This window comes from Lentzea californiensis, assembly GCF_024648825.1.
In the GTDB taxonomy this organism is placed as follows: domain Bacteria; phylum Actinomycetota; class Actinomycetes; order Mycobacteriales; family Pseudonocardiaceae; genus Lentzea; species Lentzea californiensis.
On record NZ_JANBBE010000017.1, the window covers coordinates 1 to 57671 of the forward strand.

Sequence of the window (57671 nt, forward strand, 5' to 3'; positions counted from 1 at the left end):
TCGGGCAGCCCTGTGATGCCGTCGCGGGTGTGCCGTGCGATCCAGCGGCGCACGGTGACCGGCTCGTAGTGCAGCAGCTCGGCGATCTCGGGCGCGCTCATTCCGGATGCGGACAGCAGGACGATGACGATTCGGGCGGCGACTCGGCATGGTCCGTGTAGCGCGGTGACCAGTTCGAGGTGCTGGGCAGGGGTCAGATCGGCGTAGACATGCGCTGGGCGCATACTGGTGAAGGCCTCGTTGTGGTGGGTTCAGGTGTGGTAACCGAATCCAACACGACGAGGCTCTTCACGTTCCCGGCAAGGTCAACTCTCGCGAGTTACAGACACAACTTCTGGCAACAGGCTTAGAGATAGCCCTCGGACGGACCGGGTCCGCGCCGCCGCATCGCCTTGTCGTACAGCTGGGGAGCGAACTTCACCATCAGCACGGCCGCCAGGTTCGTCAGGAACACCATCACGGTGTAGGCGAAGCACACGATCACCAGCCACGTCGGCAGCCGGGTGAACACGCCGACGAACAGGCAGGTGAACGGCAGCAGGACGCCGAGTGCGTTCAACACCACCAGGTCGACCAGCATCGACCGGATCGCCCGCGCGAAGCCCTGCTCGATGCCAGGGTCGGGATCGTCCACGAGGTCGGCCGGATGGCGCGGCAACCCGCTGATCAACGCACCGGCCGCTACGGTCAGGAAGATCGTGAACAGCACGGCGGCCGTGGACAGGAACTGCGTCGCGTCGGTAGCTCGCACAAATCCCCCAGATGCCCGGCGCCCAGGCGGGCGCCGGGCACTGCGATCTGCAGTCCACGAAGTGCACGCCGCCGTCGACGAAGAGTATCGAACCGGTGTTGGCGGGGAACCAGTCGGACAGCAGGCCGCACAGGCACCCGCGGCTATCAGGACCTCGTCCAGATCGACGAGTGGTTTTCCACGTCACTGGTCGGCATCCGCGCGACTGGTGCGCGCTCCGTGGTGCGGCCTCGGGCGAAGTCGAGCCAGGTGTTGCGGCCCCGAGCGTCTTGAACGCGAGCTGACCCGGCAATCGGTCTTGAGGACCAGGCATCACAACGCCCGGCTCGCGGCTCAACGGTCCGGCGCAGAGTTATGGCACTCCACACGCTCGCCGCGGTCTCCACCCGTTGCGAGAGGCTTCGACGCGCGCCGCGAACAATGCCGCTCAGCAGGAGGAAGCCTCACGCGCTCGAACTCGGTGATCGTCGCCAAATCCCAGAAGGTTCTCGCAGGCCAGATTCTGAGAGAACTCTCTTGTGATCGGGCGGTAACGGTCTCCACCGTCGGAACGACTTCAGTTCGTACTGCGGCAATGTCCTCGTGGAGGGAGAGACCTGAGCATCCGCAGGGGTTGTCCGGGCCGCTCGCCTGCCTCAGATCTGCGACTGGCGGATGGTGGCGGAACGCATCAGCGGCGGGAAGAGCAATGGTGCGGTTCCCCTGCGGTAGAGCGCGGCCGGTCGGCCGATCTCCGGAACCCTGCGCTCGCCCGTGGGCACGAGGAAGTTCTCCGCTCCGGTTACTTTGCGGCGGAAGTTGCTCGGGTCGAGCGAGAACCCCCACACCACCTCGTACACCCGGCGGAGATCACTTATGGAAAATGGCTCGGTGCAGAAAGCAGCGGCAACGGTCGTGTATTCCAGGTGAGAGCGCGCCAATTCGAGGGCCTCGCGCAGGATCACGGCGTGGTCGAAGGCGAGGTCGTCGAAGTCCACCGATTCCACCGGCACCCAGCTCGCCGCCCGGGCGTCGGTGCCCGCCACCGGGGTCGACAGGTTCGGGACCAGGGCCAGGTACGCCACCGTGATCACCCGGCCGCGCGGGTCACGGCCGGGATCACCGTAGGTCTTCAGCTGTTCCAGGTGCAGTCGCCGTCCGTCGAGCCCGGTCTCCTCGCTCAGTTCGCGCAGCGCCGTCTCGTTCAGCGTCTCCCCGTCGCGGACGTAGCCGCCGGGCAGTGCGGGTCTGCCGATGAACGGCTCCTTGCCTCGCTCCACCAGCAGTACCTGCAGCCGGTCGGCCTTGATCGTGAAGATCACCAGGTCGACCGTCACGGCGACGCCGGTGGCGTGCCGCCGTGGGGGAACTTCACTGATCACGACCTCACCATACCCCCTAATGGTCGGATTGACCTGAACTCCGGCAACACTTATGGTCAGGATGACCCATAGTCCGGAGGTGGCGACATGGGCAGCGCTTCGACAGCGCCCGGCACGGTGCTCGACGGTCAGCTGAACACAGCTACCCGGCGTCTGTGCGCTGGCGTTTATCTCAACCGGCACTTCCTCGATCTGGTCGTCCGCGGAGTGCACAACGACTCCCGGCATCGGGTGGCGCCGTCCTACGGGTTCGATCTCGTCCCGGTGCTTGAGCACGCCCGGCGGGCGTGGGTGCTGCGCACCGTGCACCAGATGTGCACGTTCGCGGTGTTCACGGCCGGGCTGCTCACCGACGTCACGGCGACCGTGCTGGCCGGGTGTGCCATCGCGGCGATGCCACTGGTGGCGAGCTTGTCCAGTGCGTTCCTGAAAGCGGTGAAGCTCAAGGGGCGTTCGCTGAGTCTGAAATGGCGCGGCAAGGGGGTACCGGCCAAGGAGGAACAAGCGCTGAAGGAACAGGTTCACCGGTTCTTCCTGAATCTCGGCGGTTGCGCGATGCTCGCTGCCGGCGTGGTTTTCATCGCCGATCACGCACGCACTTCTCTGTCGACCTCGCTACCGCAGGGCGCCGTTCTGCTTTCGGTGACGGCTGTGCTCGTGGCCGCCGCGGGCGTGGTCCGGCAACTCGCCGTGAACCGGTTGCATTGTGCCGAGAACCTCCGTCCCGCCCGCCTGTCCAAGCGATCAGAAGTGGTCGACGTGCAACAGACCAGCGCATTGGTGGTGTACGGCCATCGCTATTCGACCTATGGCACTCCGAGTCCCTTTCTGGGTAGTGGAATCGTGCACCGGTGGCCGCAGTGGTCGATTCAGCTGGTGCGCGACGAGGCCAGAAACACCGATTTCATCACGAGCGATGAACCACGTTTCGACGCCGCGGAGTTGATGCAGTTCCTCCGGAAGAATGCCACCGAGCTGGGCAGATCGCACGAAGGACCAGGACTGCCGGGCCTGCATGTGCGAGATCGGCTGTTCATAGTGCAGGAGAAGGTGTTGTCGGCCCAGCACCTGCTGGTCACCGAACCGACGTCCGACGAGATGGACGAGATCACCAACGATCCGAACAGCCCTCTTCAGCACTACCTGGAAGTCAGCGTCAGCAGGACGGGTGAAGTGGTGAGCACGCTGTTCATCGGCCTGGCGTTGCGAGCACGCACGCTGAACGTCGACTTCGCGCTCGGCATGCTCACGAGCCTGCCGTACGAGTTCCTCTCCGTGGACGCCCATCGGGAGAACGGCGTTGGCGCGGTCTTCCGCTCGGCGTTGCGCGCGGTGCGCGACCTTCCTCGCGAGGCCGGCGATGCGTGGCGGCTCTTCGTCGCGCCCTGGGTGGTGGCCCGCGCGCTGTACGCCCGGCGGGACCGAGCCCTGATTCCGAAGCGGAACAAGGGCATCGGTCCGCGCTTCAGCATTCGCCAGGAGATCGAACGGTACGACCGGAGCCGGGACGTCGCGTTCGACCGCCGGGAGATCGAGGAGAACAAGAACGTCGTCCTCAACACCCTGCTCGACTCCATCATCGAGTTCCTCAAGGCGAAGGGGATGGATGTCTCCGCGGTCAAGGGACAGGTCACCACCATCATCAACGCCAACGTCTTCAGCTCCGGGGAACTCAAGATTGACAACTCGGCGGTCGGCCCGAACGCCCAGGTGAACCAGCCGAACCCGGACAACCCGGGGAACAAGCCAGGAGCAGAGGCATGAACACGAGCGTCAACGTCAACGGGCCGATGTTCGTCGGTGGGAAGGTCAGAATCAGCGGCTCGGCGATCGGCCCCCACGCGTCGGTCAACGCGGCGCCCGGCCTGGCCGGAAGGCCGGAGCTCGCCCATCAGGTCGGAGTGATCACCATGACCGCGGATGAGACCCGCGCCGTCCGCGGGGTGCTCGAACTGGCGCCGCTCGACGACAGGTTTCACGCCGGCGAGCGTTTCACCCGCATCGTGGCGGTGCAGACACACGGCCAGGGGCAAGGTGCGGCGATGGACGCGGCACAGAGGCTGGTCGAGCGTTTCTCCCCGAAGGTGCTGGTGCTGGTCGGTATCGCCGGTGGCATCGATCCGGGCCAACGGATCGGTGACGTCGTGGTCGCCACCAAGGTCGTCGGCTACGACCTGCACAAGGAGACACCGGCGGGCACGCAGCGCCGGGGCCGGTACTGGGAAGCGCCGGCGACTGCCGGGCACGCCGTCGGCGAGTTCTTCTCCGCACGGGGTGAGCCCGCTGAGTTTCACGGTTTCGTGGCGCGGTCCGGCCTGATCGGCTCTGGGAACGGCGTCATCGCGCGCGGTGACGCGGAGGTCCTCAAGTACTTGCGGGGATTCAACGACAAGACGATGGCCGTGGACATGGAGGCCGACGGGCTGGGCCAGTTCTGCCACGAGAACGGTTCCTCGCCGTGGGTCGTCGTCCGGGGAATCTCGGATCTCGCCGACGAGCAGAAGAACGACGACGCCCAGCCGCTGGCGGCGGCACACGCCGCCATCGTGGTCCGCGAGCTGATTCCCTACCTGGTCGGGTGAGACGACGTGGCCGACTTCGTCATGGGTGTCGTCAGCTCGCTCGCCGCGACCGCCCTCACCGTCGCGAGCGGGTGGGTGCTCTCCAAACGGCTCCGGTGTGTGCTGACCGCTATGTTCTCGCGACTCGCGGGCTTACCGGTGCGGCGGGTGTACGAGCGGCAGGAGCTCGCCAGCCCGGATCTGGCGCGCGACCTGGCCAACGCCCAGTGGATCCGCGTTCTGACGGGCCGCGGGAACGAGCTGACCCGCGACACGTTCAAACCCGTGTGGACGGGCGGGATGCGGCCTCCCCAGTTCATCGAGGTCCTGCTGCCCGATCTGCGGTGTGGCCCGGACTCGTGGGTCGCCCGGCGCGAAGAGGACGTGCGGCGCGCGGACCCGACCTTCTCGACCGGGTTCCTGGCTGAACAGGTCCGCACGAACACGCATTTCGTGACAGCCGCGGCCCGCCGACACGGCAACGTGGCGCTGCGCTTCTACGACCTCCCGCACACACACCGGGTGATCGTCACCAACGAGGTGGCTTACCTGACGCTGTACGGCGGATCGGTGCACGGACGTCATTCGCCGTGCGTCGCTGCCCGGCGGCCCGGGCTGGTCTACGACCTCGCTCTGTCGCTGTTCAACTCGGCGTGGGAGCAAAGCGAGCCGGATGACCGCACCGATGGTTGAGCGGCCGGGGATCAGGACGCGCGAACGACGGCCGTCGACTTCCTCGCCGCGCGCAAGGCCTTGTCTGGCAATGCTGAGACGGTCTCCGCGAAGGACATCGGCACGACAGTGACCGTGTCGATCACCGGAGCGGCTTCAGGAGATCCACCATGTTCAAAAGATCACTGACGCTCGCCTGTGCGGCGAGCCCCGTCCTCACCGCGAGCGGTGTCGCGGTCGCGGACACCGAAGGCCCGGCGGGGGAGGTCACCTCGACCTCAACGGCCTATGAAGCCAAGCTCGTCAGGCCGGCTGAACCGTTTCCCGTCCGTCCGTGCGGTCGACGCCGGCGTGGCGCAGAACGACATGCGTGCCGCGGACTTGGCAGCAGGCCGCCGAACGCCGAGGCACGGCCACGGGCGCTGGAGAAAGACCAGCCACAGATGATCACCTCCCGTGCGGTCGGCAACGGCCGCTTGATCCGACGTACGCGCTTGTCGAAGCGCCGGCCTCGTGAGCGCCGAGGCCGTGGCCGAACACTTGCTTGAGGTCGCCGTTCTGAGGCCTGTCGTGCCTTACATCGAACGGGTACCGTCGGGGGCGCTGAGCCCCGCGGTGATGCTGCTGCTCGTCGCCGTCCTTGCGATGTCGTTGACCCGCTCTGGCTTCCGCCCGATCACAGGATCCGCGGCGTCGTCAACCGGTTGTTCGACCCACACCGTCCAGCGGACGGCGCTGATAGTTTGGGGCCGTGCCGCCGCGGACCGCTGCCGGACAGCGAGCGGGTCCGAGGTGCGGCGCTACTTCAGCTCAGCCGGACCAGCGGCTCGAACAGGAAGAACAAGTCCTTTGTGGAAGCTCAGAACGGCTGTACTCGCTCTTGGCGTCACGGCTGCGGTCGCCGGGGGCACCCCCGCCGCCCAGGCCGCGGTCACCTGGCAGGCCTTCGACAAGAACTGCGTGACCGTCATCGGACTCGGCGGCGCGATCGCCGGTTCGGTCTGCGCGCAGGTGCAGAAGCGCGTCACCGACACCGGTTCGATCAGCGGTTACCGCGCCAGGGTCATCGTCACCCCCGCCGAGGGCCACTCGTTGAAGCCGACCACCTACACCTGGAGCTCGGACGGCGCCACGAACCAGATCTGCACGGGCGGCTGCGCCCCGCAGACCTCCGAGTGGACCTCGGCGTGGACTCCGGTCAAGACCTCCTCCGGGACCTACACCGCCAGGGGTGAGGTCTCCGGCAGCACCATCTTCTCCGTCTCCGCCTCCTGGAGCGACTGGACGCAGATCGCCAAGAAGTGCGTCAGCGAGGCCGCCGGCAAGCTCTGCGTCTACCGGCATGAACGCGGATACCGGGACATCTACGAGGAGCGTGCCAAGCTGACGGTCGCGCCGTCCGCCGGCAACTGGCTGGAGCCGCGGTGGGTCCGGGTCGGCATCGTCTCGGACGGCGTCGACAGCCACAAGACCCGCGACCTCTGCGACCCGTCCTGCACCCGGCGCACCGTCACCTGGTCGGCCACCGTGAGCCGGAACATCGGCAACATCGGCAGCACTTACCAGCTCTACGCGTCCGCCCAGGTCGCCCTGCCCTCCGGGGACGTCGAACTGATCAAGGCATCGCTGTCCGGCTGACCTGATCAACGTGGCCTCGGAGGAGCTGGCCCGGGCGGCAGGGGCTGAGGGGTCCTGCTGGGACGGCGGGCCCCGCTTCGGAGCCCGCCGTCAGCTCATCACGTCAGAGCGAGCGAACTCGGCCTGTTGTTCCAGTTCTGCGAGCCGAAGCAGGTCCGCATGTCAGAGCAGTCCCTGCCGACCAGCGAGAGGAAGCTCTGCGGCGGGCCGAAGCTGGGGCCGTCCCAGAACCGCACCCGGCAGTCGTCGAGGGTGACCCACGAACTGATCCTGTCGTCCAGGAAAATGCGGGGGTACTTCTTGTTCAGCTCGTTGTCGTACGCCGTGGTGCACGTGGTGCTCGACACGAAGAGCTCGACGTCACCGGTGTAGTTGAAGCCGTCGTAGGCAACGAGAACAGTGATCTCCGCGCTTGCGGCACGCTGGGCTTCCTGACTGCTGGAGTAGCAGTCCCGCTGCCCGGACGCCAGGTCCGTGACGCAGTACCGCGCCTCGTCCGCCGACGCCGCCGCGGTACTGGTGAACATCGCCAGCAGGACGAACAGTCCCGCCAGTAGTTGTTTCGTGCGCATCTTGCGTTTCCTCCCCTTGAGGTGTTGACGACGGGAACGATGCGGGTGAGGTCGTGAGGATCTCTTGCAGGGTTTCTGCATTGCGCTGGTCAAGGGGGCATTGGCGTGGCGATTGTGCGTTTGCTGGGGGAAGTGGGCGTTGAGGTCGACGGGCAGCCGGTGGATCTGGGCGCGCCGAGACAGCGGTGCGTGCTGCCCGGCGTGACGATCGAGCGCCGGTCCGGCGGCTACGTCCTGCTCACCCCGGCGGTGGACCTGCATCTGTTCCGCGCACTCCGCACCGCCGATGTCGCCGGCGACGATGAACGGGGCCGGCTGCTGGTCGAGGCGTTGGGGCACTGGCGAGGGCAGGCCCTGACCGGGGTCGACGGGGAGTGGGCCGAGGCCGAACGCGAGCGGCTGGCGCGGGAGTGGCTGACCGCGCAGCACGATCTGACCGACGTGCGGCTGCGGCTTGGCCAGGGTGGTGACCTGGTGGTCGAGCTGGCGGCGCGGGCCGCCGAACACCCGCTCGACGAACGCGTCGCGGGCCAGTACGTGCTGGCCCTGCACCAGATCGGGCGCACCGCGGACGCGTTGGAACACTGTCGACGACTACGGGAAAGGCTCGTCGAGGAGTTGGGCACCGATCCTGGTGCGGCGCTGCAGGACCTGCATCGGCGGATTCTGGCCGCCGATCCCGCGTTGTCCGCGAGACCGCCGGCGTCAACGGTGGTGACGCCCGCCCAGCTGCCGTCGGCACCTGGTTTCTTCACCGGCCGCGTGTCCCAGTTGGCCGAACTCGACCGTGCGCTGACCGTGCCGCTGGGCGAAAGCCGATGTGTGGCAACAGGTTCACGACGCACTGCGTGACCTGGTCCGCCTCACGCCGGACGGGATCCACTACCCACCGCCGCGATCGTGGATTTCCACACAGTGCGCGGCGCCGGGCCCTCACCGGCGTTGTCGACGCCGCCGCACCAGGACGACCGCCCCGACCGCGAGCCCGGCCAGCACAACGCCGCTCAGCACCACCAGTGTCACCTCGGCGGTGGACGGGCCTCGGACGTACCGCGTCTGGACCACCACCGCCCGGTACGTCTCGTCCCCGGCCGCCGGGGTGAGGTGGATGTCGTCGGTGACCTCCTCCGGGTCGACCCGCGCGTCGTAGCGGGTCAGGAACCGGCGCTCGGTCACCAGCTTCGCCAGCTCCGGATGCTCGTCGAGCGTGCCGGGCGTCAGCCAACCGGCGAAGGTCAGGTCGGGCTCGCTGTCGCCGGGGGTGGGGTCGGTGACGTCCATCCTGTGGTCGGCGAGCACGTACAGCCGCAGCGGTTGGCTGCGCTTGGCGGCGGCCGACAACCGCATCGGGTAGACCGGCTCGTCGGTGGCGAAGCTGATCCGCATCGGCGGCAACCCGTCGTCGAAGGTCTCCTGCGCCGCCTCCGGCCGCAGGTGCACCGCGATGACCAGCCAGCCCTCGGCCAGGTACGGGCCGAGGTGCCTGGCGAGGTCAGGGGGCAGGACGAAGTCCTTGGCGGTGAGCCAGTCGCTGACCGCGCGGTCGTCGGTGCCGGTCAGCTGGGCCAGCTCGTAGGGCCCGACCTCGACGTGGTCGACGACCGTGACCTCGCCGCCTGGTGCCTCGACGCCACCGGCTCCGTTGCCGTCGATCTCCTTCTCGCGATACTCGACCCTGGGCCTGCTCACCTCGTCCAGGTCGGTGAACAACGCAGCGTCGGCGATGGCGAACTCGGCCCGGCTCGGCACCGGCATGAGGAACGCCACCGAGTCCGACGTGGTGTCGGCGGTGATGTTCACCGTGACGTGCTCGGTCGGGCCATCCAGCTCGACCAGCGCGGTCTCCCGCACCGGCGTCAGGTCGTCGGCGATCGCCGCTCCGCACGCACAGGCGTTCGCCACGCCCGGCCCGACCAACACCGCCCCGATTCCACCGAGCACGGTGAGCAGGGTGAGCAGCCAGCGTGCCGGCGCGAGAAGTCGCATGGTTGCTCAGAGTGCACCAACACTCTCGCGGTTCACGCCGTGACCAATCCGTTGTGACAGGCAGACGGGAGCAATCGTGCGGTGCTGGAAGTTTGCTCGGGCGACATCGCCTGCACGTAAGCGCCTTGTCTCGGCGGGCTCGGCGGTGGTGGCTGCCTCTGCGGCAAGGGACTCTGGACCAGCCCGAGCACCATCGAATCCGTCAGCCCTTGCCGGCGTCGCCCTTGCCCTTGCCTTTGTCCTTGCCGGGCTTGGCTTTGTTGTCCTCGCCCTTGTCGTCGTCCTCCGCGTCACGGCGTGGCGGCTCGGCTTGGGCGGGAACGATCACGGGCGCCATGGTGGGCTGCGGGGTCGAGACGGCTGGAGCGGAGGTCGTGTTGCCGGAGGGCGGCTCCGCGCTCGTGCTGGCCGGCGGTGCGGATTCGGCGGGGGGAGCCTGATTCAGCAGTGCTGTGGTGATGCCGGCGGTGGTGAGCGCCACGAGCACTGCCGAGGCGGCCAGCAGCCGGACCGGCCGACGTGGACGAACAGGTGATCCGGCGGTGGTCGGTGCCTCGTCGGGATGCTGCAGGGCGTGTGCGCACTGGGCGGCTGTGGGGCGGCGACGTGGTGAAAGTGAAGTCATCAGGGTGAGCAGGCGTCTGAGGTCTTCAGGTAGTGCGTCGGGGATGGCCGGCTGGCGGTGCAGGCGTGCGACGGCGGCCTCGATCTCGCTGCCCTGGTACTCCCGCTGGCCGGTGAGGCATTCGAGCAGTACGAGGCCGAGCGCGTAGATGTCCACCGCGTAGTGGATCTCTTCGCCGCGTACCTGTTCGGGGGCGAGGTAGGCGGCGGTGCCGACCAGCTGGTCCGCTCTGGTGAGCCGGGTGGCGCCGATGAGTCTGGCCAGGCCGAAGTCGGCCAGGTGGGGTCTGTCCTGGTGGTCGAGCAGGACGTTCGACGGTTTGATGTCACGGTGCACGACCCCATGGGCGTGCACGTACGCCAGCGCGTCGGCCAGTTCCGCGCCGAGGCGGCGGACCTCCTCGGCCGGTAGCGGACCGTCCACGACGCGGTCGCGCAGAGTGCGTCCCTCGACGAGCTGCAGAACGACGAACGGTGAGTCATCGGCCGTTGCCGCATCGTGCACGTGCACCAGTCCCGGATGGGACAACGACGCCAGGGTGCGGATCTCGTTCTCGAAACGCTTGTCGTCCGCGGCGTCCGATCCAGGCCGGAACAGCTTGACCGCGACGTGCCGCCGCAGACGCGTGTCCCACGCGCGGTACACGTCCGCCATGCCACCGGCGCCCAGCAACTCGCCCACCTCGTAGCGTCCGGCGAGCAGCCGGTCCTGCGCGAAGACGGACATGACGGCCTTCCCTCGACGGTTTCAGATGCCATCCGGATGCCCGTTCGAGGTGGAGGCGAATCGCTCATCGACGAAGCGGAGGAGCTGGTGCGTCGAGGCATCCTCACGAACATACGAAGCGGCTGGCCGTGCTGGTCACGTCGTGGCGGCGTGACGAGCATGGGCGCGGCCCAGGTGGCGTAGGGCGCGCCCGGCCGCGTGGTATCCGCTCATGGCGTGCACTCCCGTCCCAGGTGGCGTGGCGGCGGAGCACAGGTACACGCCGGGCACGCCGGTGTCGTAGGGGTGGAAGGTCAGGAGCGGGCGGAACACCAGCTGGAACGGGTAGTTGGCCCCGGTGAGGATGTTGCCGCCGACGTAGTTCGGGTTGCCCCGAGCCAGCTCGGCGGGATTCTTGGCGGAGAAAGCCATGACCTTCGCCGCGAAGCCGGGGGCGAAGCGTTCGATCTGGTCGATGATCGCTGTGGTGGCGTCACCGGTGTAACCGTGCGGGACGTGCGCGTACGCCCACACGGGATGCACGTCATCCGCTGATCGGCTCGGGTCGGCGAGGTACTGCTGTCCGACGAGGACGAACGGTGCGGCCGGCATCCTGCCCTGGTGGACGTCACGGGCGGTGCGCAGCATTTCGTCCGGGTCACCGCCTCGCCCTAGGCCTGTCGCTCGGCGGCACGGTGACCCGGCGAACACGGCATCGGACGGCTCAAACGCGACTGGCTCGCCCGCGAGATCGGTGAGGTAGGTCTGGCCGTCCACCGATCGGTCAAGCAGGCGCTCGACCCACACGGCGTCCTCAACCCCGGAGCCGTCTTCCACTGACGGGCACACCCCTCACTCTCCACCCGCACAACGGAACCAGGCGTCGCGCTGACCGACGCCGGTCTCGGCATGGCCGCGTTGCGACAGGTGTTCGCCAAGTACTCGCCGGCCATCGAGATCCGGCAGGGGGAGAACGGCGCGCCGAGCACCGCGGGTTCGGTCGGTGCCTTCGGGCAGGACACGTTCACCGAGTACAGCCAGACCTCGCACAACCTGCGGCGGATCATCGGTGACCTGGGCGTGGGCATCAGCACGGAACTCCTTGGCACCGTTGACCTGTGGTACCGGTGGACACCGAGCAGCGCGCCCCAGATCAACTCCAAGGGACTCGTCGCGGCCACCTCGGATCTCAAGGCGACCTACACGAAGCGGTCGTACTACGGCGTGCAGAACGTGGCGCCCTGTTCGACGACACCCTGCGCCCGGTGACACGGCTGGAGGCGTCCAACGACATCAAGACGAAGTCACCGATCCAGGGCTTCGACTTCACCACCACGGGCAACGGCGCCCGGACCGTCACGGCGCGGGCGTTCGAGAAGAACGGCTCCGGCCAGCAGGCGGTCGCACTGTGGTTCGGCGGCGACCCCGCGCAGCAACCCCGCTACGACAGCACCGGCAAGGAGATCGACATCGCCGCCCGGCCCGATCGCGTGCCGAACGAGAACCGCGCCACCAAGTCCGTCACGGTGACCTTCGCCGACGCGAAGATGAGCAACCTCGCCTGGTCGACCTCACCACCGGCACCGTCTACCGGATTCCGCCGAGCGCCGTGTCCCGGCACGGCAGTTCTCTCACCATCACCGGCGTGCCCATCGGCAACACACCCGTCGTGATCGCCGACCGCTCGATCACCGGCAGTTGACGGACCCGGTGCCGGGAGGGAGATCCCTTCCGGCGCCGGAGTCACACATCTCGCCGGATGGCGATCGCAAGGGACAGTCTGTGCCGGTCGAAAAGGACCTGGGTCGGCAAAAGTATGCCCGGCCCCTCAACACGAGGCTCCGTCCGTCGCTGCGGCGACGGCCCCGCGACAAGTCCTCGGCGAGTTGACCGACTACCTCGCCAGTGCCGCCCAGGTCGCCAGCGAGGTGTTCGGCCCGACGCAGCGAACTCCGCTTGCGGTGGAACTAGGCGCCGAGGGAACCGGTGGCGGCACAGCGACTCGGCCGTCACCGGATCGACCTCACGACAAGCGCCACAGTGTGCTCAGCACCCCGACGAGCTCGGCTTGGCGATCTTCCAGCACCGCCGGTGTCCACTCGGGAGTGCCGTGGATCCCGATGGTGAGGGCGAACGGCGGCATCTCGTTCTTCACCTTGAAGTACTTGTTCTTCTTGATCTCGAACTCGTAGTTGCTCGCTTGGGTGTTCTTCCTGCGGTTGAGCAACGCGAGGTTCGCCAGGCGATGGACCCAGTACGCGCGTTCGTCGTCGGAGAACCACTGCCGCCACTGGCTGTCCTTCGCAGGAGACTGGGGCAGGACGTGCTCGACGGTGACCAAAGGATGATCGTAGGTCGCCTCACCCGTTGAGAGCACCGAGTCCAGGCGAAGCAACAGGTAGAGGCGTATCCGGCTGACCGTGTAGATCTCGCTGTTCAGGCATGTCAGCGTCTGCGCGCGTTCGAAGATGTCGAGCTGCAGCGGTGAGTCCTCAGCGCTCAGGTCGTCTCCTGCCTCGATCGCCTCCAGGACGCGGCCGTAGCGCTCGATGCGTCGGGTGACGTCGACACGGCGCAGGAACATGCTCGCGGCCAGCCGGTCCAGGTCGGTGACGAAGCGGTGAAGTGCGGCTGTGTCGACGTCGGTGCGGCTGAAGTAGCTGATGGCAGGCGGGACCCAGTCGGTGTTGTCCAGCTTGGTCAGCCACCGCAGCAGGTTGTTGACGCCGTCGGCTCCCCAGGGCGCCTTGTAGTCGGCCCTCGTGACGATCTCATAGGCGTTCGACAGCGGGACCAGGACTTCGTCGATGAACTTCGTGGGGTCCGGCACCTTCCTGAGCACCGAGGAGCGGAACTCCTTGAGGATCGTCTCGCGTGCCTTGGTCTTCGCGTAGACCATCCTGATGTGTGAGAACAGCTCCCTGAAGTCCTCGCGTCCCAGGTCGTCCTCTTCGGACTCCCACTTCTGCATGTACTTCTCTTGTACCGGTTCGGGAATCTCGCCGATGATCTCGGACTTGAGGATGTCGGCGTGGGAGAGGTCGAGGCCGCGTTCGTTGAGGACGGTGAAGATCCGGTACGCGGAGTCGAAGTCCTGGGTGGAGACGACGACCAAGTAGGTCCGCTGATGGATGAACGACGCCAGGCGGTGGCAGTCGTTCTGGGAGAGGTCCGCGAGCCGATCGAGGAACAGCAGTGTGTTGTGCACCAGATTGCGCTGGCTGTCCGGCAGCGATTCCTTCGCGAAGGAGGACAGTTGCTCGATGCCCACGCGTTCCTGGACGTGCTTCTCGAAGAACCCGTGGTCGCGCTCGCGCAGGGTCAACCGCGGTTGGTCCACGGTGCCCTTCATCTTGTTGCCCTTCTGGAAGAGCGTCAGTTCGACCGATACCGCGAACTCGTCGTCCACGTGCAGCCGCAGCGCCGCGAGCAGCAGAGTCAGCGTGGTCAGCCGCTGTTGCCCGTCCACCACCTCGGACTGGGCGTTGCCGTCTGCCTTGACGAGCACGATGCTGCCGAGGAAGTAGGGGTCCGCGTCGGCTGGTGACCGACCGGCGGTCGACGCCGCCAGCAGGTCGTCGAACATCTCGCCGGCCTGCTCCGTGGTCCAGGCGTACGGACGCTGGTACCGGGGGATGACGAAGCGGTACTCGTCGCTGAAGACGTCCCCGATCGGGCGTTCGGCTGCCTGGATCTTCGTGCTGGCCATCGGCTTCCTCTGCTCGGCGTACGGGGCTGGTTCGGCGCGCGTGACGCGCTTTGCCGTTGGCACATCGCTGCTCGGCACCCAGATGTTTCCTGTTCGGCGTGGCCATTTTTTGTCCTTGAATTCGCCTAACGCTTCGCCGAAACCGAACGATGAGAGGTCCGAACAGCCGAGTGGAGGAGGAGTGGTGAGCACGGTGATCGGGTCTGATCCCGACCAGCTGGACCAGTTGGCGGTGACGATGGCCGCCTGCGCCGACCGGTTGGACGGGGTTCGCGCCGAGCTCTCGCACGTGCTCGTCAGCTCGCCTTGGCAGGGTGGCGACGCCGAGGACTTCCGCTGGCAGTGGGGGCATCATCTCGCCGGGATGCTGCAGGGTGCTTCGACCGCGTTTCGCGAGGCAGGCGGGCAGGTGCGGGTCAACGCCGCCCAGCAGCGCCTGGCCAGCGCGGACGACGGCGGAGGTGTGAACGCGCCGTTCTCCGGCCGGGCAGGTGGTGGAGGAGGCGGTGGCGGTGGCTGGCCGGAAGACGGCGGGCTGCTGGGCGTCGCCGCAGGGTTCGGCGCGTGGGCGTTGCAGGCGCTCGGCCACGCGTCCGGTGTCGCCGACCTGGTCAAGACCGCGCATCACGGTCTGCTCGGCAAGGGGTGGCCGAAGGGCGCCGCCGATCAGATCGTGAAGTTCGGGGATGCTCTGCGCGCCGGTGACTCAGCGCCGTTGAGGACCGCTGGGAAGCTCCTGGGCAAGATCGCGATACCTGTCGGAATGGCGACCACCGCGATCGACGCGGCGGAGTTCTTCCAGGAACACGAGAAGGATCCTCGCAGCGCGGCGACGTTCTCCGCCGGTGTCTCGACGGTGCTCGGTGTGGCAGGAGTCGCTGCCGGTGTCACCGGTGCGGTGGCGTTGGCAGTGGGCGCTGCGCCGGTAGTGGCCGGTGCGGCCGTGGTGGGCGTCGGACTGTTCGCGGGCAGTGCCGCGTGGGACTGCATCGAGGAGCACACCGGGTTCGACGAGTGGATGAACGATCGGTTGTGGGATCTGAACGACGGCGTCAGCAACGTGGCTGCGAACGTGCGCGACGGGGTCGGCGACATCATCAACGGCGGGCTCAACGCCGTGCTCGGACGTTAGGAGATCGTCGTGGAGCAGTCGTTGGTGCTCACGTTCGCCGAGCTCGAGTTCCTGCTTCGGGTGCGCGAGCCCGAGATCGCCACCATCCGCGAGGACCTCGGCCTCGCGCCGGCGGACGACGCGGTGGCCGCGGCAGGGCTGGCATCCCTGCTGGCCAGGGGACTGTGCGAACCGGGTGACGGTGGTGTCGTCCCTGTCCCGGAGTTGAGGGCGGTAGTGGCGGCGCTCGCCACCGCGGACCGCGTGACCAGGGTGCTCGATCTCGGCGACGGCTCGGTGGAGCTCGGTGCCGTCGTCACGGGGCCGAACGTCCACATCGGACTCACGGCCGTCGGGTTCGGACAGCACGTGGTGCAGCCGATCGATGTGGCCTCAGGAGCGGCAGAGCAGGTGCGGCACGTGCTCGGCAGGGCGCTCGGGCGTGAGTCCGCGGTGCTGGTGCAGTCCCGTACCGCACGTGGTCAGGTGAGCATCGCGATCGCCATCGACGGCGAAGGTGCCTGGTACCTCTCGGATTCCGAGGGAGATCCTGACCGCGGCACCCCGGTCGGTGAGGACGAGGCCCATGCGCGAGTCGCCGAACTGCTGGCCGATCCGGTGGGTGTGCGATGACTGTGATCTCGACCGGTGTCACCACACATCCCGGTGTGGTGCGGGAGGCCAACGAGGACGACGCGATCGCGGGCCGGCGGGTCTTCGCAGTGGCCGACGGTGTGGGCGGGCATGCGGCGGGCGAGGTCGCCAGTGCGTTGGTGATCGCGCGGCTCAGGGAACTCGACCAGGTCGAGGGAGCAGGGCCGGAGGACGTTCGGGCGGCGCTCGCGGACGCCCGGCGCGCATTGCAGGAGTCCGAGCACGGTGGCATGACGACAGCTGCGGGGATCGCGCTCGTCTCGGTCTCCGGGCGACCGCACTGGGTTGTGTTCAACATCGGTGACTCGCGGGTCTACCGGCTGGACGGCGTTCGGCTGGCGCAGCTCACCGTCGACCACTCCGAGGCGCAGGAGCTCGTTGCGGCCGGATTGCTGACGGAAGCTGAGGTCAGGACCTATCCGCGCCGGAATGTCGTCACGCGTGTGCTCGGAGACGAGGGCGGTTCCGATCCGGACATGTGGTTGTTCCCGCCGTGTGCGGGCGAGCGGTTTCTGATCTGCACGGACGGGCTGACCAACGAGGTGTCCGACGACGGGGTGGAAGAGCTGCTCCGGCGGCACGCCGGTGCGCGGGAGGCGGCCGCTGCTCTCGTCGAACTCGCGGTGACGGCGGGAGCACGGGACAACGTCACCGCAGTGGTGGTCGACTACCCCGTCGTGGAGGACGTCGCCGCTGCCAGCTGTGACACGGCGCCGCGGATTCCGCGATGAGCGATGTCAGGTACGTGCCGGGGTCCTGGGTGGCGGTGGTCGGGGAACAAGCGTGGCTTCTGCTGGCCGTGACGCCCGAGTCCGATCTCGTCGGCCGTTGCTGGGACCTCGTGCGGACGGACCACTCCCTGGAAGAGGTGCTCGCAACGATCATGCACGAGGGTTTTCGTGCGGTGAGCGGATTCGCGCTCGTCAGGCTCGCTGCGGAGGAGAGGCGTGCGGTCGTGCGGGGCGAGGCGCGGTTGGAGGTCGTACACGAGTCGGGTGCTGCCGAAGAGATCAACGCGGTGGGGGTCGGCACGTGGGTCGACCGCAACCTCGCTGACGTGGCGGGGCTTCGCCTGAAGGCGGGACCGGGTGGACCGGAGCTGCCCCTGCAGGGAGGTGTGGTGCTCGCGAGCGAACTCGTGGTCGCTCTGTCCGGCGCGGTCGAGCTCGCACCGCGACCGGTTTCACGTCCTGCGCCACCTGCGGCCGTCGATCAAATCGTTGTACAGCACGAGGAACCAGTCGATGTGACCATCGTGCGTGACCAGGTGCCTCCGCCGCTGTGGCCGGCGCCGCAGCCCCGGACGACTCAGCAGGCCGGGGTGATCCAGTCGTTCGACTGGGCGCCCCCGGTGGCGGTTGCCCAGGTCGAGCCCTCTCGCCAGTCCGAAGCGGTCACCGAGACGCAGTTGCGCACCAACGACCTGGCTCCCGATCACACGCGGATGATGCACGGTGGCAGGACGTCCGGGCCACGTATGGCGCGTGCGAAGAAGTGCCATGCGGGTCACCTCAGTTCGGAACACGTGACGTACTGCAGGGTGTGCGAAGACCCACTGCCCGACCAGATCGCCGCCATGATGCCGGTGCCGGTGCTCGGAGTGCTGAGACTGTCCAACGGCGACACCATCCCGCTCGACCGCAACGTCGTGCTGGGACGTGATCCCCAAGGTGACCGGGGAAGTGTGAATCTCGTGCAGATCGGCGGGGAGATCGGCACGGAGATCTCCCGGACGCACGTGGAGGTCCGGCTGGAGGACTGGGACGTGCTCGTGTGCGACCTCGGTTCGATGAACGGCACCAGCGTGTCCCGGCCCGGTTGCCCACCGGAGAAGCTCGCCGCGCACATCGCCGACGTCCTCTACCCCGGCACCCGCGTGCTGCTCGGTGACCAGTTCTCCTTCACCTTCGAGGTGACCGGATGAGCATGGCGCCGCCTCGGATCCCGAACTACGAGTACCGCGCCGACATCGGCGGTGGCGGTTTCGCGATGGTCTACCGCTACTTCCAGCCCGGCCTCAAACGCGACGTGGCGGTGAAGACGCCCAAGTCAGCAGAGTTGTTCGAGGATCTGCGCAAGCAGTTCGTCGCCGAGGGCGAGTCGATGGCCGAGCTCGGCAGCCACGAGAACGTCGTCGCGGTCTACGACACGGGCACAGCGGCTGACGGGCGTCCGTACCTGATCATGGAGTACTGCCCAGGCGGTGATCTCGCGGGAGGGACACCGCTGCCGGTGGAGAAGGTGCTCGACATCGGGGTGCAGATCGCGGGTGCGGTCCAGACCGCGCACGATCTCGGCATCCAGCACCGCGACATCAAGCCCGCGAACGTTCTCGTGAACAAGCACGGCAAGCCGTGTCTCACCGACTTCGGCATCGCCGGGCGTTCCACGGAGGAGGGTGGGAGCGGGCAGCTGGCCTTGTCCCCGCCGTGGTCCGCACCAGAACTGCTGCTCGGGACCGCGAGACACGGAGTCCCGACCGAGGTGTTCTCACTCGGGGCCACGCTGTGGCACCTCATCGCGGGGCACTCGCCGTTCATGTCGCCCGGAGCCGGCCACTCGCTCGAGGCGGTCGAGCGGCTGATCGTGTCCGGCTGGCGGCCTCCCTCGCTCTCCGCACCGGAGGACCTGAAGAGACTGCTGCTCGCCGCGATGGCGCATGAGCCGCGGGAACGACCGTGCTCGGCGCTGGAACTGGCCAACGGGCTGCGGCGGATCCAGAAGGCCCAACGGTTCGGTGAGACCCGATACGTCCGGATGCCCGCCGCGTCACCGCAGAAGACGCCCGAACCGTCGTTCGTGGTGCCTCCTCCGCCGGTCGCGCCCATGACGCAACGCAGGGCGGTTCCACCTACGCTGAACACGGCACCGCGTCCGTCGAGAAACGCCCCGGAAACGTTGCTGCGCAAGGGATCGGCTCTGCCCGTGACGATCCACCGGGAACTGCCGCCGGTCCCGGAACCACCACCACAACCCGAGTTGCCGGTCCGAGTGCGCTGGCCGCACTACGTGGTCGGCGCTGTGGCGGCCGCGGCGATCGTCGGTGTGGGTGCTTTCCTGTTGTCAGGACAGGAGAAGCCGTCCGGGGGACCATCGGCGACCACCATCGCGGGCGATGCTCCCGAGCAGAACGCCGGTGCGGACAACGCGCCTCCGGGCAGGCCCGTGATCACCGCGACGAGACTGGACGAGAAGACTGTCCGGTTCGCTTGGAATTATTCGGCCCAGCAGGCGACGGACACGTTCTCCTGGCGCACTTCCGACGGTGCGCGCACCGGTGTGCAGGAGAAGGCCGAGGTGGACGTCGAGGGCGCGAAACCCCTGTGCCTGCAGGTCAAAGTGGTGCGCGCGGATGGCGGCAACGCGACTGCGGAGTGGTCGCAGGAGAGCTGCGCCTAATCGTTCTCCGGCATTCGAGTGAATGCTGCAACGAATTAGTGGATCGGCCCGATAGGCGGTTGACGGAACCGCAGGCGCACACACGCGACCTCATCGAGGGGAACAGTGGGATTCATTCGAAAGCACCGGACCACGATCGCTTCCGGAATGGTGCTCGTTCTTGCTGCGGCCTCGCTTGTCGCCTATGCGTTCACGTCGAACGGCAACCCGGTGCGCCAGGTCGACCTCAACGATGGCGGCGTGTGGGTCACCAGTGACCGCGACGGGTTGTTCGGAAGGCTGAACAAACCGGTCGGCTCGCTCGACGCCGCGTTCAACCCGCCGGGCGGAGCCCAGCGCACCTACCAGCTGGACGTGGTGCAGGACGCCGCCGCGGTGGTCGCGCGGGACCGGGCGGGCGGCAAGCTCTACCCCGTCGACGTGTCCCGCGCCGTGACGCTGGGTGATCGGGGAGCGGTGTTGCCCAGCGGCGGTCAGGTCGCGCTCGCGGGCGGCACGCTCGCCGTGCTCGACCCCGGCGCGGGCAAGGTGTGGGCGACGAGGGTCGACGTCCAGGCCGGCGTGAGCGCGCTGGACCGGGTGAACCAGGAATCCGCGCCGATCGCCGCGCTGGACGCCGCCGACGCCGCCGCGCTCGCCGTCGGACTGGACGGCACGGTGCACGCCGTCTCGGCCAACGGCCGCACGGTGACGGTCAGACCGGAAGGAGCGGGGTTCGCCGAACCCGCGTACGGCAAGCTCACGACGAGTCCCAAGTCGCCGAGGATCACGGCGGTGGGCGACTCGGCGGTCGTGCTCGACACCGAGTCCGGCACCCTCTTCCTCCCCGGAGGACGCACTGTTCAGGCCGGGCGCGAGTCCGTGCTGCAGCAGTCCGGTCCGGACGTGCCGGCAGTCGTCGTGGCGGCCAGGGACCAGCTGAAGGCGTTCGACCTCGACGGCGACGGCACCGCGACCCTGCACGAGGGCGTGAACGGGGCACCGACCGAACCGGTGCGGCTCGGCGACTGCGTGCACGCAGCCTGGGCAGGCGCGTCCGGTGGCTACTTCCGCTCGTGCGGTGGCCAAAAAGCATCGCCCGGCAACCTCAAGGACGCGAAGGCCCTGGTCCAGCCGGTGTTCCGGATGAACCGCAAGGCGATCGTGCTGAACGACCTGGCCACGGGCGCGGTCTGGGACCTGAGCACGCAGCACAAGGTCGACGACTGGCAGTCGGTGCGGCCCCCGCCTGAGCAGAACCCCAGCGACAAGGACAAGAACGAGAACACCACCGAGTCCGCGAAGGACAAGCCGCCGAAAGCCACCGACGACACGCTCGGCGCGCGCCCCGGCCGCACGACGGTCCTCCACGTGCTCGACAACGACTCCGATCCAGCCGGGAACATCCTCTCCATCACGGCCGTGAGCGACCTCGACCGCAAGGACGCCGGGCTGGCGATCGCCCCGGACGGCCAGACCGTGGAGGTGACGCTGCCGGAGCAGGCCCAGGACGTGCACTTCAAGTACACGGTCGACGACGGCAAGGGCCTCAACGCCACGGCCGCGGTCACCGTGCAGGTGCGCACCGGCACGCAGAACGAGCCCCCGGCCGTGCGCAAGGGCGCCGTGCCGTACGACTGGTCCGTTGCGTCGGGCGGTCGGCTGACGCTGCCGGTGCTCGCCGACTGGCGCGACTTCGACGGCGACCCGGTCGTGCTCATCGAGGCGGAGGCGAAGGCGGGGGTCGCGACCACTGCGAACACGGGGTTCGTCGAGTACGCCGCGCCCGTCGAGGCAGGCCGGCAGACCATCGGGTACAAGGTCACCGACGGCATCGCGGACCCCGTGGCGGGTGGTGAGCGCGTCCTGGTCCTCGACCCTGCCGCGCCCACCGCGTTGCCGCCGATCGCCCGCCCGGACGTGGCACGCGGCCAGGTCGGCACGCCGGTGCTGATCCGGCCCCTGGAGAACGACCTCCCCGGCGCCGATCCCGTCGACCCCTCCGCCGAACTCCGGCTCGCCGCTGACGTGGCGCCGCTGGCCGGCACGACGATCACGACCGACACCAGGACCGGCCTGGTGACGCTCACCGCCACGAAGCCCGGTACGTACCCGCTCGACTACACCGCCGCGTTCGGCAACGCGCCGTTCGCGAAGGGTGCCATCCGCGTGGACGTCACCGCCGCCCCCGACTCGCCGCTGCCACCGGTGGCGATGCCCGACAGCGCCGTGGTGCGCGGTCAGGAGCCGGTCGTCGCCGACGTGCTGGCCAACGACTTCAGCCCCGCCGGATCGGTGCTCGGGGTGCAGCACGCGGAGAGCGCCTCGGAGCAGCTGGAGGTCGCTGTCGTGAAGGGCAGGTGGCTGCGGATCAACGCGACCGCGCCGGTCCTCGACCGCAACCCGCAGATCGTGCGCTACACCGTGACGGACGGCGTGACCAGCCCAGTCGTCGGCGAGGTCACCGTCACCCAGCTCCCGCCGCCGGCCGACGACACACCCGTGCCGAAGGACGACCGCGCGTCGGCCCGTGCCGGTGACTCGACCACGATCCCGGTGCTGGACAACGACATCTCACCTGCCGGTGCGCCACTCACCTTGCAGTCCAACGTGCAGGGCGCACCGGGCACCGGCAGGCTCACCGTCATCTCGCGCGACGGCCGCCAGGACCCCGGCACCGCCTACGTCTCGGGCGCCGTCGTCCGCTACGTCGCACCCGAGCGCGCCGACACCCCGTTCGTCGCCGAGGTCTCGTACGTGGCGCAGAACCCGGACGGCGACCAGGCCGTCGGCAGGGCGCACGTCACGGTCAACCCGATGCCGACTCCCGCCAACCCGAACCAGCCACCGGTGCCCGAACCCGTTGAGGTGCGGGCCGTCGCGGGCGATCGAGTCACGATCACCATCCCGTCGAGCGGGGCGGATCCGGACGGCGACTCGGTCGCGGTCACCGGTATCGCGTCCGCGCCGGTGCTCGGCCGCGTTGTGGGAATCGCCAGCACTTCCCTCACCTATGAGGCGTTTCCCACTTCCAACGGCACGGACACCTTCGGTTTCGTCGTCACCGACGCGTTCGGCCGCACCGGCGAATCCCTGATCCGCGTCGCCGTGGTGCCGCCGGGGGACCCGCAGCCGCCGGTCGCCGTGGACGACGTCGTGACCGCCGCACCCGGTGCGCGCCTCGCGGTGAACGTGCTCGCCAATGACGTCCAGGCGCCCGGCGACACCGTCGTCGTCGAGTCGCTGAAGGATCGCAACCCGTCGTTGCCCGATGACGTGCGGGAGGACGAGGGCCGCATCGAGATCACCGCGCCCGACCTGACCGGGAAGCCGCTGGTCGTCACGTACGGCATCACCAACGGCCTCGGCCGGCCGTCCCTCGCGAAGCTCACCGTGCGCAGTCAGGCCGACTACCGGATCCCGCCGGTCGTCGCCGAGCTCTTCCCGGTCGTGAAGAAGGACGACAGCGCTGTCGAGGTGGATCTCCGTCCCGTGGTCGCCGACCCGGACGGCGACCAGGGCCGGCTGGAGATCACCAGGGTCTTCCACGGCCAGGCCGAGGTGTCCGGGTTCAAGGCCACCGTGCCCGTCGGCGACCACCCGCGCACCATCGCCTACGAGGTGAAGGACGAGTCCGGCGCGACCGCGGCCGGCCTGATCCACGTGCCGTCGAAGGGCACCGGAGCGCCGAGGGCCTTCCCGGACAAGCTGATCGAGGTGCCCGCCGACGGCTCGATCGCCGTGCAGGTGAAGGACTACGTCGACGTGCCGTCCGGCAAGGAGCCGAAGCTGACGACGGTCGACAAGGTGACCGCGGCGCCCGTCACCGGGCTCGAGGTCCGCAACGAGGGCGACACCGGGCTGGTCCTGACCGCACGTGGTGGCTACACCGGACCTGCCGCCGTGACGTTCCAGGTCACCGACGGCAACTCGCTGACCGATCCCGACGGCAAGACCGCCCTGATCACGGTGCCTGTGCAGGTGGGGCCGGACGCTCCGGTGCTGCGCTGCCCCGCGTCCGCGCTCACGGTCGTCGAAGGCGGCGTGCCGGTGAAGATCGACGTCACCTCCGTGTGCCACGTGTGGGTCGCGAACCGCGCCAAGCTCGGCGAGGTCCGTTACTCGGCGACTTGGACGGCACAACCGGGCGGCGTCACGCTCGAAGGCTCCGGCGAGCGCACGCTGACCGTCACCGCGGCGGGCGGCGCGAAGCCCGGTTCGACCGGGACGATCGAGGTCGGCGCCGGCGACGGGCCCAAGGGCAAGATCGCCATCAAGGTCGCCGCCGCCCCGCCTCCCACCGTCTCGCCGGTGACGCTGGACGGCGTGAAGGCCGGTGACGTCGCCACCGTCGACCTCGTCTCGTACGTGCGCTCACAACTCCGCGATCCGAAGATCACGGTCGTCGCGGTGAACCAGGTGAGCGGCGCCGGGGCGAGCGCGACCAACGAGGGTTCGACCGTCCGCATCACCCCGGACGGTGACGCGCACGGCGCCATCGATTTCAACGTCGTCGTGACCGATGTGGCCGATGCCGGGCGGGACGACCGCAAGGTGACCGGCCGGATCAGGGTGAACGTGCTCGGCGTGCCCGACGCCCCCGGCGTTCCCACGCCGGGCCGGACGGTGCTGAGCAAGGTCGTCGAACTGTCGTGGAGCACGCCGTCCGGCAACGGCGCGCCGATCGACTCCTTCGAGGTCGACTACGGCAGTGGCAAGCAGGTCTGCGCCGCGTCGCCGTGCACGATCACCGGCCTTTCGAACGGCACCGAGTACACGTTCACCGTGCGCGCGCACAACCTCGTCGGCTGGGGCAAGCCCAGTGGCGGATCCGCACCCGCACAGCCGAACACGGTGCCAGGAGCGGTGTCCGGACTGAGCACGTCCACGCCGCGCGACGGCTCATTGCAGTTGAGCTGGACAGCTGCGCAGAACGACGGCACGCCTGTTCTGCGCCATGAGATCTCATGGTCCGGTGGCGGCCGCACGACCGCACCCGGCGGCGCCACGAACGTGACCGCGACCGGGCTCGACAACAACGCGCGGACCGTGTTCACCGTGATCGCGGTCAACTCGCAGGGACCGGGCCCGGCGGTCACCGTCGAGGGGCAGTCGGCGGGTGCGCCGGACGCTCCCGCGGCGCCGTCGTTCACCGCGACCAACGCGGCGAACGCGCAGACCCGTGCCGTGACGGTGTCGTGGGGCGCGGTCGGGGCGAACGGGCCCGGCCCGGCCACCTACACGCTCACCCGCACCGGCGGCGGCACCAAGACCGTGTGCTCGAAGGTCACCGCCACGACCTGCGTCGACGACGGCCTGCAGAACGACGGCACGATCTACAGCTACACCGTTGTCGCCGCCAACGCCGCCGCCGAGTCCGAACCCGCCGGCCACACCTCGCCCGCCAGCGCGCCCGCCCAGATGGAGGCGACCGCCACCCCGGACCCGATCACGGGGTTCTCCGCGGCGCCCACCGGTGCCGACGGGCAGGCGACACTGCGCTTCGACGCACCTGCCTCGCACGGCAAGTCCAACACTGTGAGCTGCACCTGGTCGGGCGGCTCCTGCGGGACGTGGACCTACCCGACCGGCGGGCAGGCCGGTGCGACGCAGACGGTCAACGGTCTCCCCAACGGGCAGCCGGTGACGATCAACCTGCAGTCGTGCAACGGCAGCGGTGGTGGTGCATACGCGGGCAACCCGTGCAACAGCCCGGTGTCAGCGGGTGTGACGACTTACGGTCCGATGCGCGACCTCGTGCTGAACACGTCCGCCAACAATACGGCTGTCAACTTCTCCGTCTCGGTCAACCCGAACGGCAAGCCGGCCACCGTGCAGGTGACGACGAGCCACGGCTTCAACCAGTCGTTCACCACGGGTGTCGGCGGGTGGAACTGGTCGAGCGGCCAGGACGTCGGCTACTCGCAGAACGTGACCGTGTCGGTGACGGTGTCCGACGCGGGGCGGCCGTCGCTGAACCAGTCCCGGCAGCAGGCCACGCCTCCGCCTCCGCCCCCGCCTCCCTCCGTGGCCGTGTCGAAGGGTGCGGCGTGCGGTGCGGGCGGCTGCAACGGCACGGGGGTCTGCACCTCGTCGGCGTGTGCCTACGTGGTGGTGCAGACGGCGAATTTCACCGGAAATGTGACGTGCACGTTCAACAGCGACCACGGCCCAGTCGGATTCGTCAACGAGAACTTCGGGCCCAACGAGCGCAGGCAGACGAGGAACTATTACGGATATCCGGGTGAACGGGTTTACGTCACCTGCGGCGGTGTCCAGGGATCAGTCGTCTGGTGATGACGCGAGAACAGTGAAGGAAGAACAATGACCGCCACTCCTGAACAGGCACGGCTGTTCGCGCAGACCTTCGAACAGATGGTCCAGAACATCTCGCGCGCTATTTCCGGCAAGGAGCACGTGATCCGTCTCGCGCTCACCTGCCTGCTCTCCGACGGCCACCTGTTGCTCGAGGACTTCCCCGGCACGGGCAAGACCTCTCTGGCCAAGGCGCTCGCGAACACCGTGCAGGGCAAGAGCACCCGGATCCAGTTCACGCCGGACCTGCTGCCGTCGGACGTCACCGGTGTGCAGATCTACAACCAGCAACTCGGCAGCTTCCGCTTCCACCCCGGCCCCATCTTCGGCTCGATCGTGCTGGCGGACGAGATCAACCGCGCGTCGCCGAAGACGCAGTCCGCCATGCTGCAGGTGATGGAGGAAGGCCGCATCACCGTCGACGGCGAGACCCACCAGGTCGGCTCACCGTTCATGGTGATCGCGACGCAGAACCCGATCGAGCAGGCCGGCACCTACCGGTTGCCCGAGGCGCAGCTCGACCGGTTCCTGATGAAGACCAGCGTCGGGTACCCGGACCACAACGCCACGGTGGCGCTGCTCGCCGACGCGGCGACGCGGGACCGGTCGGCCTACGTGCCGCCCGCCATCGCCGCGAACGCGGTGTCGCAGCTGACCGCGCTGGCGGATCAGGTGCACGTCGACCCGGCCGTGCTCGGGTACGTGAGCCGGATCGCTGAGGCGTCACGGTCACATCCCGCCGTGAGGCTCGGGGTCTCGGTGCGCGGCTGTCTCGCGTACGTGCGGTGCGCGAAGACGTGGGCGCTCGCGCAGGGGCGCACTCTCGTGGTGCCCGATGACATCCAGCAGCTCGCGCATCCCGTGCTCGGCCATCGGATCCTGCTTCGCGCCGAGGCGCAGTTCGACGGCGCCACCGTGGAGAAGGTGATCGACTCGCTGTTCGCGGACATCGAGCCCCCCGTTCTGCGAGGTGTCTGACGTGTGGCGGCTGCTGGAGGCGATCTCGCCGTCCGGCCGGCTTCTCGGCGTGACGGTGGTGGTGGCGTGGGTCCTCGGCGCGGTGCTCGGCTGGGACGAGCTCGTCCTGCTCGGCGCCACCGGCGCGCTGCTGCTGGGGCTGGCCTGCGCACTGACCCTGGGGCGCGGGGCCGTGCGGGTCCGCGTCGACGTCGCCAGCCGCCGCCTGCGCGCCGGCGAGTCCACCGGGTGCTCGGTCCAGGTCGAGCACCACGGCCGGAGGTCGTTGTTCGCGCCCGAGGTCGAGCTGCCGATCGGCGAGGACCGTGTCGAGGTGTTCGACCGCGGCCGGGAGATCGAGGTCGTCGGGACGCGACGAGGCGTGATCGGGGTCGGCCCGGCGGTGACGGTGCGCGGCGACCCGCTCGGGCTGGTGCGGCGGACGGTCGGGATGACGGACGTCGTCGAGCTGTTCGTGCACCCGGTGACCGTTCCGCTGGAACCGCTGGGCACCGGGCTGCTGCGTGATCTCGAAGGCTGCACCACCAACGACGTCTCGATGAGCGACCTCGCCTTCCACGCGCTGCGCGAGTACGCGCCGGGTGACGACCGCCGGCACATCCACTGGCGTTCTACGGCGAAGCTCGCCGCGTCCGCTCAGGACGCGAGGTTCCTGGTGCGGCAGTACCTCGACACGCGGCGCGCGCACATCGCCGTGATCGTCGACGGCGCGGAACAGTCCTATCCGGATCCCGAGGTGTTCGAGACGGCGTTGTCGGCCGGTGCTTCCGTGGTGACTCGTGCAGCGCTGGACGAGATCGACACCACCGTGGTCGCGGGAGATCACGTCTCCAGCCGCGTCGGCGGGCACGTGCTGGACGTGTTCGCAAGAGCGGCGCCCGGCGGCCTGAGCCTCGCGCAGACAGCCTCTCGCGCGGTGGTCGCGGCACCGGACGTCACCCTGGTCGTCCTCGTCACGGGCACGCGGCACGGCTACGCGGACCTCAGGGCGGCGGCGTCCGCGTTCTCGCCGGAGGTGCGCAAGGTCGTGCTGCGGGTGGACCCGGCCGGGTCCACCACGCGGTCGGCGAGCACCCCCTTCACCGTGCTCACGTTGCGGCGGCTCGCGGACCTCCCCGGGCTGCTCGCGGGAGGGACCCTGCAGTGACCAGACTCGTACCCCGCCGCGACGACCTCGTCGACGCCGCCTTCCTGAGCACCTTGTTCGTGGTGGCACTGCTGGGTTTCCACGGCACCTACAGCGACTGGGGCTTCCTGCTCGTCGGTTCTGCCGGGCTCCTGCTCGGCGTTCTCTCCGGGCACGTGGCGTCGGTGCTGCGCCGCCCGATGATCGCCGTCGCTGTGATGACGGTCGCGGTGTTCTTCCTCCTGGGCGGGGCGGTGGCGATGCGCGGCAGCGGGGGAGTGCCGACGCCCGCCACCATCGCCGGCCTGGCCGGTCTCGGCGTGCACGGCTGGAAGCAGTTGCTCACCACGCTTCCCCCGGTCGACGGCGCAGGCCCGTTGCTGGTGATCCCGTACATCCTCGGTCTGCTGTGCGGATCCGGTGGTTTCACGCTGGCCCGCAGGGTGTCGATGAGCGCGGCCCCGGCCTGCGCGCCACTCGCCGTCCTGGTCGCGGTGATCCTGCTCGGCACCGGCGAGGCGACTGGGCTGCTCGGCGCGGCGTTCGCGGCGGTGGGCACGGGCTGGATCGCGATCCGGTCGGCCCGGCGGCGCACCGGTGCCCGTGTCAGCGGAGTGCGCGTGACGCGGGCCGTGACCGCCGTGGTGCTGACCGGGGTGGCCGCCGGGCTGGCGCTGCTGGTGTCGCCGCTGTTGCCCGGGACCGGGAGCACGAACCGGTTGGTGCTGCGCAACTACGTCGAGCCGCCGTTCGAGATCGGTGCCTACGCGAGCCCGCTCGTCGGTTACCGCAAGCACACCAAGGACGCCAACCAGCTGTGGGACCAGACGCTCTTCACGGTCGAGGGCCTGCCGGAGGGTGGACGGGTCCGCATCGCGACACTCGACGGCTACGACGGCCGCGTGTGGGGCGCGACCAATGGTCCGTCCGGTGCAAAGGACCCTCTGCAGCGCAACAACTTCCAGCGGATCGGTGTGCGGATTCCCATCGCCGGGACCGGTGCGGAGACGGACGTGACGGTCCGGATCGAGGCGGCCTACGCGACGGCGGACGAGCTGAGCGCGTGGCTGCCGACCGCGGGGCAGGCGCGGGAGATCACCTTCGACGGTGAGCGGAAGGCCGATCACACCGAGAGCCTGCGCTACAACCTCGCGACGGCGTCGGGCATCGTCACCGACCGCTTGAAGGAAGGGGACACCTATCGGCTGCGGACTGTGATCCCCGCTCTGGGAGTCCCGGACGACGCGCAGCCGTTCGGACGGCCCCCGGTCAGCACCGGCGAACTGGCGTTCGTGCGGAGCAAGGTCGCGAAGTGGACCGGTGGTGCGACGACGCTCGCCGAGCGGCTGAAGGCGGCAGCCGCCTACCTGCGCGACAACGGCGCCTACACCGACGGCGGCCCCGGGGAGACGGAGTACCTGCCGGGACACGGCGCGGCGAGGCTGACGGCGTTCTTCAACGCCAAGAGGCCGGCGGGTAACGACGAGCAGTACGCCGCCGCGTACGCGTTGGTGGCCAACGAGATCGGCATGCCGGCGCGGGTCGTGCTGGGCGCCGTACCCGCTTCGGGCGGAGCGGTGCGCGGCGAGAACGTCCAGGCATGGGTGGAGATCCACCTCGCGGACGGGACGTGGGCCGTCATCCCGAACACCGAGTACATGCCCGACCGCTCGAAGAAGCCGGACAACCAGCCACCGCAGGAGATCGAGAACACCGACGCCGCCGTGGTGCCGCCACCGAACACGGTGAAGATGCCGAGCTCGCTCGTCGACGCCAGTCGCACCGACGGCAACGGCACCAGTCTCCCGCCACCCCCTCCGCCGTGCGGGCTGATCTGCGACGCGGGGGAACTCCTGGCCGATGTCGGCACGGTGGTGCTCCCGATCGGTGCCTTGATCGGTCTCGTCGTCGGAGCGAAGTCCGTTCGGCGCCATCGGAGACGGACGCGCGGCAGCACTCCGACCAGGTTTGCCACGGGCTGGCGCGAACTCGTGGACCTCGCGCGCGACCTGGGGTGGAAGGTGCCGCGCGGGCTGACGAGGAGGCAGGAGGCGACGACGTTGCGGCAGCGGTTCGACCTGAGCGGGCTCGCCGAGGCCGCGGACGTGCACGTGTTCGGCCCCGGCACGCCCGACCAGGCTGCGGTGGACGCTTACTGGGAGGCCGTGCGGCAGGCCAGGAGCACGATGCGCGCGTCAGTGCCGTGGTGGCGGCGCTGGCTCGCCGCCGTGGACGTGCGGACGTTCCTGCCCGCACGGGCGAGGTGACAGATGAAGATCAAGTTCACGCTGGCACGGTCCGGAGGTGTCTCCGTCGACCTCATGGCGACAGTGGACGCGGCGACCACCGTCGGAGATCTGGCCACGCACCTGCTGCGGGCCGACCCGCTCGGCGGGCACCAGGTCCAGGGCGGCGTCACGCTTTCGATCGCCGGCCGGGAACACCGCCTGCTCGATCCGCACCTGCAAGTCGGCGGCAGTGGGCTGCGCTCCGGTGCGGTCGTCGCTCTCGCCAGGGCGGGTGAGCGATACGTCGATCGCCCCAGCGGTGACGCGGCCGTGGTCGAGGTGGTCGAGGGCCCGGACTCCGGCCGGAAGTTCCCGCTGCACAGGGGAACCGCCGTGATCGGCCGTGAACCCGGTTGCGAGGTGCGGCTGACCGACCCGCTGGTGTCCCGTCAGCACGCGAGGCTGACGATCTCGGACGTCGCTCAGATCACTGACCTGGGCTCTGCGAACGGGGTTCAGCTCGGCGGGGCTGCGGTGTCGAGGTCGGTGCTGAGGCCCGGTGACCGGGTGCGGGTCGGCGACACCCAACTCCAGGTGCGCGTCCTGCACACGACACCGGGCGCAGAGGAGGCGGCGGTCGCGTTCGTCCGCTCGCCACGGCTGGACCGGTGCTACGAGGGCGTCGAGCAGATCGCACCGGAACCGCCACGCCGTCCGCAACGGGAGCGGTTCCCGATCGTGCCGCTGATCGCACCCGTGTTGATGGGTGCCGTGCTCTACCTCATCACCAAGTCCGTGCTGTCACTGGCTTTCGTGGCGATCAGCCCATTGATGATCATCGGGTACGCGATCGAGTCGATGCTCGCCGGTCGGTCCGCGTTCAAGAAGGCGACGGCCGTGTTCCGGACAGAGGTGGCGGAGCTCGCCGAGGCCGCGCGCGACGCGAACAGGGCAGAAGTGGCGGCTCGGTCCGAGGAACACCCGTCTTTCGCCGACTGCACGGCGGCCGCGGCACAGGGTGGTCAGCTGCTCTGGGCGCGCAGGCCCGGAGGCCGCGGTTTCGCCGAGATCAGGCTCGGCACCGGCCGCCTGCCCGCGCGCAACACCATCACACTGCCCGATCCCCGCGGGTTCGCCAGGGAGATGTGGACCGAGCTGGTCACCGCGGCTGAGCCGTTCGCGTTCGTCGACGGTGTGCCCGTGGTGGCACGACCGGCCGAGCACGGCGGTGTCGGCGTCGCGGGCTCGCGGCCCACCGCGCTGGCTGCGGCCCGCGCCCTCGTCGCGCAACTGGCCGTGCTGCACTCGCCGGCCGAACTCGTGTTCACGGGTTTCGCCTCGGCCCAGACCACGGCGGACTGGGACTGGGTGAAGTGGTTGCCGCACACGACGTCCCCGCACAGCCCGCTCGGCACGCGCCACCTCGCCGCTGACACCTCCTCCGCGGCGGCGTTGCTGTCCGAACTCGAGGCGCTCGTCGAGAGCCGGACGGCAGGCGAAGCGCCCGGCCCGTCGGTGTTCGTGATCGTCGAGGACGACACGGCCGGCGAACGCAGCAGGCTGGTGGAGCTCGCGGAGGTCGGCTGGCGGCATGGCGTCCACGTCCTGTGGCTCGCGGTGGACGTCACGCTGCTGCCCGCTGCCTGCCGCACGTATCTCAGCGTCGAACACGCCGATGGTTCCGGGCACGTGGGCTTTGCCCACGATGGAGTCCGTGTGGACGACGTCGCGGTGGACCTGCTCGACGCCGCGTCCGCCACCGAGCTGGCACGACTGCTGGCGCCGCTGGTGGACACAGGAGCGAAGGTCGACGACGCGAGCGACCTGCCCAGGTCGATCTCGCTGCTCAACGTCGCAGAGCCGGCGTTGACGCCGGCCGCGGACGTCGTACTGGAACGCTGGCAGGAGAACAGGTCCATCGTGCAGGGGCCGTGCGCGCCGCGGCAGCCCAGCCGTGAGTCCGGGACGCTGCGAGCGGTGGTCGGCATGTCCGCGACCGGGGCGCACGCACTGGACCTCCGCGCGGACGGCCCGCACGCTTTGGTGGGCGGCACCACGGGCTCCGGCAAGAGCGAGCTGCTGCAGTCGTGGATCCTCTCGCTCGCCGTGGCGCACAGCCCGCAGCGGGTGACGTTCCTGCTCGTCGACTACAAGGGCGGTTCGGCGTTCCAGGGGTTCGAGAGCCTGCCGCACGTCGTCGGCCAGGTCACCGACCTCACCCCGCACCTCGTGCACCGGGCGCTCACGTCGCTGTCCGCCGAGCTGAAGAATCGGGAGAGGCTCTTCGCGAGATACCAGGTGAAGGATCTCGCCGAGCTCGAACGACGGCACGCCGCCGCCGCGCCACCGAGCCTGGTGATCGTGGTCGACGAGTTCGCCGCACTGGTCAAGGAACTGCCGGAGTTCGTCGACGGGGTGGTGAACGTCGCGCAGCGGGGCCGTTCGCTCGGCGTGCACCTGATCCTCGCCACTCAGCGCCCCGCGGGCGTGATCAAGGACAACCTGCGCGCGAACACCAACCTGCGGCTGGCGTTGCGCACCGCGGACGAGGCAGACAGCGTGGACGTGCTCGGTTCACCGGAGGCAGCTTTCTTCGACCCGGCGCTGCCCGGCCGAGCGGTGTCGAAGACCGGGCCGGGCAGGCTGGTGCCGTTCCAGGCGGGCTACGCAGGCGGCTGGACGGCGGAGGTGGCTCCGCCGCCCGAGGTGTTCGTGGAGGAGCTGTCGTTCGGGCGCAGCGCCGTCTGGCAGGTGCGTGCCGAGGCGCCGTCCGTGGCCGACCTCGGCCCCACTGACATCACGCGGATGGTGCACGCGGTGCGCATGGCGTTCGGACGCGCACGGATGCAGACCCCGCACCGGCCCTGGCTGCCGCCGCTGAGGCCCGTCTACGACCTGACGACCATGCCGGCGCCGAGGGACGAGGAGATCGTCTTCGGCGTCCGGGACGATCCGGAGAACCAGGTCCAGCCCCAGGTGACGTTCACACCGGATGTCGACGGCAACCTCGCCGTGTTCGGCACCGGCGGCACCGGGAAGTCGACGCTGTTGCGAGTCGTCGCCGTAGCGGCGGGTGCCTCGAACTGCCAGGTGTACGGCCTGGACTTCAGCGGGCGTGGACTCGCGGTGCTGGAGGAACTCCCGCACGTCGGCAGCGTGGTCGCGGGCAACGACCACGAGAGGGTCGCCCGCCTGCTCGGACGGCTGCGGGAGGTCGTGGACGAACGCGCGGTCCGGTACGCGAAAGCCGAGGCCGGCACGATCACCGAGTATCGGCAGAAGGCGGGCGTGGCAGCCGATCCCCGCATCCTGCTGCTGCTCGACGGCGTCAGCGCGTTCCGCAAGGTCTACGAGGGCACCGAACGCAACCGGTGGTTCGACGTGCTGGTGGCGATCGCGAGCGAGGGCAGACAAGTCGGCGTGCACCTCGTCCTGTCAGCCGACCGCCCGCCCGCCGTGCCGTCCGTGCTCGCCGCCGCCATCCAGACGAGGGTCGCGCTGCGGCTCGCGGACGACAGCGACTACTCGCTCATCGGCGAGCCGGCGGGCGTGGTGGGCCCGTCGTCACCGCGGGGCCGCGCGGTGTTGCGAGGCAACGAGATCCAGATCGCGAACGTGGGCGAGCACGTCGACGTCGCCGCCCAGGCCCAGCGGATCAGGGCGATCGCACGGACGATGCGCGACCGCGGCATCCCCGCCGCCCCGGTGATCGAACGCCTCGCCGAGAGGTTCCCGTTGTCCTCCTTGCCCGCGAGCGTGGACGGGCTCCCCGTGCTGGGCCTCGCATCGGAGACCCTGGCACCGCACACGTTCGAGCCGGCGGGCGCCTTCCTCATCAACGGCCCGCCGAAGTCTGGCCGGACCACGGCCGTGCACGCCGTCGTCGCGGCCGTGCGCCGGTGGAACCCGGATGTCGCGGTCCACCTGCTGAGCAACTCAGCCCGTTCTGAGCTCGCCGGCCTCGGCCGCTGGGACACGACCTCGTGCGGTCCGGACGTGGACGACAACGCGCGCAAGCTGCTGGAGGGACTCGACGACTCCCGTGCCGTCGTGGTGCTGGAGAACATCGCCGAGCTGTCCGCGGCCGCGGCCTACACGCCTTCCTCTCCGGTGCTGGAACTCGTGCAGCGCTGTGTTCGCGACGGTCATCTTGTCGTCGGTGACGGTGACGCGCCCACTCTCCAATCCTCTCAGAACGTGTTGAACGCCCTGAGGGCGAGTCGCACGGGCCTGGCTCTGGCACCGGAATCCGGGGACGACACGTTCCGCACCAGGTTCCCTCCGCGGCTCAACCGCGCCGACTACCCACCAGGCAGGGCGCTGCACGTGGTGGGAGGCACCACCTCCGTGGTCCACATCGGACTGCCAGATCCAGAAGGAGCAAGCACATGACCGGTTTCATCGGTATGGACCCGGAGGCCGTGCGGACGCTGGCGCGTCAGCTGGAGGCCAAGGCGGGCGAGATCGACGCCATCGCCACCACGCTGTCAGCCCAGATCGACGGCACGACGTGGCTCGGCCGAGACGCCGACGCGTTCCGCTCGGACTGGGCGGGCAGCTATCGCACCCAGCTCATCGCGGTCGCCACGGCGTTGCGGGAGGCGTCGACGCGGGCCACGGCCAACGCGGCCCAGCAGGACGAGGCGTCCCGCGCCTGATCAGGAGGACACGGCGGAGTCGGTGACTACCGCTGACCTGAGCGGCGTGCTTCGACCTGGTAGAACAGGGTGGAGTACGCCGCTCGGTCGTCGGTCCGGCTGACCGCTGTGGCCCGAGGCCGGCACAGTGGTCATTTCAGCTGGTGGGAGTGACGTCGTCACAAGCTGTCGGTGTGCCTTCTTAGCGGCGCTACGAGATCCGGGTGACCGCCCCTGTCTGCTCGGTGCAGGAGCCGGGCGGCCACGTAGAACTGGGCGAGCACTCCGGCGTCGGTCGCCAGCACGTCAGCGAACGTGTCGCGCACTCGATCGGCGGTCTGCGGTACGAGAAGGCTGTAGCTGAGCAAGGTGGCCGCGTCTGTTCCGGCTGGACCGCGGCCCCACGATTCCCAGTCCAGCAGAGCGAACTCAGGGCCCATGAGGTTCGCCCAGTGCAGGTCGCCGTGCACTGTTTCCCATTGGCGCACAACGGGGTTCACCGAGTTTCCGAACTGCTGGTGCATGCGGCCGCTGACCAAGGCCTGGTCTGCGTTGACGCGGGCTGTCGGCATCGCCGCGATCGACCTGCTTGTTCTGCGTAGTCCGGCCCACCACTCGTCTGGGAGGACGGCCATGTGGCGCAGGACGTCGGTGCGGGAGCACGGCGCGCCTGGCATCAGGGTCATCAGTTCCGCGCGTTGGTGTCGTCCGTGTTCCCACTCGAAGATGTCGACGACTCGCGGCTTGGACAGGCCTGCGAAGGCGTTCGCTTCCAGATTTCCGGTCCAGAACTCGCCTTCGACCCACTGCCTGTCCTCCGAGACCACCCGTAGCCACATCGGCTTGCCGGGTCCTTGCACGGGCGCGCTGATCGATCTGTCCAGGCAGCCGAGCGAAGGTTCCCCGATGACGGTGAGTCTGAAGTGCGCCGCGGCGCGATCGAGGTTTTCGTGCATCCACACCCGGAACTGCGCGTCGGCCTTCCTGAGATGCGAGCTCAGCGCGTGGCCTCGGTGTCCGAGGACCGGTGAGTGGCCAGGTTGTTCTGACACTGGGTTCCTTCATCTTGGGCGGTCGGGCCTCCTCCGCTACTCGTTTTAGTGCTTGGACTTCCTCTAAGCGAGACGCCGCAAGGTCATTACGCCCTTCGAGTGCAGCCGGCCGGCGCTCGCGGTGAAGCGGTCGGTGACGGGGCGGCCAGGCGGGTGGCGTCGTGCGCGGTCGCAGCGGCGCCCAAGCATGCTGAACGCTGGCCTGCCGCTCCGTCTACCTGCGGGTTTCGGCTGGGTGGTGCGTGCCGCCGAAAATTGTCGGTGGTCGGCGCTAACGTTCCTCCTGTGCCGCCGGACCGGCGGATCGGCTTGCTCGGGGGCGAGGAGAGGGATCGTTGTCGGACTGGGAAAGTGCTAGTGCCGCGCGGGTGTTGCCGCCTGCGCGGCCGCGCAAGCTTTCGAAGGTGCCGTTCGTCGAGCTGGCGGACGGGCGGTTGCAGGGGGTGGTGTCCAGCGGGTCGGACATCGAGCGGGTGTACGTGTCTTCGGTCGCTGCGGGGAGTTACGACTTTGCGTGTAGTACCAACAACAATCGGCCGTGTGGTGGTGCGCGGGGGGCGTTCTGCAACCATATCCTCGCCCTCGTCACCGAAGCGGTGTTGCAGTACGGAGTGGAGCGGGTGGCCCGGTACCTGCGGGTGGACGCCGCCGGCATGGACGCGCAGGCCATCTACTCGATCATGATGGGGGCGCGGCCCTCGCAGGCGGACAGTGCTGCCGCGGCACAGGTCTTCAGCCGGTTCCTGCGCCATCTGGCCTATGTGGAGCTTCCCGCTACTACTGCTCCGCTGCCCGAGCTGCAGTGGTTTCCGCCTACCAGGGTGGTGGTGTGATGCGCGCCGATCTGCTGGCCGATCCCGTCGACGGGGTCGACGAGGTGCTGGTGGCCGTTGCCGGTGTCGATCAGGCGTTGGCCGCCGGGCTGTTGCGGCCGCAACCCGCGCAGGTCGCTGGGCTGGCCGTGCTGGCCGACGCGGTGGCTGGGTCTCCGCTGGGCGCCAGGGTTGCTGAGGCCGCTGAGAAGGCGGCGGCCGGTGCTGCGGGTGAGGAGCACTTCGTTTCCCTTGCGGTGGCTCGGATCGCGCTGCTCGGGTCGGTGCACGACGCGCTGATGGTGCGGGTGGGGCAGGCGACCGGACGGGCACCGGGCGACTCGAGCGGATCGGTGGCGGGTGGGGGTCAGGCCGAGAACCTGGTGCTGGCGGCCCGGTCCTGGCTGGCCGACCTGGCTCGCGCCGGGTGGCAGGGCATCGACCACGACCTGGTCTCCGGTGCCGAACCGGTGATCTCCGCGTTGTTGCCCGAACCTCGGTTGCGCCGGTTGGCCGCGTTGCTGGACGGGTTCGCGGCCGAGTTGGCTGCTTCTTGTCCCGGGTCTGCTTTGGAACGGATTCCGTCGCGCCGCTGGGGAGATCTGTGGTCGCGGGCGATGTTGCTGACGTTGCCCGGTGCGACGGAGGTGCCTGTTGGCACGGTGACCGGGCGGCTGTTGCCGTTGGGAGTGGACCTGCACGAGCACGCGACTGCCGCGCAGGCCCAGGTGCACGCGGTGTTCGAACCGGCTGACGGTGGCACGCCTCGTCTTGTGCGCGCCAGCGTGTCGGCGCCCAAGCCGGACACGATCATCGGTGCCGGGATCTGGCAGTTGCTGCGGCCGCACCTGTCGTTGCTGGCGGCCGTCAGCGAAGGCCGGTCCATGGAGCTCGCCGACATGCCGATCACCGGTGAGGGCGACCTGTTGTGGCGCGACGAGCACGCGAGGCTCGGTGAGCCGGCCGATCCGTTCGCCACCGCGCGGGTCGTGCTGCCGGCCGCCAGCGCGCTGCCGACGGCACCGCTGGACCGGCACCCTGCCCGCATCGCCGTGCCCGTTTTCCTGGAGGGCTATTTCGCGGAGCAAGCGGGGGAGGCGCTGACCTTCTCGCTCGCCGGGCAGCCCGTCGTCGTGGACACCGACCGGGTGCCGGCCGCCGGGCCGCTCACGCCGGAAGCGGTGGCGACGTCGAACGCCTGCATCGGCCTGGTGCGCTGGGACGCGGGTGTGTTCCGGGTCCAGCCGCTCGCAGTCGAGACCACGGTGCGCAAGAAGGTCGTGGCCCTGCACGCCGGTGCGTGGGCCGGTGGCGCGGTCGACAAGGCCGGTGTCAAGGCGGAGAAGGCCGCGACCGATGCCGCGACTGTGCTGCGTGAGCGTGCCGGAAGGTTGCTGCGCAAATGACCGACGCACAGGAGAACCGCCGGCAGGTCCTCTACTGGCGGTTGCTGTCCCGGCTGTTCGACCACGAGGAACAGTCCACCTTGGAGTCGGCGAGCCTGGCCGTGCTGCAGGACATCGGCTTGCCGCCCGCACTGCTCGACCCGCAGGCCGGTGTCGACTCGATCGTGCAGCGCCACCCCGGGCTCGCCGCCGAGTTCGAGAGCGTCATGGTTCCCGAGACGGGGGACGAACGCGACAAGGCGGCCGAGGTGCGGCGCGCCGCACTGGTGTCGAAGGTGCTGCTGAACGTCTTCGCCACCGGGTCCGGCACCGTCACGGCCGGGCAGCTGTCCCGGTGGCAGGCCGACGCCGGCTGGCTGGAACGTGCGCTGGGCTGCCAGCCGGGACAGCTGCGCGGTGGCGGCAGGCAGGCCTCCCCGACCGGCACCGGGACGGGCTCCGGCACGCCGGACCTGAGCAACCTGATCCCGCAGATCGGTCCCGAGCTCGGTGCTCTGGAGGCGGACCTGGTCAAGCGCATGCACCTGCGCGAGGTGCTCGCGGACCCGGCGCTGGCCGCCCAGCTCACGCCGAGCATGTCGCTGATCGAGCAGTTGTTGCGGGACAAGGACAACCTCTCCGGGGTGGCGCTGGCCAACGCCAAGTCGCTGATCCGCCGCTTCGTGGACGAGGTGGCCGAGGTGCTGCGCACGCAGGTGGAGAAGGCCTCCACCGGTGCGCTCGACCGGTCGGTGCCGCCGAAGCGGGTGTTCCGCAACCTCGACCTCGACCGCACGATCTGGAAGAACCTGACCAACTGGAGTCCCGCGGAGGAACGGCTCTACGTCGACCGCCTCTACTACCGGCACACCGCGCGCAAGACCACGCCGCAGCGGCTGATCGCGGTGGTGGACCAGTCCGGTTCCATGGTCGACTCGATGGTCAACTGCACCATCCTGGCCTCGATCTTCGCCGGGTTGCCCAGGGTGGACGTGCACCTGGTCGCCTACGACACCAGGGCGCTGGACCTGACCCCGTGGGTGGCGGACCCGTTCGAGACCCTGCTGCGCACCCAACTCGGTGGCGGTACCGACGGCACTGTGGCGATGGCGCTGACGCAGCCGAAGATCGCCGAGCCGCGCAACACCGTGGTGGTGTGGATCTCCGACTTCTACGAGTCCCAGTGCGAGCAGCTCTACGACTCGATGGCGGCGATCCACCGCTCCGGGGCCAGGTTCATCCCGGTCGGCTCGGTGACGAGCTCCGGCCGCGGCAGCGTGAACCCGTGGTTCCGCGAGCGGTTCAAGGACCTGGGCACGCCGGTGATCTCCGGCCACATCCGCAAGCTCGTCCACGAGCTCAAGACCTTCCTCACCACCTGACTTCCTCGCTGACTTCCCGAAAGGCACGACGAGAACATGTCCGACCTGTTGCGCGCCCCCGCCGAGCTCAAGTACGCCGAGGAACTGGACTGGCTGGAGGCCGCCGACGACAACCCCAAGCCGTTCTCCTGGCGGCTGTCGCCGAAGATGATCCGCCTGTTCGTCCTGGGCGCCGAGCGGTCCGACGGCCTGGACCGGGAGATCGCGCAGAAGTGGTTCGGCGACCGCAGCATCGTCGAACGCGCCATCGTCACGCTGGCGTCCGACCGCGGCCTGCTGCTCATCGGTGACCCCGGTACCGGCAAGAGCTGGCTGGCCGAGCTGCTCGCCGCCGCCATCTCCCGCAACTCCACCCAGGTGGTGCAGGGCACCGCCGGCACCACCGAGGACCACATCAAGTACTCGTGGAACGTGTCGATGGTGATCGCCAAGGGCCAGTCCCGCGAGTCGATGATCCCGTCGCCGATCATGAACGCGATGGAGACCGGCACCATCGGCCGGTTCGAGGAACTGACCCGCTCGACCAGCGACGTCCAGGACGCGCTGATCTCCATCCTGTCCGAGAAGTACGTCTCGGTGCCCGAGTTGGACAACGACAACATCGTGTTCGCCAAGCCCGGTTTCTCGATCATCGCCACCGCGAACAGCCGCGACCGCGGCGTCAACGACCTGTCCTCGGCGCTGAAGCGGCGGTTCAACTTCGTGCGCATCCCGGTGGTGACGAACAAGAAGAGCGAGGCCGAGATCGTCCGGTTCCGCACCGAGGAACTGCTGCGCAGGCACCAGATCGAGCTGGACGTGCCGCCGAACCTGCTGGACGTGCTGCTGCGCAGCTTCGCCGACCTGCGCGCGGCGTCGGCCGCGGCGGGCAGCGACGACGAGAAGCTGGAGTCCGCGCTGTCCACCGCGGAACAGATCGGTGTGCTGGAGGACGCCATCCTGCACAGCAACTTCTTCGGTGAGCGGGAGCTGACCGCGCGCTCGCTCGGCTCCTCGCTGGTGGGGTCGCTGTCGCGGCGGGCGCCCGAAGACCTGGCGATCATGAACAAGTACCTGCACGGGGTGGTCGAGCCGCGGGGCAAGGACGAGGGCGGGCTGTGGCCGGAGTTCCTGGCCGGCGGCCGCGACACGATCGCCACCCTCTCGTGAGCTTCGAGTCGCTGCGCACGCAGCTGCAGCAGGCCGCGACGACCTTCGCCGACGGGCCCGGTGCCCTGGAAGGCATCCTGCTCGGCATGGTCGACGACGTCGACCGCGCCGTCTCCGAACCACTGGAGATCTTCCCGGTCTGCCACCACTCCCCGGCCTCTGCGGTGGCCATGGCCCGCCGGTTGCGGGACAAGCAGCCCAAGGTCATCTACCTGGAGCTCTGCGAGGACATGGCGCCGCTGCTCACCGAGCTGCGCAACTGCCGTCTTCCCGTTGCGGTGCAGGCGTTCTCCAGCGAGGTCGACGGGTTCCCGGCCGAGTGGGCACCGCTGTCGGTGGTCGCCCCGATCACCGAGGCGTCCGCGGAGTACCAGGCGATCGCCTACGCGCTGGACACACCGGGGGTCGAGCTGGTCCTGGTGGACCGCTCCTCGGACCACGTGTTCCAGTGGCAGCCGCCGGAGACCGGGCCGACGGACGAGGACGCGCTGCACGGCGACGCGGTCGGCGTGGAGATCGGCGACCTGCGGCCGCGTTTCGCCGAACTGGAGGAGTACCTGCTGCACCACGGCAAGGTGCGGCACTGGTCGGAGTGGTGGCACCAGTACGTCGAGCTCCCGCTCGGCGGCAGCGACCACGACACGTACCGCCAGGTGATGTTCCTGATCGGCAGCCTGTTCCGGCGGCTCGCCCCCGGCGATCCGCGCCGGGTGCGGGTCGACGAGGACCGCGAGCGGTACATGTGGACGCGGATGCGCGAGCACCTGGCCGCCAGCGGCGCGGACCCCGCGGACTGCCTGTACGTCTGCGGCGCCTTCCACGCGGCCAGCCGGGTCGCGGAGTTCGGCGTCGGCGGGAGCGGCGGCTTCGTGATCAGCCCGCGCAGCGCTACGAAGTGGCAGCACGGCCTGATCCCGTCGAGCCACGCGGCGATCGAGGCGCAGTTCGGCCTCGCGGCGGGCTCGGTGTCCATCGCGGCCACCGAGTGGGCGAAGAACCTGCGGCGCACCAAGGTGACACCGTTCCAGCTCGCCGGCCAGGCCGGTGGGAAGAAGGCCCGCAAGCCCGCGGCGCTGCCCGGTCCGGCCGCGGAACTCACCGCCGCCGACCAGCTTTCCGGTTTCCTGCAACGGTCGCCGGTGCTGGACCGCCTCGACGAGGCCGAGCTGCTCGGCTGGTCCGTGGAGATCGTCCGCGCGGCCCGCCGCAACGGCTACCTGGCCTCCACCGCCGACGCCATCGCGGTCTTCGAGACCTCGATCCTGCTGGCGGGCATGCGCGACCGGGCCCGGCCGACGCCGTACGACTTCCAGGACGCCGCCGTCACCTGCATCGAGAAGGACGTCGTCCCGGGACGACGCGACGTCGGGCGCCTGGTCGAGATCATGATGGGCGGCGACCGCATCGGCCAGGTCGGCTACGACGCGCTGCCACCGCTGGCGCGCGACGTCCACGACCGCCTCGCCCCGCTCGACCTCAAGCTCCAGCAACGAGGCGTGCAGCGAGCCCTGCTCGACATCGTCTCCCGGCCGGAGCTCGAACCCTGCTCGAACCTGCTGTGGATGCTGCGCTACCTGCTGCCACGCGGCGCCGCCCGTCCGATCATGGGCGAGCGGAAGCTGGGCGAACGCCCGATCCAGGAGTCGTGGGACCTCGCCCTCGGCACCCATCAGCGGGCCCTCATCGAACTGGGCTACGAGGGCGTCAGCGTCGAACAGGTCGTGGAGCAACGCCTCCGCCGCAGCGCCTACGACCCGCAGGCCACCACCGCGGGCGTCCTCGAAGCCGTCGAGGACGCCATCCGCTACCTGCACAGCCCGCGCCTGGCGGGAGACCTGGGCACCCGGGCGCTGGAGGTGCTGGCCGGCGAACGCACGGTGGACGGCGCGCCGGAGGTCCTGCGCCGGTCCCGCCGCCTGCTCGCCTACTACCGCACGAACGAACCTGTTCTGCCGCAATGGATCGAGTCGTTCGTCCGCACCGGCTACGCCCACTACTGCACCCTGCTGCCGACGGCGTTCACCGACGAGGAGGCGGGCGTCGACCAGGTGGCCGCCATGCTCGGCTTCCTGTTCAGCATGGAGTCCCTGGCCCTGTCTCTGGGCTGCGACCGCACCCAGCTGGAACTCGCGGTGGCCCAGTCGCACCCGGAAGAGCCGTCGAAGGTGGCTCTGCTGTGGGCCGCGCAGGTCCACCTGGGCCGGCTGTCCCGGTCCGAACTGCGCGTCCGGTGCGACGACCTGCTGGGCAACCCGCTGTCGCTGCCGAGCTATCCGCGCTACCTGAGCGGTTTCGTGCACGCCCTCGACCCGGTGCCGAGCCTGGTGGACTTCGTGGTGGAGACCATGTCCACCGCGTTCGCCCGCTTACCGGACCCACTGCTGTTGCCGTGGCTGCCCAGCCTGATCAGCACCCTGCGTTCCCGCGGCGCGCAGTTCGTCCCGCTGCTCATCCGGGAGGCGGGCCGCCTGTTCCCCGGCCGGCTCCCGGCGCTCGACGAGTGGGTCCCGCCCTGGCTCGAGCAGCCCGCACCCGTTGCGGAGCGCACGAAGTCCGGCAACGGCCTCGCACTGCTGGCCGCCCACCCGGCGACCTGCGACGCGGTCGCGGAACTGCTGGGCTGCGGGGGTTCCTGGCAGGCCGCGCCGAACGGGGCGGTGCTGCTGAGCCGTCATCCGGACACCGCGGTGGCACTGGAGGCGCTGCTGGCCACCTGAGCCGCCGGGCAGGCACCCCCGCAGTTCAAGCCGGCTACGAGGTCACGGCCGGGTTTCGGGCGGGTTGGCCGACCGCCGTGGCCGGCTTCCGTGACCTGTGAGCCTTCGCTGGTGGCTCCACGAGCGTGGCGCGCTCGTACACGGCCATCGCCTCCTTCGCCAGCCGGCTGCGCGAGTACCGGCCCAGAACGCGGTCGCGGGCGGCGATGCCGAACTGCTCGCGCCGCGTTTCGTCCGCCAGCAACGCTTTCAGCGACTGCGCCAGCCGCCGGCTGTCCTGCGGCCCGATCAGCAGGCCGGTCACGTCCGGCAGCACGATGTCGCTGAGCGCACCGACCGCCGTCGCCACCACGGGGACACCGCAGGCCATCGCCTCGAGCGCGGCGCTGCCGTACCTGTCGGCGGCCGGTGCGCACACCGCGACGTCGGCCGACCTCAGCACCGCCGGCCTGTGGGTGCGCGGAACCGCGTTCGCGTCCACCAGCTCGACGTGATCCACAGTGGACACCACGGCGTCCACGGCCGAAGAACCGGTGCCGGAATCCAGTTCTCCGGTCACCGCTATGCGCATTCGTCCATCGTGGACGGCGGTCGGGCCGTCCGGGTCGAAGAAATCTGAGTTCACGCCACTGGGCACCACGGAAATACGGCTGCGTCGCACGCCCAGCTGCGACAGTTCCGCCGCTTCCGCCGAACTCGTCGCCGTGATCCACGCGGCTCGGCGTGCGATCAGCGCCTCGGCGTCGGAGCGCTGTTTCATCCCCGTCTCGCCGAGCCCGTGATAGGAGTGCACCACCGGTACCTGAAAGTGATGTGCGCCGATCACCGACACCAGCCCGGACGTCCAGTGGTGTGAGTGCACCACGTCCGGAGGACGCGCCCGCCACTGCTCGGCGAGGAACTCGGTGAAATCACCGAGGTGGTTCACGAGCTCGTTCTCCGCGAGTGCGCGGGCCGGTCCGCCGGGAACGTGCACGATGTCGTAACCGTCGCCGGAGCTGAGAGCCGCCGGCGCCGTGGAATCGTCGCGCCGGGTGTAGACGACCAGCTCATGTCCCGCGGCGCTCAATCCCGCGCACAGCTCCGCTACGTGCGCGCCCTGTCCCGCGCTTTCAGCGAGCGGTCCTGCCTGTACTGACACCATCGCTATTCGCATTCGCCCGGCCGCATCCTCGGTCTTCAGCTCGACTTCGAGCTGCCGGCTCAACTCGACCAGTTCCGGTGGTGAATAGCGACCGTATTGCCTCTCGGCGCTGGCGACAAGAGCGCGCGTCCGGCATAGCACATGCACGCACTGGTCCATAGCGCTGGTCGGCGTTCCGTTCCACGGTAGCGAAGTTCAGGTGAAGCGCTGGTCAGAGGCATGGCGAGCCTGGCGGGAGAGGTCCCGTCGACCGCCGAACTGAACTCTCCGCGCCGTCGCGAGGGTGGTGTGCATGTGCGATTCGAGGCTCTGCCGCAGGTCGGAACGGGCTTTCACCCTATAGCAGGATGCGGACGTGGAATACGCTGGTTCTGCGCTGCTCATGAGCTTGGAGAGTCCTAAACGCAGATATTCGAGCACCACCCGATGGTGTGACGCGAGGCTGGGGTGTTCACACCATCGCGTGATTGCGAATTTGTTCTTGTTCGATTGCTTGGATACGGTCCTGCTCGGACTTGCGGCTGGCGTGCTGCCGACGCAACCCTTTCTTGACAAGTCAAACAAGGAGATTTCTGTGCTGAAGAAGGCAGGGGCGGCCGTCGCTATCGCGGGCGCTTTCCTCGGTTTTGGTTCCACTGCGCTGGCCGATGCCCCTGAGCTGGACATCACGGACCAGGTCGGCCTTGTCGACCTGGAGGACTCCGAGGTGCTCAGCGATCTGAACGCCTGCTTCATCGACGTCAACGTCATCGCGGTGCCGGTGCTGTCGGACAACGACAGCGGCCTGTGCGCCAACCCCGACGACAAGTGACGTGAGACGGCGCACGCTGCGGTGGCGCGCCGTTCTTCCGATTGAGGGAGCGGAGTTCGGCAGAGGTTGCCGGCTCCGTTCCTCTTTTCGTCGCACGTGCAGATCTACGACTGACTCCTAGGAGAAATCGTCATGCTGAAGAAGGCTATTGCCGCAGCTGCTGTCGGCGCGGGTTTCCTGATGATGGGCACGCCCGCTTTCGCGACGCAGGGCGACGCGATGGACGACATGATGGAGCTCGCCTCGAAGTACGACCACGACCACCAGGTCGGCCTCGTGAACATGGAAGACTCCGAGCTGCTCAGCGACATCAACGTCTGCCACGTCGACGTGAACGTCATCGCTGTGCCGATCTTGTCCAACAACGACAGCGGAGCGTGCGCGAACCCCGACATCGAGATCGAGGAAGTGCACCACCACCACGAGGACGACTCGGACCGCTGACTCGCGGCACACCACGTGGCGTCGGCGACGCACTGGCTCCTACCGGTTGATCACTTCGGGGGCCGGTACGCCTGACACGACCCACGTGGTGGCGATGGTCCGGACGCGTCCGGACAACCCTGTTACTCCCGCGAAGCGCCCGGCTGCCACAAGCAGCCGGGCGCTTCGTGCATGTCCGGTTGTTGTTGTGACACAAGGGTTTCAGGCGTTGAACACGTCACCCGTTCTAGCGGTTTAGATGAGTTTTGACGTGATTTGTGATCTGGCCTCATCACCATTGTCCGCATGGTCAGGACGCCGATCTTCGACGAGCTCTACGCCAAGTACGTGGCCACACCCGCGAGAACTGCGGTGGCGCCGCAGACTCCGCAGTGGCCGGGTGAAACCGACGAGGTGCTCGCCGTGCCGAGCCACGCCGCGGCCGGTTCGCTCGATCCCGCCGGTCCGCCGAGCCACCGACGCCCGATGTAGCGAGCCGGGATGAAGCTCAAGCGGATCAGCCTGTTCTGCACGGCGCTCACGATGACGGCCGCCTCCACGGCGCCGGTGGCCGGCGCGGAGGTCCTGCCGCTCACCGAACGCCTGCGCGAAGCGGTCGTGGCGCAGAACTTCAGGGACGTCGTCGACCTGACCCCGCCGGAGCCCGGTGCGCCACCGGTGACGCAGCAGGAGTACGACGCTTCGCCCGCCGAACTGATGAGCCGGGCCCGGACGCGTTCCGGCGGCAGGCCGCTGCACCAGACCCCGAACCTGGACGTGGCGATCATCGGACTCGACCCGGCCGGCCGCCCGGCGGCGGTGGCGAACGTGCTGCTCAGCCCGCAGCACCCGAACGGCGTGGTCGTGCCGGTGCAACCCCAGGGGCTGTCGACCGACCAGGTTCGTTACCGCTGGTGGAACGACGCCGAATGGGACGTCAACGGCGGCGTGGGCACTCGGGACGTGCTGCCGGGCCGGGAACACGCGCCGATCGACTTCGCCTCGCCCTACCCGGCGTCGGTGCTCAAGCTGCTGGTGGGCTTCGGCGTGCTGCGGCTGGTGGACCTGGGCAGGATCAACCTCGACGCCGAGTACGTCTTCGACCCGAACCCGGCGCGTGCGGTGTGCGGCGGGCCGTCGGTGAAGACGGTCCGGCAGCACTTCGACGAGATGATCACGAAGTCCCAGAACGAGTCGACCTGCGCGCTGGTGAAGCTGCTGCACGACCTGAACGCGTGGGACGAGGTCAACCGGACGTTCGCGGACCTGGGGATGCCGACGCTGATGGTCACCGGGACGAATCCCGGCAACGGGGGTGCCTGGGGAGGCGCGAACATGAGCGGTCTCGACACCGCCAAGCTCCTGCTGCTGATCAACGGCGGCGCGGACGTGCTGTGGACGACGGCCGAGGGCAAGCCCGTCACCGCCGCCGAACTCTCGGCGTCGTCGCGGAAGTTCTTCCTGGACACGCTGGCGGGCCAGGGCCACAACGAGATGCTGTCCACTTCGAACTGGTGCGGGCGCGACTACCCGGTGCAGGGCATCCCGCAGCAGGTGCCGTCGCGCTGGATCGAACCGGACGGCACCGTGACCGTCGGCGACGCGATCTACGACCGTGACGTGCGTCCGTGCAACGACGCCGCCGAGGTGACGTTCGCGCACAAGACCGGCTGGACCGCCACCGCCGGTTCCGACGCGGGCATCGTGAAGTCGTTGCCCGGCAAGGGCAAGCGCGACTACATCGTCGTCGTGTTCGGCAACCTGGGCATGGACTACGCCGACGCCGCCCGCCCGGCCGACCCGCCCGGCGTGTTCCCCGTGCTGTACACGCAGAAGTACGCGCAGCTCGGCAAAGCGATCGACACCATCATGAAGACCCTCTGACCACAGAGGTCACGCCGTCAGCGGGCAGGGGATCAGGGCCCACACGGACTTGCCGACCGCGCGCTGGACCACGCCCCACTGCTTGGTCAGCTGGTTCACGATCAGCAGGCCGCGGCTGCGCACCGAGTCGGGTGAGAACGGTCGCAGCACAGGCGTCGCCGGGGACGCGTCCTCGACCGTGACCGTGACGACGCACGGCTCGCCCGACTTCCGCAGCCGGACGCGTGCCGGGAAGCGCGCGTGGTCGTAGACGTTCGACACGAGTTCCGTGACGACCAGCAGCACGTCGACGAGCTCGTCCTGGTGCAGGCCTGACAGGGAGGCCTCGGCCCACCGGCGCACCCTGCCGATGTCGGCCACGTCGCGGTCCAGCTCGTAAACATGTCCCGCATCAGAAGAGGGCTTGCCCTTCCTCACACCGCTCTCCTTTCGCGCCGTACCGCCGTGCGGTCCCGCCTGAGGTCTGCCTTGCGTCTGCAGTCCAGGGGTGCCCGCTCGGCGCGGTCGCGAACCGGCCGGCCCGATCATGCGAAGCTGGGACCGCACGACCTGTTGTCGTCCGTACGCGGTGAGCGGAGTGAAATGGCTGAGAGCAGCGGTTCGTCGATCCGCCTGCGTGTCCTCGACGCCGTCACGGACGGGGCGCTCAAGGAGTTCGACCTGGACAAACTCCTCGGAAACCTGCTGGAACGCACTCGTGAGCTGTTCGAGGTCGACACCGTCACCGTCCTGCTGGTGGACCGCGGCGGCACGCAGCTGGTGGCGAGGGCGACGTCGGGTCTGGAGGAGGAGGTCTTCCAGGGAGTGCGCGTGCCGGTCGGCAAGGGGTTCGCGGGCCGCGTGGCGCAGTTCCGGGAACCGCTGCAGATCGAGCACGTCGACGAGTCCACGGTGGTGAACCCGCTGCTGTGGGAGCACGGCCTGCGCGTGCTGCTCGGTGTGCCGATGATCGCGGAAGGCGAGCTCACCGGAGTCGTCCACGTGGGCAGCGCGACGGCACGCCGGTTCACCGACGAGGAGATCGAGGCGCTGCAGCTCGTAGCCGACCGCCTCGCGGTGGCGGTCTACGTGGACCGCACGCGCTCTGAACGCGCCGCGGCGGCGATGCTGCAGGAAAGCCTGCTGCCCGCACGGCTGCCGAGCACGGAGGGCTGGGAGCTCGCGGCCCGCTACGTCCCCGGCGCGGAAAGCGGTGTCGGCGGGGACTGGTACGACGTGTTCGAACTTCCCGGCGGGCGCATGGGCGTGGTGATCGGCGACGTCGCCGGCAACGGGCTGCGCGCCGCTGTCGTGATGGGACGGTTGAGGAGTGCACTGCGCGCCTACGCGCTGGAGTACCCGGATCCCGCCGAGGTGCTGCGCAAGCTGGACCGCAAGGCCAGCCACTTCGAACACGACACCATGGCCACCGTCGCCTACGCGGTCATCGACACCGCGGCCCACCGCATGAGCCTCGCCGTCGCAGGGCACCTGCCCCCGGTCCTCGCGGTGCCGGGGGAGGAGGCCCGGTTCGCCGGCGTCCACGTCGATCCGCCCATCGGGTTCGACCTCGGCATCACCGGCCGCCGCAGCCTCGACGTCGAGCTGCCGCGGGGGACCGTGGTCGTCCTCTACACCGACGGTCTCGTCGAACGCCGGGGACAGGACCTCGACGCCGGTCTGGAACTGCTGCGGCAGGCCGTCGCCCCGATGAGTCCCGAGGCGTTGTGCGGTCAGGTCATGGCCACGATGGTGGGCGACAAACCGGCGACCGACGACATCGCCCTGGTGGCGATCCGCTCCAGCGAGTGAGACGCCGCTGACAGCGATTCAGGGTTGAGGTTCGGTCGTACGGGCATCCCAGGGTGGATGTCGCACCTGAGACTCAGGTGTCGGGGAAGGACGACATGGGCACCGACGACAAGTTCGACGCCAAGGCCGACCAGCTCAAGGGCAAGGTCAAGGAAGGCGTCGGAGACGCGACCGACGACCCGGGCCTGCAGGCCGAGGGCCAGACCGACCAGTCGAAGGGCCACCTCAAGGAGGCGGCCGAGAAGGTCAAGGACGTCTTCAAGAAGTGACCTGCGTGACCCAGGAGGGGTGCGTGCATCAGCTGATGCACGCACCCCTCCTGGGTTTTCGGCTCGGTTAGGGTCGGGCCGTGGACCGAATCGCGGGATCGTTGTACGGGTTGGCTTTCGGGGACGCGCTCGGCAAGCCGACGGAGTTCCTGACCGTTGCGGAGATCGACCGGCGGTTCGGTCCTGCCGGGCCGGATGATCTGGTGGGCGATCCCGCACTGGTCACCGATGACACGCAGATGGCGCTCGCGGTCGCGTGGGCGTTGCACGATGTCGACCGGTACAGCGCTGAGACGCTCGAACCGCGGCTGCGGGAGCGGTTCGTGGCCTGGGCGCACAGCCCGGAGAACGACCGCGCGCCCGGGATGACGTGTCTGCGCGCGTGTGGCGGCCTGGCGGAGGGGTTGCCGTGGGTGGAAGCGACCATCGCGGGATCCAAGGGATGTGGCGCGAACATGCGCGTGACCCCGGTGGGTCTGGTGCCCGGCCTCGACCTCGACGTGCTCGCCGGGGTGTCGCAGCTGCAGGCCGCGATGACCCACGGTCATCCCACGGCGCTGGCCGCGTCCGAGCTCACCGCCTACGCGACGCGGCTGCTGGTCGACGGCGCAGACCTGGCCGACGTGCCCGCCGCGCTGCTGGCCCGGTGCGAGGAACGGCGCTCCGTCTACCTGGAGGAGTGGCTGGGAACGCTCTGGCAGGTGCCGGGGGCGACCACACCCGCCGACTTCATCGCCCGAGGCTGGGACGAGTGCGCCGGGGTGCTCGAGCGGCTGGTGGCGGTTCTCGCCCGGCCTGACGACGGCCTGGACGTGTGCCTCACCACCGGAGAGGGCTGGATCGCCGAGGAGGCGCTGGCGAGCGGTCTGCACTGCGCGATCCGGCACGCCGACGACCCGGTGCGGTGCCTGGTGCGGGGCGCTCGGACCAGTGGCGACTCCGATTCGATCGCCGCGCTGGGCGGAGCGTTCGCCGGTGCCGCACACGGTCTGGACGCCTGGCCGGCGGATTGGGTCGCACGCATCGAATACGCGGACCAGCTGACCGCGCTCACGAGCTGACCTGAGGCGCCGCGGGACGTCCCGGACATAACAAAGCCCGGCCGGATGGATCATCCGGCCGGGCTTCGGCAGTCCTGCGTGCCGCTCGCGGCAGAAGGGACTAGGCGGGGACGATGTTCTCCGCCTGCGGGCCCTTCTGGCCCTGCGTGATGTCGAAGGAGACCTTCTGGCCTTCCTGGAGCTCACGGAAGCCCTGAGCGGCAATGTTCGAGTAGTGGGCGAAGACGTCGGCGCCGCCACCGTCCTGCTCGATGAAGCCGAAGCCCTTTTCAGCGTTAAACCACTTGACGGTTCCGGTGGCCATGGTGCACTCCAAGCATGAATTTGGCGCCCGCACTGTGCGGGGCCGGGTCATCAGTCATGACCGAGGCCGTTGAACAGCAAAACGCCCGTGACCTGCGATCACGGGCGAACGGTACTTCGGGACCATGACTGATATGAGTACCGTACACCGGATGACCTTCGTCGTCGCATCGACACGTCCGAAGTCTTCGAACCTAGCCGTGGCGGCGCGTGCGGCAGTCGGTGAGAGTTGGCTGGTCATCGCGCGGATTGCCGTGTCGGCCGGCCGGCGCGGCGGCGTCGAATAAGTGACGAGCGTCACTTTCTGGTGGCTGCTGTGAGCCGGTTGCGGACTGTCCATTGTGCATGAATCGGATTGCCGGAACCCGTGTGAAGATCCGGGTAGCGTCGCGGCGATGACCCGGCCAGAACGCCCCGCGGCCCGCCCGGTGCGGCGGTCGCGCACGTGGTTCGTCTTCGGCGCCGTGCTGGTCGTGCTGATCTTCGCGTTGCTGGCGGTCGGCCAGGACGGGCCCGGTTCGGTCGTCGCCCCGCTGGTCATCGTCGCGCTGGCCGTCGCCACGGCCGCCTGGACGGTGATCCGCGCCCGGCGGCAACGGATCGAGTACGAGGCGCGCCTCACCTCGTGGGCCGCGGAACACGCGACGCACCACGAGCGGCTCAGGATCGCCAGAGAGCTGCACGACATCGTGTCCCACGGCCTCGGTCTCATCATCGTCCGAGCCACCGCCGCACGGCGCGTGTGCGGCGACGGGCGGGAGGCCGAACGCGACCAGGCGCTCGCCGACATCGAGCACGCGGGCCGGGACGCCGTCGCCGAACTGAGGCGCATGCTCACCCTGCTGCGCGACGGCCACGAACGCGACGCTCCGCTGCGGCCCGTGCAGAGCCTGGCGGACGTCCCGGCCGTCGTCGACGCCGCCCGCGCCACCGGCCTGCGGCCGAGCCTGGAGATCACCGGGCTCGGTACCGTCTCCCCCGGGGTGCAGGCGACCGCGTGCGCCGTCGTGCGGGAGGCGCTGGCCAACGCCGCGCGCTACGCCGGTCCGTCGGACGTCAGGATCAGACTGTGGTGCGAAGGGGACGTGGTCGTGGTGAGCGTGCGGGACGACGGGCCTGCCGGGCACTGGCGACCCGCGCGCGGTGCCGGGCACGGGCTGGCCGGGTTGCGGGAGCGGGTCGGCGCGCTGGGCGGAGAGCTCACCGCGGTGCCGGAGGGAAGCGGTTTCCACCTTACCGCCCGCCTGCCCGACGGGGGGCGCCGATGACCACCGCACCGGGCGCGGCACCGATCCGCGTGCTGCTCGCCGACGACCAGAAGTTGTTGCGGCACAGCCTGGCCATCATCATCGACGACTCGCCCGACCTGGAGGTCGTCGGTCAGGCAGAGGACGGTGTGCAGGCGCTGGCCAAGGCGCGGGAGCTGCGTCCCGACGTCGTGCTGATGGACATCCGGATGCCCGGCCAGGACGGCATCGTCACCACCCGCGAGATCACCGTCACGCCGGAGCTCGCCGGCACGAAGGTGCTGGTGCTGACCATGTTCGAGCTCGACGAGTACGTTCACGGCGCGCTGCGGGCCGGTGCGAGCGGCTTCCTGCTCAAGGACACCGAGCCGGACGAGCTGATCGCCGCGGTCCGGCGCACGCACGCGGGCGAATCCCTTTTCGCGCCAGCGGTTCTGACGCACCTGGTCGAGCACTACCTGGCCACACCACGACAGCACGCCGCGCCGCGGTCGAACGGGCTGACACAGCGCGAGGTCGAGGTCCTGACGTACCTGGGGCGTGGCCTGTCCAACACCGAGATCGCCGACACGCTGGTGATCTCGGTCAAGACGGTCAAGTCGCACGTCGGCCGGCTGCTGAGCAAGCTGTCCGCACGCGACCGCGCACAGCTCGTGATCTCGGCGTACGACCTGGGTCTGGTCGTGCCGCGGTCCTGAGCCGTGCGCGGCCGGTGTGTCAGGCGTCCCTGCGGCGGAACGTGGTCGTGGACACGGCCACCGCGAGAACGACCCAGGCGATCACGACGGCCGAACCGGTGAGCGCGCCTGTTCCGTTGTGGAGCCACATGCTGTGTCCGGCGGTGTCCGGCAGGTACGCCGCGAAGCCCGCCCGGTCGCGCAGCAGCGGGCCGATGACGAAGTAGTGGACGAGCAACCCGGCCACCACTGGGACGGTGCGCCGGATGACGGTGGCGATCGCGGCGGACAACAACGCGGTGAGCGTCAGGTAGGCGGCTGCGCCGCTGACGGCCCGCAGTGCTTCGGCGAACTGGGGCAGCACACCCTCGTCTCCCACCACGACGCCGGCCACGACGACGCCCGCGACCACGGTGACCACCGCGGCGGGGACCGCGAACAGCGCGAGCGAGACCAGCTTCGCGAGGTGCTGGGTGATCCGGCGCGGCATCGCGGCGAGCGTCGTGCGGATCTGGCCGCCGCTGTACTCGGACGTCACCGCGACCACGCCCAGGACGACGAAACCCGCCTGGCCGTAGGCGACCGGCGCGAGGCCGACGTCCAGCACACCCGTGCCGCCGGCCGCACCGAAGGCGATCGCGAGGACCGCGGAGGCCACGACCGTGCCGAGCGCGGTCAGGTGCGAGGCAGGCAGGCTCCACAACTTGGCCGTCTCGGCGCCGATCCAGCGCCTCATGCATCCCTCCGGCGAAAGACCGCGACACCGGCGGCGAGCAGCACGACGACCCACGCCGCCATCACCGCGCCACCGGCGACGGGGGAGAGGTGCACCGGCAGGTCCATTTCGATGATGAACATGCGCAGGCCCGCCATGTCCGGGAAGTAGACCGCCAGCGTCGTGATCTTCGTGAGCAGGAACGTGACCGTGACGACCGAGGTGTTCAGGATCAGCACCGCGAGCGGCACGATCCCGTTGCGGGTCAACAAGGTGATGCCGAACGCGAGCAGCGCGGTGAGCACCCAGTAGACGACGACGCCGGGCACGCGCGAGACGTCGGACGCCTGGACGTGGTCGCCGAGCAGCACCTGCACGAACGTCAGCGTGATCGCCGCGGCGGCCACCGCCAGCACGGTGGCCGTCGTGATCACCGCCGCGACCTTCGCCAGCAGGAACCGGGTCCTGGACGGCACGACGGTGAGGCTCGTGGTGATCTGCCGGCCGCCGCCGGAGGCTTCGCCCTCGGTGGAGTACTCGCTGCTCGCCGCGACGACGCCGAGGACGACGGCGCCCACGACCCCGAAGGCGAGCTCCTGGAAACCGGCGTCGGCGCCCGCCTTCGTGTCACCGGTGGACGCCGAGATGAACGCGACCACCGCCGGGACCGCCACGCCCACCAGGCAGGAAACCCACACCGACGGCAACGACGCGAGCTTGCTCAGCTCGCCGCGGCAGGCCCTCATCGCACGTTCTCCCGCGACCCGGTGGTGAGCGCGAAGAACGCCTCCTCCAGGCTCCGCCGCGGCCCGGTGACCTCGGCGAGCGTGCCCTGCGCGACGATCCGGCCGCGGTCGATGACCACCACGTCGTCGACCGTCTCGGACAGCTCGCCCATGAGGTGGCTCACAGCAGGACCGTGCGGCCCGCCGCCGCGCGTTCCCGCAGGAGCGTCCTGATCCAGCGGATGCCCTCCGGGTCGAGGCCGTTGACCGGCTCGTCGAGCACCAGCGCCTCCGGGTCGCCTAGCAGCGCGGCGGCGAGGCCGAGCCGCCTGCCCATGCCGAGCGAGTAGCCGCCGACCCGTTTGCGGGCCGCCTGGGCCAGTCCGACGGCCTCCAGCACCTCGCCGATCCTGCGCCGCGGGATGCCGCCGGCCGCCGCGATCCAGTTCAGGTGCGCGCGGCCGGTGCGGGAGCGGTGCGCACCCGAACCGTCGAGCACGGCACCGACCTCGGTCAGCGGATCGCGCAACTCGGCGAACGGCCGGCCGCCGACGAGCGCGGTGCCCGAGGTCGGGTGGTCGAGCCCGAGCAGGATCCGCAGGGCCGACGACTTGCCGGCGCCGTTCGGGCCGAGGAACCCGGTCACCCGGCCAGGGCGCGCTTCGAAACTGACGTCGGAGAGGATCAGCGCCGATCCCCGTCGCTTGGTCAGCCGGTCGAACTCGAGCATCAGGACTTCTTCCCGTCGGGCGCGAATGCGTTCCCCCGCAGCCAACTCCGCCGGTGGGGTCGTCCGCGTCGGTCCCCGGACCGAACCTGGCCGGCGGCCGTGCGGCCCGCGGTCTGTCAGACCTGGGGCGGAGATCACCCGGCCGAAGTCGGCAGGGGCTCAGCAGTCGAGCCGGTCAGGCCTTGCCGTGGCGGTCGAGAAGTGCGCGCAGGGCGGCCATCTCCGCGGCCAGCGCCTTGCGTCCGGCGGCCGTGACGCTGACCCACGTCTTGGGCCGCTTGCCCTCGTAGCCCTTCTCGACCTCCAGCAGGCCGGCCTCCTCCAGCACCGCGATGTGACGGGAGAGGTTGCCGGCGGTGAGGTTGAGGGTGGACTTCAGGTAGGCGAACTCCACCCGTTTCACCTCGCCCGCGATGGTGAGGATCCCGAGCCGGTGCCGCTGGTGGACGACGTCGTCCAGCGCCGCCGTCGGGTGCTCCGTCACGACGAGGCCCGGCCTGCCGCGAGCGCGCCCAGTCCGCCGAGCACGAGCACGGTCGCGAGCAGCAGGACGCCCGTGGCGCCGCCCAGAGCGTCGTTGTCCATGGACGCATTGTCGACGATCAACGCGCCGGCCGTGAACACCACCGCGACCACCGAGCACCACACGCTGCGCTCGATCCACGCCAGCGTCAGCAGGCCGGCCGAGATCGCCATGAACTGGGCGCCGCCGCCCATCCCGAGATCGACGCCGACATCGGGCGACTGCAGCAGTGACAAGGCGATCGACGCCAGCAGCAGTCCGGCTGGGACGAACAGCGCCCGCCACCGCCGGGCGCGGAACGCGAGCAACGCCAGCCCCAGCAGCACCGCCATGACGACGGCGGCGACGAGGGGCGTGGGGTAGAACAGGGCGTACTTGTGGATCACGCTCGTGCTCAGCGGAATCCCGAACAGCACGGCGACCAGCCCGAGCAACGCGACCCGGACGTACGAACCGGTCGGGGTCTCCACGCCGACGCGCTGAGCGCGCCAGCGGTACCACCACACCGTGGCGAGCACGGCCACGAGCAGCGCGCCGAGCCAGTACAGCGACAGCGCGAGCGGGTGCACGACCTCCGTCTTCAGCCGGAGGTGCGCCAGCGGGCTGATCCACGGGCCCGGCCCGCCGTCGGCGAGGTGGTCGGCCGGGTCCGGGTCGGCCTGGGAGAGCGGCAGCGAGAGCAGGGACAGGGTCCCCATGAGCAGCAACGGGAACCAGTACCCGTGCCGGTCGTCCCTGGCGCGCTTGCGCAGGCCGGCCAGTTCGTCGAGCAGTTCGCCCGGATCACTCGTCATCTCGCCCCCAAAGTTGCCTGTGATGCAGTTAGGTTTGCATCGCAAACCATCCTTGTCAACGGCACCAGCGCCTCCGCCGGTCAGGCCGGGTACGCGGCGTCCGTACCGGGCGAGGAGGCGCTGACCTGCTCGTAGGTGGGCAGGACGCCGGTGATCAGGCCGGCCAGCCGCATCCCGCGGGCCACCGCCCCCTGGTACCGGTGCCGCCAGCTCTCGTCGTCGTCATCGTCGTCGGCAGCGAGGTCGAATCCCGCCTCGCGGATCAGCGGGAGCAGACCGTCGGGGTCGGTGCCGCCACGGCTCTCGGGGTAGTTGAGGTTGAAGAAAGTCGTGACGGTGCCGTCGACGGCGTGGGCGAAGCGGGGGGCGGCGAAGTCGTGCCGCACGACCGCGCAGGCCTCGGTGCCTCGGGACAGCGCGTCCACCACCGTTTCCAGCCAGAAGCTGTTCGGCTGGACCAGCACCGTCCACTCGTCCAGCGCGAACGCCGACACCGCTTCCAGGTCGCGGACGCGGCGCAACGCTTCAGGCGGGTCGACCTCACGGACGAAGGCGAGCGAGAAGATCTCGCCCAGGAAAGCGGGGTCGCTGTGGCCGGCGTCCGCCCACGACAGGTCGTGCTGCTGCATGTGGTCCCCAGGTCGGTGCCGAGCGGAGTTTCCGCGCGCCCGAGTGACGCGCGTCGCCCTCCGCCGATTCGGGCCGGAGAGGGCTCAACGCCTAGGGTGCTGCATGTGTCGCAGTGCGGCCTCGCCCGGTTGCCTGGGTGCTTCCACGAGCGCGGTCGCTACCGGGGACAATTGCCCCCGACCGTTCAGCTCCAGGAGGATTGTTGATCCACAAGTTCTCGGTTCGCTCCGCGGGGGTAGCGGAGCCCGACATCCGTGAGCTCGGCCGATCGTGGGAGCTCGACGACCTCGAGGTGTGGCGCGACTACTACGTCGAGTTCGAGAGTGCGCCCGATGCCGCCGCGCTCGCCGAGGTGGCGGCCGTGCTCGGTGACCAGCTCGACGTCGAGGTCTCCCTGGACCAGCCGCTCCCCGCGGGTGCCGTGCAGGTCGCCTACAAGC

General features: G+C 69.4%; 53 protein-coding genes and 1 pseudogene (1 of these 54 running past the window's edge). 35 read left to right on the forward strand and 19 right to left on the reverse strand.

Annotated elements, in window-relative coordinates; genetic code table 11:
- The 3 genes from LX88_RS39035 to LX88_RS39045 all read right to left on the reverse strand — a co-directional run.
- On the reverse strand, positions 1-224 hold a 224-nt coding region (locus tag LX88_RS39035; RefSeq protein ID WP_258952780.1), incomplete at its 3' end, for a helix-turn-helix domain-containing protein.
- Positions 225-346: 122 nt separating this feature from the next.
- Positions 347-751, reverse strand: a complete 405-nt coding sequence (locus tag LX88_RS39040) for a hypothetical protein (RefSeq protein WP_258952781.1) — start codon at positions 749-751, stop codon at positions 347-349.
- Positions 752-1386: 635 nt separating this feature from the next.
- Positions 1387-2112, reverse strand: a complete 726-nt coding sequence (locus LX88_RS39045) for an NUDIX hydrolase (RefSeq protein WP_258952782.1) — start codon at positions 2110-2112, stop codon at positions 1387-1389.
- An 87-nt stretch (positions 2113-2199) separates the two neighbouring features.
- Between LX88_RS39045 and LX88_RS39050 the strand changes: the two genes are divergently transcribed.
- The 4 genes from LX88_RS39050 to LX88_RS39065 all read left to right on the forward strand — a co-directional run bounded on the left by LX88_RS39050 (position 2200) and on the right by LX88_RS39065 (position 6983).
- Positions 2200-3876, forward strand: coding sequence for an AbeC-like domain-containing protein (locus tag LX88_RS39050; protein ID WP_258952783.1), 1677 nt, complete (start codon positions 2200-2202; stop codon positions 3874-3876).
- Positions 3873-4694: a 5'-methylthioadenosine/S-adenosylhomocysteine nucleosidase family protein gene (locus tag LX88_RS39055; RefSeq protein ID WP_258952784.1), complete on the forward strand. Its 822-nt coding sequence runs from the start codon at positions 3873-3875 to the stop codon at positions 4692-4694. The genes LX88_RS39050 and LX88_RS39055 overlap by 4 nt, the downstream gene beginning before the upstream one ends.
- A 6-nt stretch (positions 4695-4700) precedes the next feature.
- Entirely contained in the window at positions 4701-5366 is a 666-nt protein-coding gene (locus LX88_RS39060) for a hypothetical protein (protein ID WP_258952785.1), read from the forward strand.
- Between the two features lie 828 nt (positions 5367-6194).
- The gene (locus LX88_RS39065) at positions 6195-6983 is read left to right on the forward strand and encodes a hypothetical protein (RefSeq protein WP_258952786.1); all 789 of its coding nucleotides are present in this window, start codon (positions 6195-6197) and stop codon (positions 6981-6983) included.
- Positions 6984-7081: 98 nt separating this feature from the next.
- On the opposite strand, the gene LX88_RS39070 is transcribed toward LX88_RS39065, so the two are convergent.
- A complete protein-coding gene (locus LX88_RS39070; RefSeq protein WP_258952787.1) occupies positions 7082-7555 on the reverse strand; it encodes a hypothetical protein in 474 nt (157 codons plus the stop codon).
- Positions 7556-7660: 105 nt separating this feature from the next.
- Here LX88_RS39070 and LX88_RS39075 point away from each other — a divergent pair, with 105 nt between their 5' ends.
- The gene (locus LX88_RS39075; RefSeq protein WP_258952788.1) at positions 7661-8407 is read left to right on the forward strand and encodes an AfsR/SARP family transcriptional regulator; all 747 of its coding nucleotides are present in this window, start codon (positions 7661-7663) and stop codon (positions 8405-8407) included.
- A gap of 81 nt (positions 8408-8488) precedes the next feature.
- On the opposite strand, the gene LX88_RS39080 is transcribed toward LX88_RS39075, so the two are convergent.
- The 3 genes from LX88_RS39080 to LX88_RS39090 form a co-directional block, all read right to left on the reverse strand.
- Positions 8489-9541 carry a DUF2330 domain-containing protein gene (locus tag LX88_RS39080; RefSeq protein ID WP_258952789.1) on the reverse strand — a complete coding sequence of 351 codons (1053 nt, stop codon included), beginning with the start codon at positions 9539-9541 and terminating at the stop codon, positions 8489-8491.
- A gap of 202 nt (positions 9542-9743) precedes the next feature.
- On the reverse strand, positions 9744-10892 hold the full coding sequence (locus LX88_RS39085) for a serine/threonine-protein kinase (RefSeq protein ID WP_258952790.1): 1149 nt from the start codon (positions 10890-10892) through the stop codon (positions 9744-9746).
- A 135-nt stretch (positions 10893-11027) separates the two neighbouring features.
- Entirely contained in the window at positions 11028-11519 is a 492-nt protein-coding gene (locus LX88_RS39090) for a phytoene desaturase family protein (RefSeq protein WP_258952914.1), read from the reverse strand.
- A gap of 17 nt (positions 11520-11536) precedes the next feature.
- Between LX88_RS39090 and LX88_RS39095 the strand changes: the two are divergent.
- The 3 genes and pseudogenes from LX88_RS39095 to LX88_RS39105 all read left to right on the forward strand — a co-directional run.
- Positions 11537-11711 (forward strand): annotated as a pseudogene (locus LX88_RS39095) (FAD-linked oxidase C-terminal domain-containing protein); the annotation flags it as partial.
- 69 nt (positions 11712-11780) lie between these two features.
- Positions 11781-12140 (forward strand): hypothetical protein, encoded by a 360-nt coding sequence (locus tag LX88_RS39100; RefSeq protein WP_258952791.1) that lies wholly within the window; start codon positions 11781-11783, stop codon positions 12138-12140.
- Positions 12137-12544, forward strand: a complete 408-nt coding sequence (locus LX88_RS39105; protein WP_258952792.1) for a hypothetical protein — start codon at positions 12137-12139, stop codon at positions 12542-12544. Before LX88_RS39100 ends, LX88_RS39105 begins: the two co-directional genes overlap by 4 nt.
- 350 nt (positions 12545-12894) lie before the next feature.
- Here LX88_RS39105 and LX88_RS39110 read toward each other — a convergent pair whose 3' ends face one another.
- Positions 12895-14580, reverse strand: coding sequence for a DUF262 domain-containing protein (locus LX88_RS39110; RefSeq protein WP_258952793.1), 1686 nt, complete (start codon positions 14578-14580; stop codon positions 12895-12897).
- 184 nt (positions 14581-14764) lie between these two features.
- Here LX88_RS39110 and LX88_RS39115 point away from each other — a divergent pair, with 184 nt between their 5' ends.
- The 11 genes from LX88_RS39115 to LX88_RS39165 all read left to right on the forward strand — a co-directional run bounded on the left by LX88_RS39115 (position 14765) and on the right by LX88_RS39165 (position 35028).
- Entirely contained in the window at positions 14765-15712 is a 948-nt protein-coding gene (locus LX88_RS39115) for a hypothetical protein (RefSeq protein ID WP_258952794.1), read from the forward strand.
- A 9-nt stretch (positions 15713-15721) separates the two neighbouring features.
- A complete protein-coding gene (locus LX88_RS39120; RefSeq protein ID WP_258952795.1) occupies positions 15722-16324 on the forward strand; it encodes a hypothetical protein in 603 nt (200 codons plus the stop codon).
- Positions 16321-17076 carry a PP2C family protein-serine/threonine phosphatase gene (locus LX88_RS39125; RefSeq protein WP_258952796.1) on the forward strand — a complete coding sequence of 252 codons (756 nt, stop codon included), beginning with the start codon at positions 16321-16323 and terminating at the stop codon, positions 17074-17076. The genes LX88_RS39120 and LX88_RS39125 overlap by 4 nt, the downstream gene beginning before the upstream one ends.
- Positions 17073-18269: an FHA domain-containing protein gene (locus tag LX88_RS39130; protein ID WP_258952797.1), complete on the forward strand. Its 1197-nt coding sequence runs from the start codon at positions 17073-17075 to the stop codon at positions 18267-18269. The genes LX88_RS39125 and LX88_RS39130 overlap by 4 nt, the downstream gene beginning before the upstream one ends.
- Complete coding sequence (locus LX88_RS39135) at positions 18266-19744, forward strand: serine/threonine-protein kinase (RefSeq protein ID WP_258952798.1); 1479 nt, start codon at positions 18266-18268, stop codon at positions 19742-19744. Before LX88_RS39130 ends, LX88_RS39135 begins: the two co-directional genes overlap by 4 nt.
- Positions 19745-19891: 147 nt before the next feature.
- Complete coding sequence (locus LX88_RS39140; RefSeq protein ID WP_258952799.1) at positions 19892-26020, forward strand: Ig-like domain-containing protein; 6129 nt, start codon at positions 19892-19894, stop codon at positions 26018-26020.
- 27 nt (positions 26021-26047) lie between these two features.
- A complete protein-coding gene (locus LX88_RS39145) occupies positions 26048-27016 on the forward strand; it encodes an AAA family ATPase (protein ID WP_258952800.1) in 969 nt (322 codons plus the stop codon).
- A gap of 1 nt (position 27017) precedes the next feature.
- Positions 27018-28163: a DUF58 domain-containing protein gene (locus LX88_RS39150; protein WP_258952801.1), complete on the forward strand. Its 1146-nt coding sequence runs from the start codon at positions 27018-27020 to the stop codon at positions 28161-28163.
- The gene (locus tag LX88_RS39155) at positions 28160-30409 is read left to right on the forward strand and encodes a transglutaminase TgpA family protein (protein WP_258952802.1); all 2250 of its coding nucleotides are present in this window, start codon (positions 28160-28162) and stop codon (positions 30407-30409) included. Before LX88_RS39150 ends, LX88_RS39155 begins: the two co-directional genes overlap by 4 nt.
- A gap of 3 nt (positions 30410-30412) precedes the next feature.
- Positions 30413-34762, forward strand: coding sequence for a type VII secretion EssC family protein (locus LX88_RS39160; RefSeq protein ID WP_258952803.1), 4350 nt, complete (start codon positions 30413-30415; stop codon positions 34760-34762).
- Positions 34759-35028 carry a WXG100 family type VII secretion target gene (locus LX88_RS39165; protein WP_258952804.1) on the forward strand — a complete coding sequence of 90 codons (270 nt, stop codon included), beginning with the start codon at positions 34759-34761 and terminating at the stop codon, positions 35026-35028. The genes LX88_RS39160 and LX88_RS39165 overlap by 4 nt, the downstream gene beginning before the upstream one ends.
- A gap of 158 nt (positions 35029-35186) precedes the next feature.
- Here LX88_RS39165 and LX88_RS39170 read toward each other — a convergent pair whose 3' ends face one another.
- Entirely contained in the window at positions 35187-35846 is a 660-nt protein-coding gene (locus tag LX88_RS39170; RefSeq protein WP_258952805.1) for an aminoglycoside phosphotransferase, read from the reverse strand.
- Between the two features lie 617 nt (positions 35847-36463).
- On the opposite strand from LX88_RS39170, the gene LX88_RS39175 reads away from it, so the two are divergent.
- The 5 genes from LX88_RS39175 to LX88_RS39195 are packed head-to-tail and all read left to right on the forward strand — an operon-like array spanning position 36464 to position 43504.
- Positions 36464-36892 carry a hypothetical protein gene (locus tag LX88_RS39175; protein ID WP_258952806.1) on the forward strand — a complete coding sequence of 143 codons (429 nt, stop codon included), beginning with the start codon at positions 36464-36466 and terminating at the stop codon, positions 36890-36892.
- Positions 36892-38277: a hypothetical protein gene (locus LX88_RS39180; protein WP_258952807.1), complete on the forward strand. Its 1386-nt coding sequence runs from the start codon at positions 36892-36894 to the stop codon at positions 38275-38277. Before LX88_RS39175 ends, LX88_RS39180 begins: the two co-directional genes overlap by 1 nt.
- The gene (locus LX88_RS39185; RefSeq protein ID WP_258952808.1) at positions 38274-39638 is read left to right on the forward strand and encodes a VWA domain-containing protein; all 1365 of its coding nucleotides are present in this window, start codon (positions 38274-38276) and stop codon (positions 39636-39638) included. The genes LX88_RS39180 and LX88_RS39185 overlap by 4 nt, the downstream gene beginning before the upstream one ends.
- Positions 39639-39674: 36 nt before the next feature.
- Positions 39675-40787 (forward strand): ATP-binding protein, encoded by a 1113-nt coding sequence (locus LX88_RS39190; protein WP_258952809.1) that lies wholly within the window; start codon positions 39675-39677, stop codon positions 40785-40787.
- Positions 40784-43504, forward strand: a complete 2721-nt coding sequence (locus tag LX88_RS39195; RefSeq protein ID WP_258952810.1) for a DUF5682 family protein — start codon at positions 40784-40786, stop codon at positions 43502-43504. The genes LX88_RS39190 and LX88_RS39195 overlap by 4 nt, the downstream gene beginning before the upstream one ends.
- Before the next feature lie 34 nt (positions 43505-43538).
- Here the strand turns inward: LX88_RS39195 and LX88_RS39200 are convergent, their stop codons facing one another.
- On the reverse strand, positions 43539-44807 hold the full coding sequence (locus LX88_RS39200) for a glycosyltransferase (RefSeq protein WP_307791931.1): 1269 nt from the start codon (positions 44805-44807) through the stop codon (positions 43539-43541).
- A 334-nt stretch (positions 44808-45141) separates the two neighbouring features.
- Here LX88_RS39200 and LX88_RS39205 point away from each other — a divergent pair, with 334 nt between their 5' ends.
- The 4 genes from LX88_RS39205 to LX88_RS39220 all read left to right on the forward strand — a co-directional run bounded on the left by LX88_RS39205 (position 45142) and on the right by LX88_RS39220 (position 47766).
- The gene (locus LX88_RS39205) at positions 45142-45459 is read left to right on the forward strand and encodes a hypothetical protein (RefSeq protein WP_258952812.1); all 318 of its coding nucleotides are present in this window, start codon (positions 45142-45144) and stop codon (positions 45457-45459) included.
- A 132-nt stretch (positions 45460-45591) separates the two neighbouring features.
- Positions 45592-45903: a hypothetical protein gene (locus LX88_RS39210; protein ID WP_258952813.1), complete on the forward strand. Its 312-nt coding sequence runs from the start codon at positions 45592-45594 to the stop codon at positions 45901-45903.
- Between the two features lie 285 nt (positions 45904-46188).
- Positions 46189-46374: a hypothetical protein gene (locus LX88_RS39215; protein WP_258952814.1), complete on the forward strand. Its 186-nt coding sequence runs from the start codon at positions 46189-46191 to the stop codon at positions 46372-46374.
- A 9-nt stretch (positions 46375-46383) separates the two neighbouring features.
- Positions 46384-47766 carry a serine hydrolase gene (locus LX88_RS39220; protein WP_258952815.1) on the forward strand — a complete coding sequence of 461 codons (1383 nt, stop codon included), beginning with the start codon at positions 46384-46386 and terminating at the stop codon, positions 47764-47766.
- A 9-nt stretch (positions 47767-47775) separates the two neighbouring features.
- Here the strand turns inward: LX88_RS39220 and LX88_RS39225 are convergent, their stop codons facing one another.
- Complete coding sequence (locus LX88_RS39225; RefSeq protein WP_258952816.1) at positions 47776-48183, reverse strand: ATP-binding protein; 408 nt, start codon at positions 48181-48183, stop codon at positions 47776-47778.
- Between the two features lie 165 nt (positions 48184-48348).
- On the opposite strand from LX88_RS39225, the gene LX88_RS39230 reads away from it, so the two are divergent.
- The 3 genes from LX88_RS39230 (at position 48349) to LX88_RS39240 (ending at position 50887) form a co-directional block, all read left to right on the forward strand.
- Complete coding sequence (locus LX88_RS39230; protein WP_258952817.1) at positions 48349-49557, forward strand: PP2C family protein-serine/threonine phosphatase; 1209 nt, start codon at positions 48349-48351, stop codon at positions 49555-49557.
- Positions 49558-49652: 95 nt separating this feature from the next.
- Positions 49653-49826 carry a CsbD family protein gene (locus LX88_RS39235; RefSeq protein WP_258952818.1) on the forward strand — a complete coding sequence of 58 codons (174 nt, stop codon included), beginning with the start codon at positions 49653-49655 and terminating at the stop codon, positions 49824-49826.
- 80 nt (positions 49827-49906) lie between these two features.
- Positions 49907-50887, forward strand: a complete 981-nt coding sequence (locus tag LX88_RS39240) for an ADP-ribosylglycohydrolase family protein (RefSeq protein WP_258952819.1) — start codon at positions 49907-49909, stop codon at positions 50885-50887.
- 100 nt (positions 50888-50987) lie between these two features.
- On the opposite strand, the gene LX88_RS39245 is transcribed toward LX88_RS39240, so the two are convergent.
- Complete coding sequence (locus tag LX88_RS39245; RefSeq protein WP_030475722.1) at positions 50988-51191, reverse strand: cold-shock protein; 204 nt, start codon at positions 51189-51191, stop codon at positions 50988-50990.
- A 151-nt stretch (positions 51192-51342) separates the two neighbouring features.
- Between LX88_RS39245 and LX88_RS39250 the strand changes: the two genes are divergently transcribed.
- The 3 genes from LX88_RS39250 (at position 51343) to LX88_RS39260 (ending at position 53135) form a co-directional block, all read left to right on the forward strand.
- Positions 51343-51477, forward strand: coding sequence for a hypothetical protein (locus tag LX88_RS39250; protein ID WP_258952820.1), 135 nt, complete (start codon positions 51343-51345; stop codon positions 51475-51477).
- Positions 51478-51585: 108 nt separating this feature from the next.
- On the forward strand, positions 51586-52458 hold the full coding sequence (locus LX88_RS39255; RefSeq protein WP_258952821.1) for a sensor histidine kinase: 873 nt from the start codon (positions 51586-51588) through the stop codon (positions 52456-52458).
- Positions 52455-53135, forward strand: a complete 681-nt coding sequence (locus tag LX88_RS39260) for a response regulator (RefSeq protein ID WP_258952822.1) — start codon at positions 52455-52457, stop codon at positions 53133-53135. The genes LX88_RS39255 and LX88_RS39260 overlap by 4 nt, the downstream gene beginning before the upstream one ends.
- Before the next feature lie 19 nt (positions 53136-53154).
- Here the strand turns inward: LX88_RS39260 and LX88_RS39265 are convergent, their stop codons facing one another.
- From LX88_RS39265 to LX88_RS39295, 7 genes are all read right to left on the reverse strand, one after another.
- A complete protein-coding gene (locus tag LX88_RS39265) occupies positions 53155-53850 on the reverse strand; it encodes a hypothetical protein (protein ID WP_258952823.1) in 696 nt (231 codons plus the stop codon).
- Positions 53847-54575 (reverse strand): ABC transporter permease, encoded by a 729-nt coding sequence (locus LX88_RS39270; RefSeq protein WP_258952824.1) that lies wholly within the window; start codon positions 54573-54575, stop codon positions 53847-53849. Before LX88_RS39270 ends, LX88_RS39265 begins: the two co-directional genes overlap by 4 nt.
- Positions 54572-54739 carry an ATP-binding cassette domain-containing protein gene (locus LX88_RS39275; RefSeq protein WP_258952825.1) on the reverse strand — a complete coding sequence of 56 codons (168 nt, stop codon included), beginning with the start codon at positions 54737-54739 and terminating at the stop codon, positions 54572-54574. Before LX88_RS39275 ends, LX88_RS39270 begins: the two co-directional genes overlap by 4 nt.
- Complete coding sequence (locus LX88_RS39280) at positions 54736-55284, reverse strand: ABC transporter ATP-binding protein (protein ID WP_258952826.1); 549 nt, start codon at positions 55282-55284, stop codon at positions 54736-54738. The genes LX88_RS39275 and LX88_RS39280 overlap by 4 nt, the downstream gene beginning before the upstream one ends.
- A 175-nt stretch (positions 55285-55459) precedes the next feature.
- Complete coding sequence (locus LX88_RS39285) at positions 55460-55768, reverse strand: transcriptional regulator (RefSeq protein WP_258952827.1); 309 nt, start codon at positions 55766-55768, stop codon at positions 55460-55462.
- Entirely contained in the window at positions 55765-56601 is an 837-nt protein-coding gene (locus LX88_RS39290; protein ID WP_258952828.1) for a hypothetical protein, read from the reverse strand. Before LX88_RS39290 ends, LX88_RS39285 begins: the two co-directional genes overlap by 4 nt.
- A gap of 80 nt (positions 56602-56681) precedes the next feature.
- Complete coding sequence (locus LX88_RS39295; protein WP_258952829.1) at positions 56682-57230, reverse strand: DUF6461 domain-containing protein; 549 nt, start codon at positions 57228-57230, stop codon at positions 56682-56684.
- A 203-nt stretch (positions 57231-57433) separates the two neighbouring features.
- On the opposite strand from LX88_RS39295, the gene LX88_RS39300 reads away from it, so the two are divergent.
- A protein-coding gene (locus LX88_RS39300; protein ID WP_258952830.1) for an AIR synthase-related protein crosses the window boundary here: on the forward strand, positions 57434-57671 show its 5' portion. It continues 2546 nt past the right edge of the window; 238 of the gene's 2784 nt are visible here — the first part of the coding sequence; it begins with the start codon at positions 57434-57436; its stop codon lies off the right edge, out of view.

Bases quoted from the DNA above. Each gene is read 5' to 3' on its own strand.
- LX88_RS39050 (WP_258952783.1), top strand. From the start codon at position 2,200: ATGGGCAGCGCTTCGACAGCGCCCGGCACGGTGCTCGACGGTCAGCTG.
- LX88_RS39055 (WP_258952784.1), top strand. From the start codon at position 3,873: ATGAACACGAGCGTCAACGTCAACGGGCCGATGTTCGTCGGTGGGAAG.
- LX88_RS39070 (WP_258952787.1), bottom strand. From the start codon at position 7,555: ATGCGCACGAAACAACTACTGGCGGGACTGTTCGTCCTGCTGGCGATG.
- LX88_RS39080 (WP_258952789.1), bottom strand. From the start codon at position 9,541: ATGCGACTTCTCGCGCCGGCACGCTGGCTGCTCACCCTGCTCACCGTG.
- LX88_RS39085 (WP_258952790.1), bottom strand. From the start codon at position 10,892: ATGTCCGTCTTCGCGCAGGACCGGCTGCTCGCCGGACGCTACGAGGTG.
- LX88_RS39090 (WP_258952914.1), bottom strand. From the start codon at position 11,519: ATGCTGCGCACCGCCCGTGACGTCCACCAGGGCAGGATGCCGGCCGCA.
- LX88_RS39100 (WP_258952791.1), top strand. From the start codon at position 11,781: ATGGCCGCGTTGCGACAGGTGTTCGCCAAGTACTCGCCGGCCATCGAG.
- LX88_RS39110 (WP_258952793.1), bottom strand. From the start codon at position 14,580: ATGGCCAGCACGAAGATCCAGGCAGCCGAACGCCCGATCGGGGACGTC.
- LX88_RS39125 (WP_258952796.1), top strand. From the start codon at position 16,321: ATGACTGTGATCTCGACCGGTGTCACCACACATCCCGGTGTGGTGCGG.
- LX88_RS39130 (WP_258952797.1), top strand. From the start codon at position 17,073: ATGAGCGATGTCAGGTACGTGCCGGGGTCCTGGGTGGCGGTGGTCGGG.
- LX88_RS39135 (WP_258952798.1), top strand. From the start codon at position 18,266: ATGAGCATGGCGCCGCCTCGGATCCCGAACTACGAGTACCGCGCCGAC.
- LX88_RS39140 (WP_258952799.1), top strand. From the start codon at position 19,892: ATGGTGCTCGTTCTTGCTGCGGCCTCGCTTGTCGCCTATGCGTTCACG.
- LX88_RS39145 (WP_258952800.1), top strand. From the start codon at position 26,048: ATGACCGCCACTCCTGAACAGGCACGGCTGTTCGCGCAGACCTTCGAA.
- LX88_RS39160 (WP_258952803.1), top strand. From the start codon at position 30,413: ATGAAGATCAAGTTCACGCTGGCACGGTCCGGAGGTGTCTCCGTCGAC.
- LX88_RS39165 (WP_258952804.1), top strand. From the start codon at position 34,759: ATGACCGGTTTCATCGGTATGGACCCGGAGGCCGTGCGGACGCTGGCG.
- LX88_RS39170 (WP_258952805.1), bottom strand. From the start codon at position 35,846: ATGTGGCTACGGGTGGTCTCGGAGGACAGGCAGTGGGTCGAAGGCGAG.
- LX88_RS39180 (WP_258952807.1), top strand. From the start codon at position 36,892: ATGCGCGCCGATCTGCTGGCCGATCCCGTCGACGGGGTCGACGAGGTG.
- LX88_RS39185 (WP_258952808.1), top strand. From the start codon at position 38,274: ATGACCGACGCACAGGAGAACCGCCGGCAGGTCCTCTACTGGCGGTTG.
- LX88_RS39190 (WP_258952809.1), top strand. From the start codon at position 39,675: ATGTCCGACCTGTTGCGCGCCCCCGCCGAGCTCAAGTACGCCGAGGAA.
- LX88_RS39200 (WP_307791931.1), bottom strand. From the start codon at position 44,807: ATGGACCAGTGCGTGCATGTGCTATGCCGGACGCGCGCTCTTGTCGCC.
- LX88_RS39210 (WP_258952813.1), top strand. From the start codon at position 45,592: ATGCTGAAGAAGGCTATTGCCGCAGCTGCTGTCGGCGCGGGTTTCCTG.
- LX88_RS39215 (WP_258952814.1), top strand. From the start codon at position 46,189: ATGGTCAGGACGCCGATCTTCGACGAGCTCTACGCCAAGTACGTGGCC.
- LX88_RS39220 (WP_258952815.1), top strand. From the start codon at position 46,384: ATGAAGCTCAAGCGGATCAGCCTGTTCTGCACGGCGCTCACGATGACG.
- LX88_RS39230 (WP_258952817.1), top strand. From the start codon at position 48,349: ATGGCTGAGAGCAGCGGTTCGTCGATCCGCCTGCGTGTCCTCGACGCC.
- LX88_RS39235 (WP_258952818.1), top strand. From the start codon at position 49,653: ATGGGCACCGACGACAAGTTCGACGCCAAGGCCGACCAGCTCAAGGGC.
- LX88_RS39245 (WP_030475722.1), bottom strand. From the start codon at position 51,191: ATGGCCACCGGAACCGTCAAGTGGTTTAACGCTGAAAAGGGCTTCGGC.
- LX88_RS39250 (WP_258952820.1), top strand. From the start codon at position 51,343: ATGACCTTCGTCGTCGCATCGACACGTCCGAAGTCTTCGAACCTAGCC.
- LX88_RS39255 (WP_258952821.1), top strand. From the start codon at position 51,586: ATGACCCGGCCAGAACGCCCCGCGGCCCGCCCGGTGCGGCGGTCGCGC.
- LX88_RS39260 (WP_258952822.1), top strand. From the start codon at position 52,455: ATGACCACCGCACCGGGCGCGGCACCGATCCGCGTGCTGCTCGCCGAC.
- LX88_RS39265 (WP_258952823.1), bottom strand. From the start codon at position 53,850: ATGAGGCGCTGGATCGGCGCCGAGACGGCCAAGTTGTGGAGCCTGCCT.
- LX88_RS39270 (WP_258952824.1), bottom strand. From the start codon at position 54,575: ATGAGGGCCTGCCGCGGCGAGCTGAGCAAGCTCGCGTCGTTGCCGTCG.
- LX88_RS39280 (WP_258952826.1), bottom strand. From the start codon at position 55,284: ATGCTCGAGTTCGACCGGCTGACCAAGCGACGGGGATCGGCGCTGATC.
- LX88_RS39290 (WP_258952828.1), bottom strand. From the start codon at position 56,601: ATGACGAGTGATCCGGGCGAACTGCTCGACGAACTGGCCGGCCTGCGC.
- LX88_RS39295 (WP_258952829.1), bottom strand. From the start codon at position 57,230: ATGCAGCAGCACGACCTGTCGTGGGCGGACGCCGGCCACAGCGACCCC.